39 protein-coding genes, 1 tRNA gene and 1 pseudogene are annotated in these 46,195 nt (G+C 71.5%); 22 read left to right on the forward strand and 19 right to left on the reverse strand.

What is annotated here, in order from left to right:
- Positions 1-96: 96 nt before the first annotated feature.
- A complete protein-coding gene (locus EEJ42_RS26340) occupies positions 97-2,553 on the reverse strand; it encodes a DEAD/DEAH box helicase (protein ID WP_123103586.1) in 2,457 nt (818 codons plus the stop codon).
- Positions 2,554-2,607: 54 nt separating this feature from the next.
- Between EEJ42_RS26340 and bldG the strand changes: the two genes are divergently transcribed.
- The 11 genes from bldG (at position 2,608) to EEJ42_RS26395 (ending at position 18,745) form a co-directional block, all read left to right on the forward strand.
- Positions 2,608-2,949, forward strand: a complete 342-nt coding sequence (bldG, locus tag EEJ42_RS26345) for an anti-sigma factor antagonist BldG (RefSeq protein WP_009716787.1) — start codon at positions 2,608-2,610, stop codon at positions 2,947-2,949.
- Positions 2,950-3,037: 88 nt separating this feature from the next.
- Positions 3,038-3,466: an ATP-binding protein gene (locus EEJ42_RS26350; protein WP_123103588.1), complete on the forward strand. Its 429-nt coding sequence runs from the start codon at positions 3,038-3,040 to the stop codon at positions 3,464-3,466.
- A gap of 426 nt (positions 3,467-3,892) precedes the next feature.
- Positions 3,893-6,340, forward strand: coding sequence for a sodium-translocating pyrophosphatase (locus EEJ42_RS26355; protein ID WP_123103590.1), 2,448 nt, complete (start codon positions 3,893-3,895; stop codon positions 6,338-6,340).
- Positions 6,341-6,587: 247 nt separating this feature from the next.
- Positions 6,588-7,154 carry a small secreted protein gene (locus EEJ42_RS26360; RefSeq protein WP_246097399.1) on the forward strand — a complete coding sequence of 189 codons (567 nt, stop codon included), beginning with the start codon at positions 6,588-6,590 and terminating at the stop codon, positions 7,152-7,154.
- Positions 7,155-7,288: 134 nt separating this feature from the next.
- Positions 7,289-8,845 carry a DUF7059 domain-containing protein gene (locus tag EEJ42_RS26365; RefSeq protein WP_123103594.1) on the forward strand — a complete coding sequence of 519 codons (1,557 nt, stop codon included), beginning with the start codon at positions 7,289-7,291 and terminating at the stop codon, positions 8,843-8,845.
- A gap of 158 nt (positions 8,846-9,003) precedes the next feature.
- A complete protein-coding gene (locus EEJ42_RS26370) occupies positions 9,004-9,201 on the forward strand; it encodes a hypothetical protein (RefSeq protein WP_123103596.1) in 198 nt (65 codons plus the stop codon).
- Positions 9,202-9,411: 210 nt separating this feature from the next.
- Positions 9,412-12,315 carry a type I DNA topoisomerase gene (gene topA, locus EEJ42_RS26375; protein ID WP_123103598.1) on the forward strand — a complete coding sequence of 968 codons (2,904 nt, stop codon included), beginning with the start codon at positions 9,412-9,414 and terminating at the stop codon, positions 12,313-12,315.
- Positions 12,316-12,406: 91 nt separating this feature from the next.
- Complete coding sequence (tmk, locus tag EEJ42_RS26380) at positions 12,407-15,559, forward strand: dTMP kinase (protein WP_123103600.1); 3,153 nt, start codon at positions 12,407-12,409, stop codon at positions 15,557-15,559.
- Positions 15,560-15,628: 69 nt separating this feature from the next.
- A complete protein-coding gene (locus tag EEJ42_RS26385; protein WP_123103602.1) occupies positions 15,629-16,849 on the forward strand; it encodes a DNA polymerase III subunit delta' in 1,221 nt (406 codons plus the stop codon).
- 181 nt (positions 16,850-17,030) lie between these two features.
- Entirely contained in the window at positions 17,031-18,575 is a 1,545-nt protein-coding gene (locus EEJ42_RS26390) for an alpha/beta hydrolase (RefSeq protein WP_123103604.1), read from the forward strand.
- A 96-nt stretch (positions 18,576-18,671) separates the two neighbouring features.
- A tRNA-Thr gene (locus tag EEJ42_RS26395) sits at positions 18,672-18,745 on the forward strand.
- A gap of 64 nt (positions 18,746-18,809) precedes the next feature.
- On the opposite strand, the gene EEJ42_RS26400 is transcribed toward EEJ42_RS26395, so the two are convergent.
- Positions 18,810-19,070 carry a hypothetical protein gene (locus tag EEJ42_RS26400; protein ID WP_123103606.1) on the reverse strand — a complete coding sequence of 87 codons (261 nt, stop codon included), beginning with the start codon at positions 19,068-19,070 and terminating at the stop codon, positions 18,810-18,812.
- A gap of 229 nt (positions 19,071-19,299) precedes the next feature.
- Here EEJ42_RS26400 and EEJ42_RS26405 point away from each other — a divergent pair, with 229 nt between their 5' ends.
- Positions 19,300-20,193, forward strand: a complete 894-nt coding sequence (locus EEJ42_RS26405; protein WP_425472960.1) for an RNA polymerase sigma factor SigF — start codon at positions 19,300-19,302, stop codon at positions 20,191-20,193.
- Between the two features lie 102 nt (positions 20,194-20,295).
- Here the strand turns inward: EEJ42_RS26405 and EEJ42_RS26410 are convergent, their stop codons facing one another.
- Positions 20,296-20,463, reverse strand: a complete 168-nt coding sequence (locus EEJ42_RS26410; protein WP_009716824.1) for a hypothetical protein — start codon at positions 20,461-20,463, stop codon at positions 20,296-20,298.
- Positions 20,464-20,595: 132 nt separating this feature from the next.
- On the opposite strand from EEJ42_RS26410, the gene EEJ42_RS26415 reads away from it, so the two are divergent.
- From EEJ42_RS26415 to EEJ42_RS50340, 4 genes are all read left to right on the forward strand, one after another.
- Positions 20,596-21,006 (forward strand): PRC-barrel domain-containing protein, encoded by a 411-nt coding sequence (locus EEJ42_RS26415; RefSeq protein ID WP_123103646.1) that lies wholly within the window; start codon positions 20,596-20,598, stop codon positions 21,004-21,006.
- A 64-nt stretch (positions 21,007-21,070) separates the two neighbouring features.
- The gene (locus EEJ42_RS53150; RefSeq protein WP_234365058.1) at positions 21,071-21,241 is read left to right on the forward strand and encodes a hypothetical protein; all 171 of its coding nucleotides are present in this window, start codon (positions 21,071-21,073) and stop codon (positions 21,239-21,241) included.
- Complete coding sequence (locus EEJ42_RS26420) at positions 21,238-22,380, forward strand: family 8 glycosyl hydrolase (RefSeq protein ID WP_246097401.1); 1,143 nt, start codon at positions 21,238-21,240, stop codon at positions 22,378-22,380. Before EEJ42_RS53150 ends, EEJ42_RS26420 begins: the two co-directional genes overlap by 4 nt.
- Before the next feature lie 51 nt (positions 22,381-22,431).
- Positions 22,432-22,620 (forward strand): hypothetical protein, encoded by a 189-nt coding sequence (locus EEJ42_RS50340; RefSeq protein WP_148082034.1) that lies wholly within the window; start codon positions 22,432-22,434, stop codon positions 22,618-22,620.
- A 24-nt stretch (positions 22,621-22,644) separates the two neighbouring features.
- Here the strand turns inward: EEJ42_RS50340 and EEJ42_RS26425 are convergent, their stop codons facing one another.
- The 10 genes from EEJ42_RS26425 to EEJ42_RS26470 form a co-directional block, all read right to left on the reverse strand.
- Positions 22,645-23,445, reverse strand: a complete 801-nt coding sequence (locus EEJ42_RS26425; protein WP_123103612.1) for a polyprenyl synthetase family protein — start codon at positions 23,443-23,445, stop codon at positions 22,645-22,647.
- 93 nt (positions 23,446-23,538) lie between these two features.
- The gene (locus EEJ42_RS26430; RefSeq protein WP_184503282.1) at positions 23,539-25,182 is read right to left on the reverse strand and encodes a GAF domain-containing sensor histidine kinase; all 1,644 of its coding nucleotides are present in this window, start codon (positions 25,180-25,182) and stop codon (positions 23,539-23,541) included.
- Positions 25,179-25,868: a response regulator gene (locus tag EEJ42_RS26435; protein ID WP_123103616.1), complete on the reverse strand. Its 690-nt coding sequence runs from the start codon at positions 25,866-25,868 to the stop codon at positions 25,179-25,181. Before EEJ42_RS26435 ends, EEJ42_RS26430 begins: the two co-directional genes overlap by 4 nt.
- 191 nt (positions 25,869-26,059) lie before the next feature.
- Entirely contained in the window at positions 26,060-26,737 is a 678-nt protein-coding gene (locus EEJ42_RS26440) for a response regulator (RefSeq protein ID WP_123103618.1), read from the reverse strand.
- Positions 26,734-28,650 (reverse strand): PAS domain S-box protein, encoded by a 1,917-nt coding sequence (locus EEJ42_RS26445; RefSeq protein WP_123103620.1) that lies wholly within the window; start codon positions 28,648-28,650, stop codon positions 26,734-26,736. Before EEJ42_RS26445 ends, EEJ42_RS26440 begins: the two co-directional genes overlap by 4 nt.
- A gap of 2 nt (positions 28,651-28,652) precedes the next feature.
- A complete protein-coding gene (locus EEJ42_RS26450) occupies positions 28,653-29,084 on the reverse strand; it encodes a hypothetical protein (protein WP_123103622.1) in 432 nt (143 codons plus the stop codon).
- A gap of 134 nt (positions 29,085-29,218) precedes the next feature.
- The gene (locus tag EEJ42_RS26455) at positions 29,219-30,667 is read right to left on the reverse strand and encodes a hypothetical protein (protein ID WP_246097402.1); all 1,449 of its coding nucleotides are present in this window, start codon (positions 30,665-30,667) and stop codon (positions 29,219-29,221) included.
- A 24-nt stretch (positions 30,668-30,691) separates the two neighbouring features.
- Entirely contained in the window at positions 30,692-32,437 is a 1,746-nt protein-coding gene (locus tag EEJ42_RS26460; RefSeq protein ID WP_246097403.1) for a glycosyltransferase family 39 protein, read from the reverse strand.
- Complete coding sequence (locus tag EEJ42_RS26465; RefSeq protein ID WP_246097404.1) at positions 32,427-33,722, reverse strand: glycosyltransferase; 1,296 nt, start codon at positions 33,720-33,722, stop codon at positions 32,427-32,429. The genes EEJ42_RS26460 and EEJ42_RS26465 overlap by 11 nt, the downstream gene beginning before the upstream one ends.
- On the reverse strand, positions 33,719-34,219 hold the full coding sequence (locus tag EEJ42_RS26470; protein WP_123103628.1) for a GtrA family protein: 501 nt from the start codon (positions 34,217-34,219) through the stop codon (positions 33,719-33,721). Before EEJ42_RS26470 ends, EEJ42_RS26465 begins: the two co-directional genes overlap by 4 nt.
- A gap of 411 nt (positions 34,220-34,630) precedes the next feature.
- Here EEJ42_RS26470 and EEJ42_RS26475 point away from each other — a divergent pair, with 411 nt between their 5' ends.
- The 5 genes from EEJ42_RS26475 to EEJ42_RS26495 all read left to right on the forward strand — a co-directional run bounded on the left by EEJ42_RS26475 (position 34,631) and on the right by EEJ42_RS26495 (position 39,606).
- Positions 34,631-35,686 (forward strand): S8 family serine peptidase, encoded by a 1,056-nt coding sequence (locus EEJ42_RS26475; RefSeq protein WP_246097405.1) that lies wholly within the window; start codon positions 34,631-34,633, stop codon positions 35,684-35,686.
- Positions 35,687-35,700: 14 nt separating this feature from the next.
- Positions 35,701-36,777: a glycoside hydrolase family 6 protein gene (locus EEJ42_RS26480; RefSeq protein ID WP_123103632.1), complete on the forward strand. Its 1,077-nt coding sequence runs from the start codon at positions 35,701-35,703 to the stop codon at positions 36,775-36,777.
- Positions 36,778-37,058: 281 nt separating this feature from the next.
- Positions 37,059-37,406: a response regulator gene (locus EEJ42_RS26485; RefSeq protein ID WP_123103634.1), complete on the forward strand. Its 348-nt coding sequence runs from the start codon at positions 37,059-37,061 to the stop codon at positions 37,404-37,406.
- 8 nt (positions 37,407-37,414) lie between these two features.
- Complete coding sequence (locus EEJ42_RS26490; protein ID WP_246097406.1) at positions 37,415-38,689, forward strand: glycoside hydrolase family 5 protein; 1,275 nt, start codon at positions 37,415-37,417, stop codon at positions 38,687-38,689.
- Between the two features lie 230 nt (positions 38,690-38,919).
- Positions 38,920-39,606 (forward strand): signal peptidase II, encoded by a 687-nt coding sequence (locus tag EEJ42_RS26495; protein ID WP_184503283.1) that lies wholly within the window; start codon positions 38,920-38,922, stop codon positions 39,604-39,606.
- A 37-nt stretch (positions 39,607-39,643) separates the two neighbouring features.
- Here EEJ42_RS26495 and EEJ42_RS54740 read toward each other — a convergent pair.
- The 6 genes and pseudogenes from EEJ42_RS54740 to EEJ42_RS26525 form a co-directional block, all read right to left on the reverse strand.
- A pseudogene (locus EEJ42_RS54740) lies at positions 39,644-39,787 on the reverse strand (zf-HC2 domain-containing protein); the annotation flags it as partial.
- On the reverse strand, positions 39,784-40,338 hold the full coding sequence (locus EEJ42_RS26505; RefSeq protein WP_107450999.1) for an RNA polymerase sigma factor: 555 nt from the start codon (positions 40,336-40,338) through the stop codon (positions 39,784-39,786). The gene EEJ42_RS26505 and the pseudogene EEJ42_RS54740, both read right to left, overlap by 4 nt.
- A 138-nt stretch (positions 40,339-40,476) precedes the next feature.
- The gene (locus EEJ42_RS26510) at positions 40,477-41,295 is read right to left on the reverse strand and encodes a zf-HC2 domain-containing protein (RefSeq protein WP_123103638.1); all 819 of its coding nucleotides are present in this window, start codon (positions 41,293-41,295) and stop codon (positions 40,477-40,479) included.
- On the reverse strand, positions 41,292-41,888 hold the full coding sequence (locus EEJ42_RS26515) for a sigma-70 family RNA polymerase sigma factor (protein WP_050799946.1): 597 nt from the start codon (positions 41,886-41,888) through the stop codon (positions 41,292-41,294). The genes EEJ42_RS26510 and EEJ42_RS26515 overlap by 4 nt, the downstream gene beginning before the upstream one ends.
- A 199-nt stretch (positions 41,889-42,087) precedes the next feature.
- On the reverse strand, positions 42,088-43,116 hold the full coding sequence (locus EEJ42_RS26520) for a rod shape-determining protein (protein ID WP_123103640.1): 1,029 nt from the start codon (positions 43,114-43,116) through the stop codon (positions 42,088-42,090).
- 75 nt (positions 43,117-43,191) lie between these two features.
- Positions 43,192-44,892: a bifunctional 3'-5' exonuclease/DNA polymerase gene (locus EEJ42_RS26525; RefSeq protein WP_123103642.1), complete on the reverse strand. Its 1,701-nt coding sequence runs from the start codon at positions 44,890-44,892 to the stop codon at positions 43,192-43,194.
- 178 nt (positions 44,893-45,070) lie between these two features.
- Here EEJ42_RS26525 and EEJ42_RS26530 point away from each other — a divergent pair, with 178 nt between their 5' ends.
- Positions 45,071-46,153, forward strand: coding sequence for a glycoside hydrolase family 43 protein (locus EEJ42_RS26530; RefSeq protein ID WP_123103644.1), 1,083 nt, complete (start codon positions 45,071-45,073; stop codon positions 46,151-46,153).
- The last annotated feature ends 42 nt before the right edge of the window (positions 46,154-46,195 follow it).

A 46,195-nucleotide genomic window follows, 5' to 3' on the forward strand; every position in this document is an offset into this window, starting at 1 on the left:
CCCGCCGACACCCCCGTACCCGGCCCTCCCGTGTCCGGCCGCGGCGGGCGCTCGGAGCGGGCCGTCCGGGAGCCCGCGGCGGGCGCCGGGGCCCGGTCAGCCTTCGGCGGGCGGCTGGTCCGGGGCTTTGGCCAGGAGCGTCGTCAGCAGGCGGATGGCGGCCCGCTTGTCGAGCGGATCGTTCCCGTTGCCGCACTTCGGGGACTGGATGCAGGACGGGCAGCCCGCCTCGCACTCGCAGGCCGCGATCGCCTCGCGGGTGGCGGTCAGCCAGCGGGCGGCCGTGTGGAAGGCGCGCTCGGCGAAGCCCGCCCCGCCGGGGTGGCCGTCGTACACGAAGACCGTCGGCAGCAGCGTGTCGGGATGGAGGGGGACCGACACCCCGCCGATGTCCCAGCGGTCGCAGGTCGCGAAGAGCGGCAGTATGCCGATGGAGGCGTGCTCGGCGGCGTGGAGGGCGCCGCCGAGGGCCTGGGGGTGGACCCGGGCGTCCTCCAGCTGGTCCTCGGTCACCGTCCACCACACGGCCCGGGTGCGCAGCGTGCGGGGCGGGAGGTCGAGCTTGGTCTCGCCCAGCACCTCACCGGTGATCAGCTTGCGGCGCAGGAAGGAGACGACCTGGTTGGTGACCTCGACGGAGCCGAAGCACAGCCGCGCGTCCCCCCACGGGATCTCGGTGGTGGTCTCCAGGATGGAGATCGCGGTGGTGTCGCGGGCGGTGGTCGAGTACGGCGGACTGGCCTCCTCCACCAGCGCGACCGAGTCCTCCAGGTCGAGCTGCCGGACGATATAGCTCCTGCCCTGGTGGAGGTGGACGGCGCCCTCGTGGACGGTGGTGTGGGCGGCCGAGGCGTCCACGGTGCCCAGCAGCCGCCCGGTCGCCGCCTCCACGACCTGGACCGGGCTGCCGCCCTCCCCACGGATGTCGGCGAGGTCGGCGGCGCGCTCGCGGCGGGTCCAGTGCCAGGCGGTCGCACGGCGGCGCAGCAGCTTGCGCTGCTCCAGCTGCGGCAGCAGCTCCTCGGTGGCGGGGCCGAAGAGGTCCAGGTCCGCCTCGGTGAGCGGCAGCTCGGCGGCGGCCGCGCACAGGTGCGGCGCGAGGACGTACGGGTTGTCGGGGTCCAGGACGGTGGACTCGACGGGCTGCCGGAAGAGGGCGTCCGGGTGGTGGACGAGATAGGTGTCCAGCGGGTCGTCCCGGGCGACCAGGATCGCGAGGGCCCCCTGCCCGGTCCGTCCGGCCCGCCCCGCCTGCTGCCACAGGGAGGCCCGGGTGCCGGGATAGCCGGCCAGTACGACGGCGTCCAGACCGGCGATGTCCATGCCGAGTTCCAGGGCGGTGGTGGCGGCGAGGCCGAGGAGGTCACCGGAGTGCAGGGCCCGCTCCAGGGCGCGGCGCTCCTCGGGGAGATATCCACCGCGGTAGGCGGCCACCCGGTCCGGCAGGGACCGGTCGACCTCCGCCAGCCGCTCCTGGGCGATCAGGGCGATCAGTTCGGCGCCGCGCCGGGAGCGCACGAAGGTGACGGTGCGGACGCCCTGGACGGCGAGGTCGGTGAGCAGGTCCGCGGACTCCGCGGTGGCCGTGCGGCGGACGGGGGCGCCCTGCTCGCCGTGCAGCTCGGTCAGCGGCGGCTCCCACAGGGCGAAGACCACCTCGCCGCGGGGCGAGGAGTCCTCGGTGATCGCCGTGACCGGCACTCCGGTCAGCCGGGTGGCCGCCACGGCCGGGTCCGCGGAGGTGGCCGAGGCGAGCAGGAAGACGGGCGAGGAGCCGTAGCGGGCGCAGACCCGCCGGAGCCTGCGCAGCACCTGGGCGACATGGGAGCCGAAGACGCCGCGGTAGGTGTGGCACTCGTCGATGACGACGTAGCGCAGCGCGCGCAGGAAGGAGGACCACCTGGGGTGGCCGGGCAGGATGCCCCGGTGGAGCATGTCGGGGTTGGTGAGCACGTAGTTCGCGTACTGGCGGACCCACTCGCGCTCCTCCACCGGCGTGTCGCCGTCGTACACCGCCGCCCGCACCCCGGCCCCCAGCGGGGCCGCGAGGTCGGCCACGGAGCGGCGCTGGTCGGCGGCGAGCGCCTTGGTGGGCGAGAGGTACAGGGCGGTCGTGCCCCGCCCGCTGGGCTCCTCCGAACCGTCCAGCAGGGTGCTGAGCACGGGGGCGAGATACGCCAGGGACTTGCCCGAGGCGGTGCCGGTGGCCACGACCACGGATTCTCCGCGCAGGGCGTGGGCGGCCGTGCGTGCCTGATGGGCCCACGGGCGCTCGATTCCGGCGGCCCGGACGGCGTCGATCACTTCCGGTCGGATCGGCGAAGGCCAGTCGGCATGGCTGCCGAGACGCGGGGGCAAGTGCTCCGTATGAGTGATGCGCGCGCCTCGGCCTGCTCCGGTGCCGAGCCGGTCGAGAACGGCCCGGGGCGAGGGGCGTATGCCCGCCTGCCGCGGGAGTTGGTCGTGGGCCATCGACACCGAGTGTGTCACTGGTCTGACGGACAATGGGCTCAAGGCGTCGTGCACGCCTGCTGGTAAGTGATTGAATGCCATCGCGGCTGCCGATCCATGGGGGGCGACCGCTCGATGCAAGGTGCTGGAGGATCCGTGGACCTGTCCCTGTCGACTCGGACCGTTGGCGACCGCACGGTCGTCGAGGTCGGTGGCGAGATTGATGTATATACCGCGCCCAAGCTGCGCGAGCAGCTGGTCGAGCTTGTCAACGACGGTAGCTACCACCTGGTCGTCGACATGGAGGGCGTCGACTTTCTCGACTCCACCGGGCTCGGCGTGCTCGTCGGCGGGCTGAAGCGCGTACGTGCCCATGAGGGCTCACTGCGTCTGGTGTGCAACCAGGAGCGCATTCTCAAGATCTTCCGTATCACCGGCCTGACCAAGGTGTTCCCCATCCACACCTCGGTCGAGGACGCTGTCGCGGCGACTGACTGACCAGTCGCCGCGGGAAGACCACAAGGGGGTCCCGGGCGGTTTCGCCCGGCCCCCTGATCTGCACGCCCATACGCCCGAGGGGGATGGCATGGCCACTGTCGAACTCCGCTTCAGCGCGCTTCCCGAGCACGTCAGGACCGCCCGGCTGGTCGCGGCTGCCGTAGCGCGTCGGGCGGGGGTGGACGAGGCCGTGCTCGACGAGGTGCGGCTCGCGGTCGGCGAGGCCTGCACCCGTGCGGTGGGGCTGCACCTGAGCAACGGGGTGGACGCCCCGGTGCGGGTGGCGCTCACCGAGGAGGAGAAGAAGTTCTCCATCGAGGTCGGCGATGAGTCCCCGACCTCGGCGGGGCACGCCCCGGGCTCCCACCCGGATGTGGACGACGAGGGCGAGAGCGAGGACGAGATGGGCCTCGCGGTCATCAGCGGGCTCGTCGACGACGTCGAGGTGACGACCAGCGAGACCGGCGGTGTGATCCGCATGAGCTGGCCGGCCTCACCCCAGTCCCTCGTGCCGTAACGATTCCGCCGCCATCCCGCTCCATCCGCCGTGACCTCCGGGCCGGCCGTCCCCGTGACGGTCGGCCCGGTCGTCGTTCCGGAGCACGTTCCGGTTGTCGTTCCGGCCGCCCTTCCTGAGGCCCTTCGGGAGGTCCGGAAAGCCGCTCTGAACAGCACTTTTCATAGTGCACTGAGATCGTTTATGGAGATCATTCCACCCCCGTCAGTGAATTGTTGACCTTCCTCCTTCCGGAGGAATTCCCGGGGCCCAAACCTATTGATCTTCGCTGGTGCAGGCGAATTCCCATTCCGGCGCCCTGTTTTGATCGTGTGACGCTACTTACAATCCGTCCACATCTTGAGCTCAGGACGCCTGAGCGTGGCGGCTCTTCTGCGGTCGCAGAACTGCTGCGCGCGCCCATGTGCCAAACGTCAAGGAGGACGAATGGCGGGGCCTCTCACCCCTCATCAGCTGGATCTCACCACGACCCTGGCCGCCGCAGAGCTGACCGATGACAACCGTGTGATCGTGATGGTGATCGCTGCCGTCGCGATCGCGGCGCTCGCTGTCGCCGTGGTGCTGGTACGACAAGTGCTCGCAGCCGGCGAGGGCACGGACAGTATGAAGAAGATCGCCGAGGCCGTTCAGGAAGGCGCGAATGCCTATCTGGCCCGGCAGCTGCGCACCCTCGGCGGATTCGCCGTGGTCGTGTTCTTCCTGCTCATGCTGTTGCCGGCGGACGACTGGCCGCAGCGCATCGGGCGATCGGTGTTCTTTCTGATCGGCGCGGGATTCTCGGCGGCCACCGGCTATATCGGCATGTGGCTCGCGGTGCGCAGCAATGTGCGCGTCGCCGCCGCGGCCCGGGAAGCGACCCCCGAGGCCCCCACCACCCCGGTCAACGGGGATTCCGCATCGTCCGCTCCCGGGGTCCCCGGGAAGCCCGCCGTGGATCTGACGGCGGTCTCGCACAAGGCGATGAAGATCGCCTTCCGCACGGGCGGCGTGGTCGGCATGTTCACCGTGGGCCTCGGCCTGCTGGGCGCGTCCTGCGTGGTGCTCGTGTACGCGGCCGACGCGCCCAAGGTGCTGGAGGGCTTCGGTCTCGGTGCCGCGCTGATCGCGATGTTCATGAGGGTCGGCGGCGGCATCTTCACCAAGGCCGCCGACGTCGGTGCCGACCTGGTCGGCAAGGTCGAGCAGGGAATCCCCGAAGACGACCCGCGCAACGCCGCGACCATCGCGGACAACGTGGGCGACAACGTCGGCGACTGCGCTGGCATGGCCGCCGACCTGTTCGAGTCGTACGCGGTGACCCTGGTCGCCGCGCTGATCCTCGGCAAGGCGGCCTTCGGCGACGCGGGCCTCGCCTTCCCCCTGCTCGTCCCGGCCATCGGTGTGATCACCGCCATGATCGGGATCTTCGCCGTGGCCCCGCGCCGCGCCGACCGCAGCGGGATGACCGCCATCAACCGCGGCTTCTTCATCTCCGCGGTGATCTCGATGGCGCTGGTGGCGGCCGCGGTCTTCATCTATCTGCCGTCCAGCTACGCCGACCTCGACGGTGTCACCAACCGCGAGATCCTCGGCCACAGCGGTGATCCGCGCATCCTCGCGCTGGTCGCCGTCGCCATCGGCATCGTGCTCGCCGCGCTCATCCAGCAGCTCACGGGCTACTTCACCGAGACCACCCGGCGCCCCGTGCGGGACATCGGCAAGACCTCGCTGACCGGCCCGGCCACCGTGGTGCTCTCCGGCATCTCGGTGGGGCTGGAGTCGGCCGTCTACTCGGCGGTGCTGATCGGGCTCAGCGTCTACGGCGCGTTCCTGCTCGGCGGCACCTCGATCATGCTGGCGCTGTTCGCGGTCGCGCTCGCCGGGACCGGTCTGCTCACCACCGTCGGCGTCATCGTCGCGATGGACACCTTCGGCCCGGTCTCCGACAACGCGCAGGGCATCGCCGAGATGTCCGGCGACGTCGAGGGCGCGGGCGCCCAGGTGCTCACCGACCTCGACGCGGTCGGCAACACCACCAAGGCGATCACCAAGGGCATCGCCATCGCGACGGCGGTGCTCGCCGCGGCGGCGCTCTTCGGCTCCTACCGCGACGCCATCGCGGAGGCCGTCTCCGAAGTGCACACCTCCGTGTCCGGGCAGATGAACCTCAGCCTGGACATCTCGCAGCCCAACAACCTGGTCGGGCTCGTCCTCGGCGCCGCCGTCGTCTTCCTCTTCTCGGGGCTGGCGATCAACGCGGTGTCGCGGTCGGCCGGTGCGGTGGTCTTCGAGGTGCGGCGACAGTTCCGGGAGAAGCCCGGGATCATGAACTACACCGAGAAGCCGGAGTACGGGCGGGTCGTCGACATCTGCACCAAGGACGCGCTGCGCGAGCTGGCCACCCCCGGTCTGCTGGCGGTCCTGGCGCCGATTGCCGTCGGCTTCGCCTTCGGGGTCGGCGCGCTCGGCTCGTTCCTGGCCGGGGCGATCGGCACCGGCACCCTGATGGCGGTCTTCCTCGCGAACTCCGGGGGCGCCTGGGACAACGCGAAGAAGCTGGTGGAGGACGGGCACCACGGCGGCAAGGGCAGCGAGGCCCATGCCGCGACGGTGATCGGCGACACGGTCGGCGACCCGTTCAAGGACACCGCCGGTCCCGCGATCAACCCGCTGCTGAAGGTCATGAACCTGGTGGCGCTGCTGATCGCCCCGGCGGTCGTGAAGTTCAGTTACGGCGGCAACGCGAGCCCGGGGCTCCGCGCGGCGATCGCCGCGCTGGCCGTCGCGATCATCGTCGGCGCCGTCTACGTCTCCAAGCGGCGCGGAATCGCCGTGGGTGACGAAGGCAACTCCGAACGCGTCGCGAAGTCAGCCGACGCGGCGGTGGTGTCCTGACCCGGAAGCGGTCACGGGGCCCTGTGAGCCCCCGCGGCATGCGGGCGGACGGTGTGCGACGGCACGCCGTCCGCCCGCAGCCGTGTCCGCCTTCGGCGCGTTCACCACATGAGCGCGATGAGGCGGATGGCACACCGAGCTTGGTTCAATTGGCTGCAAAAGTATCCATACAGGATGCTCGGCAGGCGGCCCGAGCGGCTTGGCCGTGTATGTTCCGGGGCCGAGAGCCATGGAAGGGACCAATCCGGTGAACAAGAAGCTTGTGGCACTGTCCGGCGGTGCGGCACTCGTACTGGCGCTGAGCGGCTGCGGCGGCGGCGATGACGGCGACAAGAAGGCCAACGACTGGGCCAAATCGGTCTGTGACGAGGTGCAGCCGCAGCTGAAGAAGATCCAGGGCGCCAACGCCTCCATTCGGGCGGCGTCCGAGGAGCAGGACTCCAAGAAGCTCCAGCAGACGGACTCCAAGGCGTTCCAGCAGATCTCCGAGTCCTACGCGGCGCTCGCCAAGGCGGTGAAGAAGGCCGGCGCCCCGCCCGTCGACAACGGCGAGCAGACCCAGAAGCAGGCCGTCAAGGAGCTGAACGCCACCTCCGGGGCGTACAACGACCTGAAGACGACCGTCGACAAGCTCGACACCTCGGACAAGTCCAAGTTCGCCGAGGGCCTCAAGGGAGTCGCCGACGAGCTCAAGAAGCTCAGCGACTCGGGTGACAAGGCCCTCCAGCAGCTCCAGGCGGGCAAGGTCGGCACCGCGATGTCGAAGCAGCCCGGCTGCCAGAAGCCGAAGACCGGCGCCACCAGCGCCGCGTAAGGCGCGAGGGCCAGGCTGCACGCCCCTGTTGTCGGGCTGTAGGGGTGCCGACTTATCCACAGGGTGGCTTTTCCACAGGCCGCCGCCCGTCGTCGCCGACGGTCGGCGGTTGCCCCGACAATGGGGGCGTGAGTATGCACCAGCCCCCGTCCCGCCTCCCGATCCCCGACCCCGAGCGCACCACCCGCCTCCGCGAAGCGCTGCTGGCCGCGGCGTTCACCGCCGACGGCCTGCTGGATCTGCTCGGCGCGTCCGCCTACGCCGCCCTGGCCCGCGGCGAGACCGTCCCCGCGCTGCGCGCGGCCCGCGGCGGCAGCCCGCTGGAGATCCTGGTGCGGCTCTTTCTGCTCCAGCGCCCGGTCTCCGACGAACGGGCGGCCGAGGCCCTGCCGGTGACGGACTGCCTCACCGACGGCTGGCTGGTGCGGGACGGCTCCGAGGTGCGCGCGAGCGTGGACGTGCGCCCGTACGGCGGCCCCGAGGGCCAGGACTGGTGGATCGTCTCCGACCTCGGCTGCGCGGTCGGCGGCGCCGGAGGCATCGGCGGGCCCGGCGGCGCCCGTGGGGCCGCGGAGCGCTCGCAGCTCGTCCTCGGCGTCGGCGGCGCGTCCACCACGCTGGCCGGTCTCACCGTCCGTACGCCCGTCAAGCGGGCCCTCGACCTCGGCACCGGCTCCGGCATCCAGGCGCTGCACGCGAGTCGGCACGCCGCCCGCGTCACCGCCACCGACCCCAATCCGCGCGCCCTCGGCATGGCCCGGCTCACCCTCGCCCTCTCCGGGGCGCCGGAGCCGGATCTGCGCGAGGGGTCGCTCTTCGAGCCGGTCGGCGGCGAGACGTACGACCTGATCGTGTCGAACCCGCCGTTCGTGATCTCGCCGCGCTCCGCGGAGGGCGACCGGCTGGTCTACCGGGACGGCGGGATGTCCGGGGACGATCTGTGCCGCACCCTCGTCCAGCAGGCGGCCGGTCATCTCGCCGAAGGCGGCTGGTGCCAGCTGCTCGCCAACTGGCAGCACGTCCGGGGCGAGGACTGGCGCGAGCGGCTGGCCTCCTGGGTGCCGCCCGGCTGCGACGCCTGGATCGTGCAGCGCGAAGTGCAGGACGTCGCGCAGTACGCCGAGCTGTGGCTGCGTGACGCGGGCGAGCACCTGGCCGGTCCCGAGGCGTACGCGGCGCGCTACGACGCGTGGCTGGACGAGTTCGAGGCGAGCGGGACCACGGCCGTCGGGTTCGGCTGGATCACGCTGCGCAAGTCCGGCGCCGACCGGCCCTCGGTGACGGTGGAGGAGTGGCCGCACCCGGTCGAGCAGCCGCTGGGGGAGGCCGTGGCGGCCCACTTCGACCGCCAGGACTTCCTGCGCGCACACGACGACGCGGCGCTGCTGACGGCCCGCTTCCGGCTCGCCGACGAGGTCGTCCAGGAGCAGGTCGGCCTGCCCGGCATGGAGGACCCGGAGCACGTGGTGCTCCGGCAGAACCGGGGCATGCGCCGCGCGACCAAGGTCGACACGGTGAGCGCGGGCTTCGCGGGGGTGTGCGACGGCACGCTGAGCGCGGGCCGGATCCTGGACGCGATCGCCCAGCTGCTCGGGGAGGACCCGGTGGTGCTGCGCGACCGCACCCCGCAGTCCATCCGGCTCCTGGTCGAACAGGGCTTTCTCCAGCCGGTGGCCGACGAGGTCCCGTAGCGCGCGCCGGGCGTACGCCGGGGGCGCGGCCGCGCGCCCCCTTGCCCCCGCGTGGCGGGATGCCGCCGCCGGGGACGTGAACGGGGCCGGAAAAGGCGGTCGCGCGCCGTTCACCCGGGGTTCGTGCGTACGCCTACCGCGCGTGCCACGCTCCGGGCATGGAGAGCGGACCTGCGATCTTCGCCGGAACGGCATTCGTGTTGTTCGGTACGGCCCTGCTGCTGTGGACAGCGGTGCGGCTGCGGCAGCGTGTGCCGGTCGCCGACGGTGTGAGTCCCGTCGCTTCCGCGACCCTCTCCCTTCTCTTCGTCGCCGCCTGTCTGGGCGGCGGGATCTGGTGCCTCGGTTACGCCTGACAGGGCGCCTTCCGCGAGGCTTGTGCCGGTCCGGGCGGCAGACAGGACGCTTGTCGGGTTACCGTTCGAGTGGCGTTGCGGGCTTTTTCCGTTTGACACGGGGGCGGGATGTACCGTCACACTCCGCAGCGTCACCGTAGAGGGCCGTGTACGCGTTACCCGCGCTGCAAGCGTCCGTTCACCGAGCGTCGACCGGAGAGAAGAGCGAAGTTGTCCCCGACCACCAGCGAGACCGCACAGGGCGGCCGCCGACTCGTCATCGTCGAGTCGCCTGCCAAGGCGAAGACGATCAAGGGCTACCTGGGCCCGGGCTACGTGGTCGAGGCGAGCGTCGGGCACATCCGGGACCTGCCGAACGGTGCGGCCGAGGTACCCGACAAGTACACCGGCGAGGTGCGTCGGCTCGGCGTGGACGTCGAGCGGGACTTCCAGCCCATCTACGTGGTGAACGCGGACAAGAAGAGCCAGGTCAAGAAGCTCAAGGAGCTGCTCGCCGAGTCCGACGAACTCTTCCTCGCCACCGATGAGGACCGGGAGGGCGAGGCCATCGCCTGGCACCTCCAGGAGGTCCTCAAGCCCAAGGTGCCGGTCCGCCGGATGGTCTTCCACGAGATCACCAAGGACGCGATCCGCGAGGCCGTCGCCAATCCGCGCGAGCTGAACAAGCGCCTGGTCGACGCTCAGGAGACCCGCCGCATCCTGGACCGCCTCTACGGCTACGAGGTCTCGCCGGTCCTGTGGAAGAAGGTCATGCGGGGCCTGTCCGCGGGCCGCGTCCAGTCGGTGGCCACCCGTCTCGTCGTCGAGCGCGAGCGCGAGCGCATCGCCTTCCGCTCCGCCGAGTACTGGGACCTGACCGGCACCTTCTCCACCGGCCGCGCCGGTGACGTCAGCGATCCGGGCACCTTCGGCGCCCGGCTGTCCGCCGTGGACGGCCGCCGGGTCGCCCAGGGCCGTGACTTCACCTCGCTCGGGCAGCTCAAGGACGGGTCGAGCGTCCTGCACCTGGACGAGGCGGACGCCCGTGCCCTGGCCGCCGGCCTCGCGGACACCGCCTTCACGGTGCGGTCCGTCGAGTCCAAGCCGTACCGCCGCTCGCCGTACGCCCCGTTCCGTACGACGACGATGCAGCAGGAGGCCAGCCGCAAGCTCGGCTTCGGCGCCAAGGCCACCATGCAGGTCGCGCAGAAGCTGTACGAGAACGGCTACATCACCTATATGCGCACGGACTCCACCATCCTGTCCGACACGGCGGTGGCGGCGGCCCGGGCGCAGGTCACGCAGCTGTACGGCGCCGACTACCTGCCGGACAAGCCGCGGTCGTACGCGGGCAAGGTGAAGAACGCGCAGGAGGCGCACGAGGCCATCCGCCCCTCGGGCGATCGTTTCCGCACCCCGGCGGAGACCGGGCTCACCGGTGACCAGTTCCGGCTGTACGAGCTGATCTGGAAGCGGACCGTCGCCTCCCAGATGAAGGACGCGGTCGGCAATTCCGTCACCGTCAAGATCGGCGGCCGGGCGAGCGACGGCCGGGACGCGGAATTCTCCGCCTCCGGCAAGACGATCACCTTCCACGGCTTCATGAAGGCCTACGTGGAGGGCGCCGACGACCCGAACGCCGAGCTGGACGACCGCGAGCGCCGTCTGCCACAGGTCGCCGAGGGCGACGGGCTCACCGCGGAGGAGATCACCGCCGACGGCCACGCCACCAAGCCCCCGGCCCGCTACACCGAGGCGTCGCTGGTCAAGGAGCTGGAAGAGCGCGAGATCGGCCGTCCGTCCACGTACGCCACGATCCTCGGCACCATCCTCGACCGCGGCTATGTGTTCAAGAAGGGCACCGCGCTGGTGCCGTCCTTCCTGAGCTTCGCCGTGGTCAACCTGCTGGAGAAGCACTTCGGCCGGCTCGTCGACTACGACTTCACCGCGAAGATGGAGGACGACCTCGACCGCATCGCGCGCGGTGAGGCCCAGGCCGTGCCGTGGCTCAAGCGGTTCTACTTCGGCGAGGGCGTGAACGGCGCCGACGGCGGTGACGCCGGTGAGGGCGCAGCGGCCGAGGCCGGGAACGGCGACGGCGATCACCTCGGCGGCCTGAAGGAGCTGGTCACCGACCTGGGTGCGATCGACGCCCGGGAGATCTCGTCCTTCCCCGTGGGCGACGGGATCATGCTGCGCGTCGGCCGCTACGGCCCGTACGTCGAGCGCCCGTCCCAGACCGAGGGCGAGACCGGCCACCGCGCCGACGTGCCCGACGACCTGCCGCCGGACGAGCTGACCGTGGCGTTCGCGGAGGAGCTGCTCGCCAAGCCGAGCGGCGACTTCGAGCTGGGCACCGACCCGGAGACCGGGCGTCCGATCGTCGCCAAGGACGGCCGCTACGGTCCGTACGTCACCGAGGTGCTCCCCGACGACACCCCGAAGACCGGCAAGAACGCGGTCAAGCCGCGCACCGCCTCGCTCTTCAAGTCGATGTCCCTCGACACGGTGACCCTGGAGGACGCGCTCAAGCTGATGTCGCTGCCGCGCGTCGTCGGCACCGACCCCGAGGGCACCGAGATCACCGCGCAGAACGGCCGCTACGGCCCGTATCTGAAGAAGGGCACCGACTCGCGCTCGCTGGAGCGCGAGGAGCAGCTCTTCACCATCACGGTCGACGAGGCGCTGGCGATCTACGCCCAGCCCAAGCAGCGCGGCCGCGCCGCGGCCAAGCCGCCGCTGAAGGAGCTGGGCACCGACCCGGTCAGCGAGAAGCCGGTCGTGGTCAAGGACGGCCGCTTCGGCCCGTACGTCACGGACGGCGAGACCAACGCGACGCTGCGCCGGGACGACGACGTCGAGACGATCACGCCCGAGCGCGGCTACGAGCTGCTGGCGGAGAAACGCGCCAAGGGCCCGGCGAAGAAGACCGCCAAGAAGACGGCGGCGAAGAAGACCGCGGCCAAGAAGACGGCGGCCAAGAAGACCACCGCGAAGAAGACGGCCGCCAAGAAGACCGCGGCGAAGAAGACGACGACCGCGGCGAAGAAGACCACGGCCAAGAAGACGGCCGCGAAGAAGACCACGGCGGCCAAGACGGCCACGGCCGAGAAGACGGCGGCCAAGGCGGAGTAAACGCCTGGTCGCGGCCACGTCATCCGCGTGCCCCCGCCCGTTTGTTCGGCCGGGGGGACGTGGATTCACGTGATCCGGATAGGCTTGCGGGATGACGCGAGAGCAGCCTTCGGACGTGACCCCCACTTCCGGCGCCCTTGCCGCGGACTCCCGCGAGCGTGCCGTCCGAGCCCTCCTGCGCTATCCGCCGCTACGCCGGCTCTGGAGCGCCCAACTCGTCGGCGGCGCCGCGGACACGCTGGCCGTGCTGGTGCTCGTCCTGCTGTCGTTGCAGGCGGCGGTGTCCGCGGGCTCCTTCGGAGGAGGTTATCGCGGGGCGGCGCTGGCGGTCGCGGCCGTTCTGGGCATGCGGCTCCTGGCGACCCTGCTGTTCGGCGCGGTGCTCCTCGGCCCGATCTCCGCACTCATCGGCCCGTCCGGTCCGCTGGACCGCCGCTGGACCATGATCGGCGCGGATGGGCTGCGGCTCGTCCTGCTGCTCATCGCACCGCTGTGGATCGACTGGACGCCCGACGACGCCGTCGCCTGGCTGCTCATCACGACCTTCGTCGTGGGCGTCGCGGAACGCTTCTGGACCATCGCCAAGGACGACGCGGCCCCCGCGCTGCTCCCCGCGCCGCCCGTCGAGGGCGCCGCCGTGCGCCCGCTGCCGGACCACATGGACGCGCTGCGCCGCCTCTCGCTGCGGACGAACTTCCTCAGCGTGCCGCTGGCCGCCGCCGGGCTTCTCGTTGTCATGCTCATCGGCAGGCTGCTGGGGACGGGCGTCAGCTGGTTCCACGCCCACCAGGCGGCCCTCGGTTCGTACGTCGGCGCCGGGCTGTTCGCCGCGTCCATCTCGGTCCTCTACTTCGTGGAGCTGCCCGGCGCGCAGACGCCCCGTACGCGCTCCCCGCTCGAAGGGCTGCGCCGTCCGCGCGCCGCCTCCGGCTCCGGCGCCGACAAGGGCCGTACCGGAGCCGCGCCGCTGCTGATCCTCGCCTGCGCCGGAGTGGCGGCCGCGATCGCCGCGGCCGTCGGCGTCGCCGCGCTCCAGGCCGTCGACCTCGGCGGCGGCCCGGTCGGCTTCTCGCTGCTCGTGCTCGTGCTCAGCGGCGGCCCGGCGATCGGCATCCGCTCGGCGCCCAAGGTCCTCCCGGGGCTCTCGCGGCGCCGTCTGCTGGCCCTGTCGGTCGCGCTGACCGGTCTCGCGCTGCTCGCGGCGGGCCTGGTGCACGACGCGACGACCGTCCTGATGATCGCGCTGCTCGCCGGTCTGTCGGCCGGTGTCGCGGCGAACACCGGCCACTCCCTCCTGGACCAGGAGCTGGAGGAGTCCCGCCGGCCCCGGATGACCGAGCACCTGCACGCCGTCGTCCGCGTCGCCGTCGGCCTCGGCGCGGTCGCCGCCCCGCTGCTCGCCGCCGTGATCGGGCCGCACCGGCTCGGCAGCGGCGACTTCGTGTTCGCCCACGGCGGCGCGGCCTTCACGCTCATGCTCGTCGGCGCGCTGCTGCTGCCCATCGCGGCGCTGGTCCTCGGCCGCACCGACGACCGGCAGGGCGTCCCGCTGCGGCAGGACCTGCGCGAGGCGCTGCTGCGCGGCGGGGGCGCGGAGGAGGCCCCGGCCGCGAACGGCTTCTTCATCGCCGTCGAGGGCGGTGACGGCGCGGGCAAGTCCACGCAGGTCGAGGCGCTGGCCGAATGGGTCAGGGCCAAGGGCCACGAGGTGGTGGTGACCCGCGAGCCGGGCGCGACCGCCATCGGCAAGCGGCTGCGCTCGATCCTGCTCGACGTCTCGTCCGCGGGGATCTCGCACCGCGCGGAGGCGCTGCTGTACGCGGCGGACCGCGCCGAACACGTCGACTCCGTCGTCCGCCCGGCCCTGGAGCGCGGCGCGGTCGTCATCTCCGACCGCTACATCGACTCGTCCGTCGCCTACCAGGGCGCGGGCCGCGACCTCGCCGCGACCGAGATCGCCCGCATCTCCCGCTGGGCGACGAACGGCCTGGTGCCGCATCTGACGGTGCTGCTCGACGTTTCCCCGGAGACCGCCCGCGAACGCTTCACCGAGGCCCCCGACCGGCTGGAGTCCGAGCCCGCCGAGTTCCACCAGCGGGTGCGCTCCGGGTTCCTCGCCCTCGCCGCCGCCGACCCGGCCCGCTACCTGGTCGTGGACGCCGGACAGCTCCCGGAGGCGGTCACCTCCGTCGTACGCCACCGCCTGGACCAGATGCTGCCGCTGTCGGAGGCGGAGCTGAAGGCCCAGGAGGAGGCCCGGAAGGCGGCGGAGGAAGAGGCGCGCCGCAAGGCCGAGGAAGAGGCCGCCCGCAAGGCGGAGGAGGAGCGGCTGGAGCGCGAGCGCCAGGAGGCGCTGGCCAAGGCGCGCGCCGAGGAGGAGGAGCGCAAGCGCCGCGAGCTGGAGGAGGCGCGGCAGCGCGAGGCCGAGCGGCAGGCGGAGGAGGCCCGCAAGCGGGCCGAGGACGCGCGCCGTCGGGCCGAGGAGGACCGCAAGCGCATCGAGGCCGAGGACCGCGCCCGCGCGGCCGAGCAGGAGCGGCTCCGCCGCAAGGCGGAGGTGCAGGCCCAGGAGCGGGCCGAGGCGGCGGCGCGCCGCCAGGAGGAGCAGCGCAAGGCGGAGGAGGCGCTGCTGCGGGCCGAGCAGGCGCGGATGGCGGCGGACGCTCCGACCGTGGAGACCGAGCTCCCGAAGCCGGCCGGTACGACGGATGAGGCGCCCGAGGCGGCGGGGGGTACGCCGTCCGACGCGGCGGAGACGGTCCGGACGCCGCACTTCGACCCGCGGACCGCCCGCCCGGAGACGGGCGGGCCCGGCGAGGCCCGTGAGACCGACGAGACCGCCGTGCTCCCGCCGGTGCGCCCTGGGCGCGAGCCGGACGCCGAGGAGACCACGGTCCTTCCCCAGCCGGAGTCCTCCGCGACCGACGAGACGGCTGTCCTGCCGCCCGTACGGGACGAGCGGCCCGCGGGGGAGGAGCGGCCCGCCGATCCGGCCGACCGGGTTCCGCCGTGGATGTTCCGCAAGGAGGAGCAGGGGCAGGACCAGGGCTGGACGCAGGCGGACGACCGCACGCGCGAGCTGCCGCAGTTCGACCAGGACCAGGAGGAGGACCAAGCGCGCCGTCGGCGCCCGCGCCCGGACTGGGCGGAGGAGACCCCGCTGGACGACCTTCCGACGCTCGCCGACGAACTCCTCGGCGACCCCGACCGCGACGACGAGGGCGGCGGTCGGCGGCGTCGCTGACCGCCTGGCGGCGTTGTCGGTGGGGTGCCCCACAATGGGACGCGTTGGGCACGAACGGCGGAGGCAGCCATGGCGGTATGGGACGACCTGGTCGGGCAGGACCGAGTAGCGGCCCAGCTGACCGCTGCCGCGCACGACGCGGACGCGCTGGTCACGGCCGGTGTCTCGGCCGAGCCTGACGCCGAGCCCATGGCGTCGTCCAAGATGACGCACGCCTGGCTGTTCACCGGCCCGCCCGGTTCCGGCCGGGCCACCGCCGCCCGCGCCTTCGCCGCCGCTCTTCAGTGCGTGAGTCCCGACCGGGCGCTCGGCGGCGCCCCCGGCTGCGGTTTCTGCGACGGCTGCCACACCGCCCTGGTCGGTACGCACGCCGATGTGGAGGTGGTGCGTACGGACATGCTCACCATCGGCGTCAAGGAGACCCGCGAGCTCGTCCGCCGCGCCCAGCTCTCCCCGGCGGGCGGCCGGTGGCAGGTGATCGTCATGGAGGACGCCGACCGCCTCACCGAGGGCGCGGGCAACGTGCTGCTGAAGGCCGTCGAGGAGCCCGCCCCGCGCACCGTATGGCTGCTGTGCGCGCCCTCCCTGGAGGACGTGCTGCCCACCATCCGCTCCCGCTGCCGCCTCCTCACCCTCCGTACGCCCCCGGTGGACGCCGTCGCGGACATCCTGGTCCGCCGCGACGGCATCGATCCCGAGCTGGCCGCCTCCGCCGCCCGCGCCACCCAGGGGCACATCGGCCGCGCCCGGCGGCTGGCCACCGACGAGCGGGCCCGGACGCGCCGCAAGGCGGTGCTGAAGCTCCCGCTGCGCATCGACGACGTGGGCGGCTGTCTCAAGGGGGCGCAGGAGCTGGTCGACGCGGCGGCCGAGGACGCCAAGCAGGTCGCGGAGGAGGTCGACGCCAAGGAGACCGAGGAACTGCGCGCCGCGCTCGGCGCCGCCGCCGGTACGGGCGGGCGGCTGCCGCGCGGCACGGCCGGGGCCATGAAGGAGCTACAGGACCGCCAGAAGCGCCGCGCGACCCGCACCCAGCGCGACAGCCTCGACCTGGCCCTGACCGAGCTGACGGGCTTCTACCGGGACGTGCTGGCCCTCCAGCTCGGCTCCCAGGTCGCGCTCGCCAACACCGACGTGCGGGACGCCCTGGAGCGGGTGGCGTCCGGCTCGAAGCCGGAGCGGACGCTGCGCAGGATCGAGGCGGTCTCGGCCTGCCGCGACGCGCTGGACCGCAATGTGGCGCCGCTGCTGGCCGTGGAGGCGATGACCATGGCGCTGCGCGCGGGCTGAGCGCGGCGCGGCCGCAGTGCGCACGGTCGCGGACCCCGGTCGCGCGTGGGCTGCGGGCTGGTCGCGGGCGGCTTCCTCACCCGTACGAGTGAGCTCCGGGCCGCATGGAGCGTAGTCGGGCGGATACCCTCCGTATCGCTGGCGGCTCCTCGCCAGCACCCGCGACCCGAGGGACCCGCCGATGGCCACCAGCCGCAGCAGCACGCTCACCACCATCGGCGTCGCCGTCGCGGGCGCCGCCCTGCTGTGTTCCGGCTGCTCCGTGGGAGCCTCGGCGCCGCGCGCCGCGTCCATGCCGACGGCCGTCCCCACCGCCCTCAAGCCGTATTACGAACAGACCCTGACCTGGCACAAGTGCCCCGGCGGCGCGGGCTTCGACTGCGCCACGCTGAAGGCCCCGCTCGACTACGCCAGGCCCGGCGCAGGCCGGGACCTGAAGCTGGAGGTCTCCCGGAAGAAGGCGACCCGCTCCGCCCGCCGCATCGGCTCGCTCCTGGTGAACCCGGGCGGCCCGGGCGGCTCCGCGATCGGCTACCTCCAGAGCTTCGCGGCGATCGGCTACCCGGCGCCGGTCCGCGCACGCTACGACCTGGTCGCGATGGACCCGCGCGGCGTGGCCGGGAGCGAACCCGTCACCTGCCTGAACAACCGGCAGATGGACGCCTTCACCCGGACCGACCAGACCCCCGACGACCCCGCCGAGACCCGTCGGCTCGTGGCCGCGTACAAGAAGTTCGCCCGCGGCTGCGCGGCCCGCTCCGGCCGCGTCCTCGGCCATGTCTCGACCGTCGAGGCGGCGCGCGACATGGACCTCCTGCGCGCCGCCCTCGGCGACCGCAAACTCGCCTACGTCGGCGCCTCCTACGGCACCTTCCTCGGCGCCACCTACGCCGACCTCTACCCGGCCCGCGTCGGCCGCCTCGTCCTCGACGGCGCCCTCGACCCCACGCTGACCTCCCGGCGCATGAACCGCGACCAGACCGCGGGCTTCGAAACCGCCTTCACCGCCTTCGCCCGCGACTGTCTCCGCCGCTCCGGCTGCCCCCTCGGCACCGGCACCGTCGCGAGCGCCCGCAAGCGGCTCGGCGCCCTCTTCCGCCGCATCGACTCCCACCCGGTCCCCACCGGCGGCTCCCGCACGCTGACCGAATCCCTCGCCACCATCGGCGTGATCACCGCGATGTACGACGAGGGCGCCTGGCCCCAGCTGCGCACCGCCCTCCGCGCGGCCCGGCGCGGCGACGGCAAGGGCCTGCTGGACCTCGCCGACCTCTACTACGAGCGCGACACCGACGGCCGTTACGCCAACCTCATGTACGCCAACCCCGCCGTCAACTGCCTCGACCTCCCGCCCGCCTTCCGCACCCCCGCCGACGTCCGCACGTCCCTCCCCGCCTTCGAGAAGGCATCCCCCGTCTTCGGCAGGCCCCTGGCCTGGTCCGCCCTGAACTGCGGCTACTGGCCCATCCGCCCGACCGGCCACCCCCACCCCCTCCGGGCCAAGGGCGCCGCCCCCATCGTCGTCGTCGGCACCACCCGCGACCCCGCCACCCCGTACCGCTGGGCCCGCGCCCTCGCCTCCCAGCTCACCTCCGCCACCCTCCTCACCTACGACGGCGACGGCCACACCGCCTACTCCCGCGGCAGCCGCTGCGTCGACACCGCGATCAATACCTACCTCCTCACCGGCCGACCCCCCGCCCCCAGCCACCGCCGCTGCACCTGACCTCCCGGTCCGCCGCCCCGGAACCCCGTACGGAGCACCCCCCGGGACTGTGTAGACTTGGCGAAGCTGCTGCTGCCGATCAGGCACCACCAGCATGCCGCCTTAGCTCAGTCGGCCAGAGCGACGCACTCGTAATGCGTAGGTCAAGGGTTCGATTCCCTTAGGCGGCTCATCCTGAAGCCCAGGTCACACATCGTGTGACCTGGGCTTTTTGTTGGGCGTCTCGCGCCTTGTTCAGGAGCCGCCACCGCCACCGCCTCCGCCGCAGCCGCCACCGCCGCCGCCTCCGCCTCCGCAGGACGAGCCGCCGCCGCACGAGGAGCCTCCGCCGCAGGAGGAGCCGTCGGCGCTGCCGCCGGTCCACCAGCTGTTGGAGCCGCGGCGCCTGCCGCCGAGCGGGGTGTTCGTCGGTCCGGTCCTGGTCGCTTTGACGATGAGCGAGATGACCGCCGCGCCGATCACGGCGGCCACCACGACAGTGAACATGGAACCCATCGAGTTCTCACCTTTCCTAGCTGGTCACCGTCGTAGACGAGTTGGGGGAGGTCAGCGGTTCGCCGCGGGCGGCGATCTTTGGGGGAGCCGCCCAACAGGGCGGGTGGCCAGGTCAGTTGGACGGAAGACGGGTCCCGGTCGCCCGCGGGTCTCTCCTTGTCGCCCGATGAATTGGGCATGGGGGTGTGAATGCTGGGTAGGCGGGTCCTCGTTCAGCCGAAGCAAGCCGATGGGCAGGGAGGGCGAAGTGAACGGCACGGCAACCGTGGATTCGTCAGAGCTGACGGCAGGGGAGGCTGAGCGGACGTGTGGGGTTGTGGGGCTGCCGGCCGTAGCGGACCCGACCAAGGTGACGCCACAGGACGCTCGTGCGCTGACCAAGGTCTTCCTTGACCGGCTCACCGAGTTGGAAGAGGGGACGCACGACTACCAGTACGTGCGGAACACCCTGATCGAGTTGAACCTGTCGCTGGTGCGGTACGCCGGCCGGCGGTTCCGTAATCGTTCGGTGGAGATGGAGGACGTCGTCCAGGTCGGGACGATCGGGTTGATCAAGGCGATCGACCGGTTCGACCTGAGCCGCGAGGTCGAGTTCACGACCTTCGCCGTTCCGTACATCGTCGGTGAGATCAAGCGGTTCTTCCGCGACACGAGCTGGGCGGTGCATGTGCCGCGCCGGTTGCAGGAGTTGCGGATCGACTTGGCCAAGGCGAACGAGGAGCTGTTCCAGCGCTTCGACCGGTCGCCGACGACGACCGAGCTGGCCGAGCATCTGAACCTGAGCGAGGACGAGGTCCTCGACGGGCTGGTGGCCAGCAATGGTTACAGCACCTCGTCGCTGGACGCGCCCGCCGACCCCGAGACCGGTGCGACCCGCGTCACCACGTATGCGGACCGGATCGGTGAGGTCGATCCCGCGATGGAGGTCGTGGAGAATCTGCACGCCCTCAAGCCGCTGGTGGAGCAGCTCGGGGAGCGGGACCGGCGCATCCTTCAGATGCGGTTCGGCGAGGAGATGACCCAGTCCGAGATCGGCGCCGAGTTGGGTGTCTCCCAGATGCATGTGTCGCGGTTGCTCACGAAGTCGCTGACGCGGCTGCGGCGCGGGATGCTGGCCGACTAGGCCGCCAGGCCGACCAGGCCGACCAGCTCGAGCGAAGCTCGATGAGCGTATGAGTGGGGCCCGACCGGGAATCCGGTCGGGCCCCGCTTTCTTTGTGGCGTGCTACCAGCGGTACCAGCGTCCCCTGCGGCCACCCGTCGTGGGACGGACGATGAAGCCGAGCAGCCAGACCGCGAGAACGATGACGGCGATCCACCACAGTGCCTTCAGGGCGAACCCGGCACCGAAGAGGAGGAGCGCGAGAAGCAGTACCACGAGAAGGGGGACCATGATTATCAACCTCCGCCGCCCGAGTACCCCTCCGCGTATGGCACACGCCTGATCATTTCGATCAGTTGTCGAACGCCGTCGCGAGGCGCAGTCTGGAGGTGTAGAGGGCGGCCAGGGCAGAGGGTGATGGTCATGATCCAGCCGGCTGATATCCGTGAGTGGCGCGACCGCGATGTCGTGGACGACGAAGGGCGCAAGATCGGTGCGCTGGAGTCGGTCTACGTGTCGACGTCGACCGACCAGCCCGAGATGGCGACGGTCCGTACCGGGATGCCCACCCGGCACCGCCTGGTCTTCGTTCCCGTGGACGACGCGATCGTGGGGCCGGGCTACGTCAAGGTGGCGTATGCGCGGACGATGGTGAAGAAGGCCCCGGCGCTGGGTGCGGACGATGTGCTGCCCGCCGACGAGGAGGGCGCGATCTTCCAGTACTACGGCAAGGCGTACCAGGCGGNCGCCGACGAGGAGGGCGCGATCTTCCAGTACTACGGCAAGGCGTACCAGGCGGGCGCGGGCGGCCAGCGGCGGCTCGCCCGCCGCTGACGGGGGCGCGCGGGCGGTTGTCCTCGGGGAGCGGTTGTCCCTGAGGGACGGGAGGTGTCGCGCGGTGGCTCTCTTCCTCTTCTTCGTGATCGTGGCGATGGTGCTCGGGCTCATCGGCACGGTGGTGCACGGGCTGAGCTATCTGCTGATCGTCGGCGTGGCGGTGTTCGTGGCCGATGTGATCTTCCTGGCCGTGCACTGGTCCCGGCGGGCGCGGCGGCGGCCACTGCGATGAGGACCGGGCGGGTCGGTGTTCCGTTCGGCGTCCATTCCTTTCCGTACGCCCCCGGTACGCTGCGGCTCTCCGGCGACCCGGCGGCGGCCGACCAGCGGGTTCTGGAGCACTACCGGCTGTGGAAGAGCCATTTCGTACGGCCCCGGGGCGATGATGCGTGCGCGGTGTACGCCCCCGACGCCGCGTATCCGTACGTCGCCGAGGCGCAGGGGTACGGCATGGTGATCAGCGCGCTGATGGCGGGCGCCGACCCCGATGCCCGGGACGTCTTCGACGGGATTTTCCGGTATGTCCTCGCCCATCCGTCCTCCGGTCATCCCGATCTGCACGCCGCCCAGCAGGACGATGCGGGGCGGGACGTCGGAGGGGCGAATTCCGCGACCGACGGTGACCTGGACATCGCGTACGGGCTGCTGCTCGCGGACCGGCAGTGGGGCGGCGGCTACCGGGCGCGGGCCCTCCGCCGGATCGATGCCCTCCGGGAGACGGAGCTGCCCGCGGCGGGCGGGCCGATCAAGCTCGGCGACTGGTCCTCGGGCCACTTCGACGAGGTCTCCCGCACCTCGGACTGGATGCCCGGCCACTTCAGGGCTTTCCGGGTGGTGACGGGGGACCCGCGGTGGGGCGAGGCGCTGGACACGCATCTGTCGCTGGTGGGGGCGTTGCAGCGGCAGTACGCGCCGGACACCGGGCTGCTGCCGGACTTCGTCGTGGACACGGGAAGCGATCCGAAGCCGGCGCCGGGGCGGGTGCTGGAGAGCGAGCACGACGGTGACCACCACTGGAACGCCTGCCGCGACCCCTGGCGGATCGGCGTGGACGCGGTGGTGAGCGGCGACGCACGGGCGCGGGCGGCGGCCGGGCGGATGGGGCGGTGGATGCGCGCGGCGACGCACGGTGATCCGGGCCGGATCCGGTGCGGGTACCGGCTGGACGGCGCGGCGTACGGGGAGGGCGCGTCCGGGGCGTTCGTCGCGCCGTTCGGGGTGGCGGCGATGGCGGGCGGCGGCGGGCAGGAGTGGCTGGACGCGCTGTGGGAGTGGATGGCGGCGTCGCCGCCGGTACCGGACCGGTACTACTCGGCGAGCGTGCAGTTGCAGGCGATGCTGGTGGTCAGCCGCAACTGGTGGCCGCCGTAGCGCGGTCCCCCGGCGGTGGAATCGGGTGGCGCCGGGCGGGGTTCCCGTGAGGTGGAGACGTACAGGGGACCGAAAGAGGGCACGGGTGCGGGCGCGTGCCGGTGTGGTGGTGCGGGCGCGGGGGTGCGGCGGGCCGTGGCGCGGGCGCTGGTGCGGCGGCGGGAGCCACTGGACCCCGGGGCGCTGGCCCGGCTGCGGCGGTTCGGGGAGGCGCTGTCACGGGGCGAGCGGCCGTCGTGAGAGTGGCCGTAGCGGCTGTCGGCGTCAGGTGGCCTCGGCCACCGCGTCGCACAGTTCCGCCAGGGCCGTGCGGGCCGGGCCGGGTGGGAGGGGGGTGAGGGCCGCGCGGGCTGCGGCGCATTGGCGGAGCACCTCGTCGCGGGCCTCGGTCGTGGCCGGGGCCGTCGGGTCGCCGGAGAGCAGGACCGGCAGGGTGGGGGCGCCGTGGACCGGGGAGCGCAGTTCGGCGGCGAGGTGGCGGGCCACGCCCAGCCGCTCGCCGTACACCGCGAGGGTGTCCGCGATCTCCTCCGTGGCGCCGGAGGTCAGCGCGCCGAGGCGGCCGGAGACGGCGGTGAGGGCGCCGCTGCGGGCGGCCAGGGTCCGTAGGTGGTGGGCGACGGGGTCGTGGCCGTCGCGAGGGCCGGTCGTCTCCAGGATCTGGCCGCTGACCAGGCGTTTGAACGCGTCGGCCTGGAGTCGTACGGCGCGTGGCCCCAGCCCGGCCAGGAGGCGGGAGGCGCGGGCGAAGAGGAAGTCGCCGATGAGGACGGCGACGGTGGGTTTCGCCTCGTGCCGTACGTCGTCGTGGTAGCGCGTCGCCAGGTGGGTCAGCTCGACGACGACCGCCGCGGGCACCACGCCCGGTGCGTCCGGGTCGCCGAACCGGGCGGCCAGCAGCACCAGCAGCGGCCGTAAGCGGAGGCCGCCCGGGCGTGCCAGATGGCGGGCGGCCTCGGAGATGAACGGCACGTCGCTGCGGGTGGCCTCCACGAGGACCTCCTCGACCGCCGCCAGCGCGGCCCGCAGGTCCGGTTCCCGCGTGTGGTTCCCGACGACGGTCACCCGGGGCTCCCTTCACAAGGGTGAGAGATCACCATGGCCAGAGATCAGCAGGGCCAGAGGTCAGCAATGTCTCATATGTCGCTCGGGTTCGGCTCAGGGCTCGGCCGGGACGGTGGCCCGGATCCGGCTGCCCTGTCCCGGGCGGCTGTCCACGAGCAGGGTGCCGCCCACCTCGCGGGCCCGTTCCCGCATGGAGAGCAGCCCGAGGTGGCCGGGGAACGTGCCCTGGGAGTCGAAGCCCACGCCGTCGTCGGCCACGGTCAGCGTGACCGTGCCGGGGCCGCTGAGCAGGTGGAGGGTGACGTTCCGGGCCCGGGAGTGCTTGGCGATGTTGTGCAGCGACTCCTGCGCGATCCGGTACAGGGCGTGCTTGGCCTCCGGTGTGGTCTCCGGCTCGGCCCCGAGGGTCGCCTCGGCCGTGATGCCGTACCGGTCCCGCAGCGTCTCCACGTGCTGGGTGAGCGCGGCGACCAGGCCCTCGGCCTCCAGGTGCTCGGGTCGCAGCTGGCACAGCAGGGTGCGGGTCTCGGCGATGGCGACGTCCGCGAGCCGCCTGATGTACTCGATCGGCTCGGCGAGCTGGGCCAGCTCGGCGACCCCGGTCGGCTCGGCCAGGTCGCGTTCCAGCAGTTCACGGGCGGTACGGGCGCCCAGGGCGATGCCGTACAGCGCCTGGGAGACCGAGTCGTGCAGCTCCCGGGAGACCCGCTGCCGTTCCTCCCGTACCGCGGTCTCCCGGGCGGCCGCGCGCTGCCGGTCGTCCTCCACCGCGCACGCCGCGTGGCCCGCGATCACCTCCAAGACGGTCATGTCGGTCTCGCCGGGGCGGCGGCCCGCCGGGAAGTGGCAGCACATCGCGCCGATCACGGTGCTCTCGCGCAGCAGCGGCCAGGCGGCGACCGCGCCCCGCGCCGGGGCCTCCCCGGTCCCGGACTCGCCCTCGTGGATCACGGGCGCGCCGCCCGCGATCGCCTCCAGTGCGGGTTTGCGGGACGGCGGGGTGTGCCCGTGGCCGCCGCCCGCCATGCGCAGGACGGCGCCCGGCCCGGGCTCCAGGAGGTAGACGGTGCAGCTCGCGGCGGTGGTACGGGCCACCGCGCCCGCGGCCAGGGAGTCCAGGGTGCGCCGTACGGAACCCTGTCCGGCGGCCGCGGCGGTGGTGGCGGCGACGCGTCGCAGCTGTTCGCGGCCGCGGAGCCGGGCCACGGCGAGTCCGGCGGGCTCCGCGAACATCCGGACGGTCCGCACGTCGGCCCGGGTGAGCCGCCGGCCGCCGCGCCTCGTCGCGACCTCGATCACGCCCGCGACCTGGCCGCGCACCAGCAGCGGCGCGTCCAGTACGGAGGTCAGGGCCGCGTCGTGCGGGACCCGGCGAAAGGGGGACTGGCGCTCGCCCCCGGAGACCGTGGGCCGTCCGGCGCGGATCGCCTTGCGGGCGGGCGCGGACCCGCCCGGGGTCAGCAGCCCGCGGGGGATGGCGTCCGGGGTGCCGTCGGTGGCGCGTACCGCCAGGACGTCGCCCGGCTCCAGCACCATCACCCGCGCCAGGTCGGCGCCCAGCAGCTCGCGCAGCCGGGTGGCGATCAGCCTCAGCACCTCGTCGCCCGGCTCGCCCGCCAGGACCTGCCCGGTGACCTCGGCGAGCGCCGCGCGGCGCCCCCGCCAGCGGAACGGGAAGCCGTATCCCCGGCCGCATCCGCACCCGTACCGGTGCCCATGGATCTCAAACGCGATCACGCCGACCACCACTGCTCCCTCGTCGGGGACTCCACCGCCTCGGGCGGGGTCAGCTCACCGGCCGGCACCAGGCCCGACTGCACCGCGTACACCGCCGCCTGGGTGCGGCTGTGCACGCCGAGTTTGGTCAGGATGTGGCTCACGTACGTCTTCACGGTCTGCTGGCCGATCCGCAGATCGCGGGCGATCTCCTTGTTGGCCTTGCCGCGGGCCAGCATGGTGAGCACCTCGGTCTCCCGCTCGGTGAGCTGTTCGGGTCCGCTCGGCTCGCGGACCTGGCCCATCAGCCGGGAGATCGCGGCGGGGGAGACGTGGATCTGGCCGGCGGCCGCGGCCTTCACCGCGTTCCTCAGGTCGTCGGCCTCGGCGTTCTTCAGCAGGAAGCCGATCGCCCCGGCCCGTACGGCGCCCATCACCATGGCGTCGTCGAGGGAACTGGTCAGCGCCACCACCTCGACCTCGGGGATGTCCTGGCGGATCTCCGCCGTGGCCGACACCCCGTCCATCACGGGCATCAGCAGGTCCATGAGGACGACATCGGGGCACAGCTCCCGGGCCAGCCGTACGGCCTCGCGGCCGTTGGTCGTCTCGCCGACCACCTTGATCTCGTTGTCGAGTCCCAGGATCATGCGCAGGCCCTGCCTGACCACCGCATGATCGTCTGCGATCAGAACGCGAAGCGCCACGTTGACTCACCTGCCCACGAAAAGGAGAACGACGGGAACAACGGAACGGAGCGTCCAGCTGCGCGCAGGGGGTGCGCACGGGAGGGGAACCCGGTGAGCGGTGTCCGGAATTCCATCAGTCGGGGGATTTCGTCCCCCATTCGTCCGTCCCCGGTTGGCGGAGACAGCAGAGGGCCGGGCAGCCCCGGCCCTCACTCCGGTTCGACGGGCCGGAAACCCCACTCGGTGGCCTTGGCGACCGCCTCCAGCTGCGAGCGCACCTCCAGCTTCTCCAGGATCTTGCGCACATGGGTGCGCACGGTCGCGTAGCTGATGAGCAAGCGCTCCGCGACCGCCCGGTTGTCCAGGCCCTGGCCCATCAGGGTGAGGATCTCCTGCTCGCGCCGGGTCAGGCTCTCCAGCCGACCGGTCTGCTCGGCGGTCGAGCGCGCCGACTCGCGGTGCCGGGACAGCACCTCCACCAGGGTTCCGGCGGGGATCAGCGTCTCGCCCTCGGCGGCGGAGCGGATCGCGGAGGCGATCTCGTCGCCGCTCGCCGACTTCAGCAGATAGCCGCAGGCCCCCGCCTCCACCGCGGCCAGCAGCGCGGAGTCGCTGGCGTCGGCGCTGAGGATCACGATCGCGCAGGAGGGGTCATGGGCCCGGATGCCCGCGGCCGCGTCGGCCCCGGTGCCGTCGGGCAGCCGGAAGTCGATCAGGGCCACGTCGGGGGACAGCTCCTTGGCCATGGGCACGGTCTCGGCGACCGAGTCGGCCCACCCGACCACGGTCAGGTCCCCGTACTCGGCCAGCAGCGCCCACAGCCCCTCGGCGACCACCCGGTGGTCCTCGACGATCAGGACCTTGGTCAGCTCCGCCGGGGCGGTCACGGCTCCGGTTCCCCTTCCGAGGACGGGCAGCCGAGGGACGACGCGCCGAGGGCCGGGACCGGCGGATCGCCCAGCGGCACCCAGAACTCGACGGTCGTGCCCGTGCCCGGGGCGCTCTCGATGCGGCACCAGCCGCCCGCGATCTGGGCGCGCTCCTGGATGAGGGACAGCCCGAGGTGGCCCGGGCGGGACTCGACTTCGAGGGGGTTGTAGCCCTGGCCGTCGTCGACGATCCGTACGAGACAGCCCTCGTCCAGCCCGAGCAGCTGGACGTGCACCGTCTTCGCCCGGGCGTGCTTGCGCACGTTCATCAGGGCTTCCTGCGCGGTCCGGTAGATCAGCGCCATGGTCTCGGCGGGCGGCTTGGCCGCGAGCCGGTCCTCCAGCCGGTAGGTGAGCCCGGTCTCGGTACGGATCTGCTCCAGCAGCCCGCGCAGCGCGGCGGCCAGGCAGCCGTGCTCCAGGCTGGACGGGCGGAGGTCGAAGATCAGCTGCCGCAGTCGGCTCAGCGACAGCTTCAGGGTCTCGTCCAGCTTGTCCATCACCCGCTGCTCCTCCGGGTCCCGCAGCCGCCGCCGCAGCTGCTGGAGCCGGAGGCTGGCCGCGGTGATCACCTGGATGGTGTCGTCGTGGATGTCCGCGGCGATCCGCCCGCGCTCGACCTCCTGGGCGTGGACGAGATGGCTGAGCAGGGCCTGCCGGTCCCGGTCGGTGACCTCCAGCAGCTCCAGGCTGCGCTCCAGGACGAACTGGGCGCGCTGCACCTCGGTGATGTCCCGGACGGTCAGGACGGTCATCAGCCCCTCCTCGGTGCGCAGCGGGCTGATGCTGACGTCGGCCGGGAACTGCTTGGCGTCGCTGCGCCGGCCGACCAGCTCCATGCTGTGGCCGAGCGGTTCCTCGGACTCGTCCCACTCGCGCAGCGAGATGGTCAGCGGCTGGTCGGGCAGCAGGGCCTCGACGGCGCGGCCGATGAGGTGGTCGCGGTCGTAGCCGAAGAGGGCCTCGGTGCGGTTGTTGACGGCCTGGATGCGCCCGGCGGCGTCCACGATCATCATCGCGTCCGGCGAGGACTCGATGAGCTGGCGGAACCGGCTCTCGGCGGCCCGCAGCTGGCTCAGGTCGGCGACGAAGACGACGCCGCGGGCCCGCTTGCCCTGGAGATGGCCGCCGCTGAACTGGGCGGGGAACTCGGTGCCGTCCCGGCGGCGGCCCGCCATCGCGGAGGGCGCGCTGAACACCCGGCCGACGAGCTGTTCGGAGGCGGTGCGGTAGCGCTCGGGGACGAGGTCCCGCAGCCGCTTGTCGCGCAGCTCGGCCGAGCTGTAGCCGAACATGTGCCGTACGTGGGCGTTCGCGAACTCGATCCGGCCGCGGGAGCCGAGGACCACCACGCCGCAGGGGGCGTGGCCGAGCAGGTCCACATACGACTCCTCCAGCCGTCCGCCCACCAGGTCCTCGAAGCGCCAGGAGGCGCGGTCGGCGCGGCGCAGCGGCTCCGCGCAGTCGGCGAGCAGATCGGCGGACATGGAGAACTGGTCGCGGGCGGCCCTGTTGATCGCCTCGAGGATCTCCTCGGCGGGGGTGCCCTTGACGAGGTAGCCGGTGGCGCCGACGGCGAGCATGTTGAGGACGGTCTCGCGGTCGCCGTGGGCGGACAGCGCGACCACGCGGGCGTCGGGGGCCTGGTCACGGATGGCGCGGACGCTGCCCGGGGCGTCGCCCTTGGGCATGTGCACGTCCATGATCACGACGCGGGGGTGGTGGAGGACCGCCTCGTGCACGGCCTGCTCGTGGTCGATGGCGAGGCCCACGAGTTCCAGGTCGGGGTGGGAGTCGATGAGGTCCGCGAGGGCTTCCCGGACTGCCGGGTCGTCATCGGCCACCACAACGTCGATCCGCTCGTCACCCATCGCTACCCACCTCCCTTGAGGACGGCACCCTGGAGTTCGCGGGTGCTGAGTTCATCGCGCCGGCAGTGCGACAGCGACGGCATGACCGCGGCGAGCGGCGCGACCAGCACGTTGTAGTGGCTTCCGATGCGATCGCACACGGCGACCGCCGCCGCGGCGTCCCACACCGCGGCCCAGAAGGCCCAGTCGTGACGCCGGTGGTTCCGGGCCGCGTCCAGGGCGGCCCGGCGCGCGACGGCGGCGGCCACGAGGATGCGGTACCGCTCTTCGTCGGTCGTGGTGCGGTGGACCTCCGCCCATCCTTCGGCGCGGGTCTGGCTGGAGGTCTGCTTCCACAGATCGGCCACCCGGTCGATTTCTTCGGGGGAGAGGTCCTCGATATGGGTCAGGAACTGGAGGACTCTTCGCGAGTTAGGGCCGAAAATAATACTCATAGGACACTCCAGGACGCATGGTACATCTCCGGACTATCGCGAACGTGGGCCCCGGGCCCCCGAGGCCGCCGGACGGACCGGCCCACGTTCCCGCTCGGGCGTCTTCGCCGACGTCACCGGCGTCACCGGCGTACCTAATCGTTCTGTCCGTGGCCCGAGGACATGTTGATGCTCGCCTTGGCGATACCGCCGCTCTTCTGGCCGACGAGCTGGAAGGCGACGCCGTTCTCGTCGGCCGCGGTGATCCGGTACGAGCCCACCGCCGACGCCTTGCCCCGCTCGTCGACCTGGAAGGTCCCGATCTTCCGCTGCCCGGTGGAGCCGGACCCGGCGTACGCGACCACCGTCTCGCCCGGGGCGAAGCCCGCGACGTAGAAGCTCAGCGTGGTGCCCGCCCTGCCGCCGAAGGCGCTGGGCTCGGCGGACGGGGAGTACGGCAGCACCGTGAATCCGGAGCGCACCACGGCCCGGCTCTGGTCGCCGATCGCCATCAGCGTCTGGCGGCCCTTGAGCCCGAACGGCACGTTGAACGCCACGTCGCGGATCTGGCCCATGCCGTTCGCCTGGGCGGTGAAGGCGGGCAGCCCGCTGTTGCGGTTGATGTAGACCAGGACCCGCTCGCCGGGCGCGAACTTGTTGGCGGACAGCGTGATCCGCTGACCGGCCTTGAGCGCGTACGGCTTGGACTTCATCGACGGGTACATGGCCAGCATCTGGAACGGCGCGGTCGCCGTGGTCTTGCTGCGCTTGCCCACCAGGACCAGCGTGCTGTTGCCGGTCGGGGCCACCCCGACCTTGATGTCCGCGCGGCCCACGCTGCCGCCGCTGTCGGTGTGCAGCGTGGTGACGGGGGTGCCGGTGGTCCGTCCCCAGAAGACGTCGATCGACTCGCTGGGCCGGAAGCCGTGGGCGCTGACCGAGACGACGTCGCCCGGGCGGCCGACCATCTTGTTGATCCGCGCGGTGCCGACCGCGCCGCCGGTGATCACCTTGGCCTCGGCCGTGTTGGCGCTGCCGCGCTGCTGGGCGACGAGGGTGGCGGGCCGTCCGCTGTTGGACTCGGGCACGGTGAACCGGGCGTAGATCGAGCCGTAGCGGTCGGTCTTGACGCTGCCGATCGCCCGGCCCTTGGTGTCCGAAGCCCGGGCCTTGAGCAGCAGGTCCACGGTGGACTTCTTGCCGAAGCCGCCGCCCTCGATCGTCGCCTTGCCGCCGGGGGTCACCAGGCCCGGGTTGAGCACGATGATCGGGCCGGACGCCTGCGGGATGCGCTGGTTGCCCAGCTTGATGGTCTTGGGCTGCTTGGGCGGCCGTACCTCCTGCCGCTCCTGCGGATGCCCCTTCTTCGGGGTGCCGCCGCCTCCGTTGCCGGTGGTGTCGAGGGCGCCACCGAAGCCACCGCGCGCGATCACCTGCACGAGCGATCCGACGATCGCGAAGACCACGAGAGCGAGCAGGACCGTCTTCCAGGTGAGCTTTTTCTTGTGCTTGTCGCCCGGGTCGTTCCCGGCCGGGGAATTCTCCTCGTACTCGGGAACATCCCTGTCCTCCGGAACATCCCAGTCGTCGTCGTACTCAGGCATGGCCTTCACCTCCTCTTCCCGCGGCTATTGCACCCGGTAGATTTCGAGCTTGATGTTGCCCTGGATTCTCGACCAGACCCGGTCGGAATTCTGGAGGGCCTTGAGGATCCAGTTCTCGCGCCCGTCGGCGTTGTTTGTCGCCATCGACTTGCGCATCTTGTTCGACATGATGATGTAGTCGATGTTCTGCCATCTCTTTTTGAAGAGCTTGTCGCGCACATCGGGGTCGGATGCGGCGTTCCAGTGGGAATGCGCGTACGGGTAGAACGGGCGCACATCGTGCAGCTCTCCCCAGAGGTCGTCGTCCATGATGATGCGTGCGTTGGACGGGACGTGTTTGCGCACCCAGGCGATTTGATCATGCTGCATTTTGGTGAGGTTCAGCTTCGACTGGTACTGGTCCGCGATTTGTACGACGCCCTCGGTATTGGTGTGCACCAGATATCCGGAGGACGGTGACATCAGTAGGACGACCACGACCAGCGAGGGCGCACCGACCCGGACGAGCGAATGGGCTCCCCGCACGAAGCGGTTCTTGAACGAGGCCTTCAGCAGCCGGTCCACGGCCATGCCGATGCTCATCGCGAACATGGGGATCAGCGGGGTGACGTAGAAGTCCAGCACCACGCTGCCGCGCAGCAGGTAGAAGGTGTAGCCGAAGGCCAGGGTCCCGATGATCAGGTAGCCCAGGTTGCGCTGCCGGTCCCGCAGCCCCCACCACAGGCACAGCAGCATCGCCCCGAACCCGGCCATCAGCATGAACGAGTCGCGCATCAGCCAGCTCGTGTACAGCAGCCCGTCGTGGCTGAGCAGGTTGCCCTGGCTGCGGTTGAGCTGCCACCACAGGGTGTAGAGCAGCGAGACGTGGTCCGCGGGCGGGTTGTTCAGGTCGAAGTCGAAACTGCTCGGCAGCAGCTCGTTCTTGAGCAGCGCGTACGTCACATAGGCGCCGATCGGGGCCGCCGCGGCGAACGGCCAGAGCGTCCGCAGGAACCGGTGGCTCGGCGATCCCTTGATCCGCCGGTAGAGCAGATAGATGAAGCTCGGCACGAAGAAGATCGCGTTTTCCTTGGTGATCAGCGCGAGCCCCAGGGCCACCCCGCCGCCGAACACCGACCTGATGGTGGTCTCCCGGCGCAGCAGGGCGAACAGGCCCAGCAGCAGCCAGAACATCATCAGGTTGTCCAGCAGCACCTGCCGCTGGTAGTAGACCGCGATCGGCGAGACGTTGAAGAAGAACGCGGCGACGGTGGCGGCCAGCACGCTGCCCGACAGCCGCCGGGTGATCTCGAACAGCAGATAGACGCTCGCCACGTGGACCAGCAGCATCAGGAAGCGACCGGTGTTGATCGCGTTGCCGAACGTCTCGAACTGCTGCGGCAGCGGGAAGACCCAGCCGGCCAGCGTGATCCAGCCCGCCGGGGCGTGGTCGTAGTCGTAGGTGTACGGGGACAGGCTGGTCTCGCGCACCAGCGACCAGGCCCGCTGCATGTAGATGCCCTCGTCGGTGAGGTAGAGGGGGTAGCGGAACAGGTGGTAGCCGTGGGTGAGCGCTCCGGTCAGCAGGGAGACCGCGAGGGCGATCTTCCCGGCGGTCCCCAGCGGCGGGAACCAGCCGCGCTCCACGGAGAACCGGCGGCGGCGCCGCGCCGGGGGCCGCTGCGGGGCGGCCTGATCCTGGTCTGCGTTCTGATCGGCCCGGTCGGCGTTCTTGCCGACGGCGACCGGCGGGTTCGAGGGTGCCCTGCTGGGCACGGGGTCATGCGACACGCGACTCCGCCTCCTCGGTCGAGCCCCGGTGGGCGCCCACGTGCTGCGTCTTCTCCCAGTCGTGGCGGCCGGCCAGCTGCCGCCGCATGGCCCGCAGCGCCGCGTACGCCAGGACCATCTGGAACGGGAACCAGGCGATCGCCATCCGGAGGACGGCCTTCGGCGAGGCCTCGAGGCCATGGGCGCCGGTGAACTCGTACAGGCCGACCATCTGCACCAGGAAGTGCGCGACCAGCAGCAGTACGGGCAGATACGAGCAGAGCGCGATCAGCACCGGCACCTTGAGGATCAGGATCATGCCGAGCGAGATCGGCAGATAGAGGCCGAGCAACGCCTGCCCGCGCGGGAACACCAGCACGTAGAAGGCCAGCCAGCGCTGTTTGCGCGTCGGCATCTTCTTCCACGTGCCCTTCTTCAGGGTCTGCATGAAGCCCTGGCTCCAGCGGGTGCGCTGCCGGATGAAGTGGCCGAGGGTGGGCGGCGTCTCCTCCTTGGTCACGTACCGGTCGTCGTAGACCACGCGCACCCGCTCGCCCATGGCCGAGATCCGCAGGCCCATGTCCGCGTCCTCGGTGAGGTTGCGGTCGTCCCAGCCGCCGAGCCGCAGCAGCAGTTCGCGGGCGAAGAAGACGGTGTTGCCGCCGAGCGGGATGGAGCCGTGGTGGGCGTGGTAGTGCAGCCGGCTCTTGAACCAGAAGAAGTACTCCAGGACGTTCAGCGTGGAATACCAATTGGACTGGTAGTTCATGAGCTGGACGCCCGCCTGCACCACCCGGACCCGCTCCTTCACCATCACGGTGTTGACGAGCCGGAATATCTTCGGGTGGATGTCGTCCTCGGCGTCGAAGATGGTCACCACCTGGTTGGCGGTCTGCGGCAGGGCGGTGTTGAGCCCGTGCGGCTTGTTGATCGGCTCGTCGTCGAAGACCACGACCCGCACGTTGTGCAGCCCTTCCCGGGCCAGCTGCTCGATCTTCTCCTCGGCCTTCTTCACGGTGCCGTCGTCGTCCTGTGAGCAGATCACGAAGACCTCCAGCAATTCGGCCGGATAGTCGGCGCGCACCACTCGCTCGATGGTGGACTGGATGACGTCTTCCTCATGCCGGGCGGGCAGCAGCACGCTGAAGGAGAGCCGCGGCGGAATGAAGGTGTCCGGCGCCCTGGCCCTCCGTTCGGCGTCCCGCCGGTCCCAGGTGTAGAGCATGAGGTAGAGGACGTGGGTCGACTGCACCGTGAGCAGGAGAGAGACCAGCACCAGCACCAGATAGACGATGGGGATAATCATCGGCTCCGCCTCCCCCAAACCCATCCCGTACTACAGGCGAAGTTGACCGCGAACGCGGCGGAGATGCCGAGGCAATTCGCCAGCAGGAGATACATTCCGGAGCGCACCAGCGACCAGACGAGAACGACGTTGACCGCCAGTCCGCCCAGGACGGATACGTTGAACTTGACGAAACGTCTGGCCGACGGCGTGCGCACGGCGAAGGTCCACCGGTCGTTGAGCAGGTAGTTGTGGACCACGGCGAGTTCCACCGCGATGCCGGAGGCCACCAGAAGCGGAAGCCCGGCCCAGTGGTAGAGCGCGAAGAGCGCCGCCGAGTTCACCAGCACACCGCCCCCGCCGACCACCGCGAAGCGCAGCGCCAGACCGGGCAGACCCGCCGGCCTCTTCCGCGGCGAGCGGACCCGGACCGGGGTTCCGTTTCGCCTGTCGGTGGCCACGTCCGCTCGATCGCCCGGCTCTCCCGCGCGCTCACTGAACGTTCGGAAACGCTGCATCGCGACTCCCTCGACAGGAGGCTCTTATCGCCGTCGAGTCCCAGAGTGCGTCACCCGCAAAGGAGGTAGTACCCGCGCCCGGGGGAGCGGTGAGTGCACCTTCGGCGGACCTCTTTCCTCCCCCATTTCGGGGAGCGCCGGCTTTCCGGGCCCGCCGCCGTTCCCCCGAAGAGGGGAACGGCGGATCCCTCGCCCGCGGGTGTCAGTACTTCCGGGGGCTGCCCAAGATGAAAGGGGCCCGACGGCCTTGCGTCCCGTGCGACGAGAGTAGGTGACGTAATGTCAGGTCACGTGATGTCACGCCATCCATTCGCCGGCCGGGCCGGAGTGGTCATCGCAGCGATGACCCTCGCACTGGCCACGCCGGCTGCGGCAGGTGACGCCGCGGCGAGTGATTCCGACAGCGGTGCGTTGCACGATTCCGAATGGGCGCTCACCGCGCTCAAGGCGGAGCGCGCATGGAAATTCAGCAAGGGCGCCGGAGTGACCGTGGCGGTCGTCGGTACCGGGGTGGACGCGACCCATCCGGATCTGCGCGGGCGGGTCGCCGCCGGAAAGGACTTCGCGGGCGGCGGCAGCCCCGTCACCCGGGACGACGGGAACGAGGACGAGCAGGGCACCCACGCCGCGGGCATCATCGTCGGCACCGGCCGCAACTACCGCGGCGACGGGGTGTACGGGCTCGCGCCCCGGGCCCGGGTCATGCCCCTCGGGGTGTACCGCAATGGAAAGCCCCAGGTCACAGCCACCGCCCGGGCCATCCGCCATGCGGCGAGCCATGGCGCGCACATCATCCACGTGGCCGTGTCCTTCAAGCGCCCGAGCGCCGACCTGAAGTCCGCGGTGACGTACGCCGCCGGTCAGGACGCCGTCGTCGTGGCGGGCGCCGGTGACAACGGCAAGGACGGCAACAAACCCACGTACCCGGCGGCCCTCCCCGGCGTCGTCGCCGTCGTGGCCACCGACAAGAAGGGCGCCGTGTGGACCTCCTCCCACCACGGCGGGACGATCACGCTCGCCGCGCCCGGCGTCGGCATCCTCACCACCGCGGGCAACAACGACTACTGGACCGGCGACGGCACCGGCTACGCCGCGCCCTGGGTTGCCGCCGGGGCGGCGCTGCTGCGCTCGGAACACCCCCGCTGGAACTCCCGCCAGATCGTGCGGAAGCTGATCGACACGGCCGACCGGAAGGGCTCCGCGGGCCACGATCCGCGCTACGGCTACGGGGTGATCGCCCCCGCCAAGGCGCTCGCGGACCGGGCCGCGCCGCCGCCCTCCGCCGAGCCCACCGCGGCCCCCTCCCCGCACCGCACCAAGGCGGCCGCCGCCTCCGAGGCGTCCGGGGATACATCCGCGCTGGTCACGATAGGGGTAGTGGCCGGTGTGCTGGTCGTGCTCGCGGTGCTGGCCGTGGTGCTCATCAGCCGCCGCCGCCCGCCGCCCGGCAACTCCCACCACAGCTGACGGCGGAGCCGGCGATGTTCACCGGACCGCGCGACCGCGCCGACCGGGCCCGCCCGCCGGTGCGGTCGCGCCGGACCGCATGGCTGAGCCGCGGCATGGCTGCCCAGGTGCTGGTCATGGTGCTGGTGGCCGAGGTCGTGATGGCCGCCACCACGGTGCGTACGCTGCTGGAGCCCTCGGACACCCCTGCCCTCACCCGGTCACTCCCTGTAGCGAAGCCGTTCTATCCCGCGACGACGCGCTTCTACACCGACCCGCACAACCCCGCCGCGTCCTGGGTGCGCGCCCATCCGCGCGACCGGCGGGCGGCGACCATCCGCAAGCGCATCGCCGCCCAGCCGCAGGCCGCCTGGTTCACCGAGACCAACGAGTCGCTGGTCGAGGAGCGGGCCCGGGGCCTGGTGGGCACGGCCGCGGCCCGGCGGCGGCTGCCCGTGCTGGTCGCATACGCCATCCCGCAGCGCGACTGCGCGCAGTACAGCTCCGGCGGCAGCGGGGACGCGGGTGTCGCCTACCGGCGCTGGATCGACGCCTTCACCCGGGGCATCGGCGACCGGCCCGCCCTGGTCGTCCTCGAACCGGACGGCCTCGCCCACCTGGGCTGTCTGCGGAAGCGGCAGCGCGCGGAGCGGTTCGCCGCGCTGGCGTACGCGGCCCGGACGCTCCAGGAGCGGGCCCCGCGCGCCCGGGTCTACTACGACGCCGGGAACTCCGGCTGGCAGCCCGCCCGCACCATGGCCGGGCGGCTGCGGCACGCCGGTATCGACCGGTACGGGGACGGCATCGCGGTCAACGTCTCCAACTTCAACGCCACCGGCGACGAGGTGCGCTACGGCCTGTCCGTGCTGCGGGAGCTGCGCCGCCCCCGGCTCGGGGTCGTGGTCGACACCAGCCGCAACGGGGCGGGGCCTACCGCCAAGCACCAGTTCTGCGATCCGCCCGGCCGCAAGCTGGGCCGGGCCCCCACCGCGGCCACCGGGATCCCCGGGGTCGACGCCTTTTTGTGGATCAAGCAGCCGGGGCAGGCGGACGGCTGCGCGGCCGGTGCGGGCGTCTTCGTCCCCGGCTACGCGTACCGGCTGACCGGCTGATCCGCCCTCCGTAGGGCTTCCTGGGCCTCCGTAGGACCCCTCCCGGGTCCCGCGGAGGCCCTTCGCATGCCCTGAACCACCCCCGCAAAACGGACATAACTCATATAAAACGGCCGAATTCCGCTACCTCAACTGAGGTAGTCGGAATTCGGCCGTTTGGCGTGCCCTGAATTCCTGCAATTGAGGTATCCAGATTTCGGCCATCCGTACGGTGTTTCGAGCCCCGGGCTTTTCTAATGTCGGTGAGCGACAGGACAAAAAAGCCCGAAGGAGCTCCATCGATGCAAAGAGTTCTCGTCGTGGAGCACCACACCCAGGTGCTGAGTGCTCTCGCCGATCTCGTGATCGAGGAGCCGGGACTGGAGTTGTCCGGAATTGCCGGATCGGCCAGGGAGGCAATTTCGCTGGCGCGTGAAATGCAACCGGATGTGGTGCTGATCGATGTGGACGAGCCCGGCTGGAAGGCCCAAGGGCTGGACCGCCTGATCGGCGACCTCCTCCCGCAGGCGCGGATTGTCCGGCTGACCGCCGTATCCGACCCCTACTTGGAATGCCTGGAATCTCCGACGAATACCCCCAGCATCCTCAAGACCGAAATACGCGAATTCCTCAGGAGTATCACCGAATGAATTCCCCCATGGACCAGAACAACGTCCCGACCAACCCCGAGACCACCGAGACGAAGAGCGCTCCCCGCTCCCGCCGTCTGCGCATGGGTATCGCCGCGGCCGTCGTCGCTGTCGGTGCCGTGGGTGGCACCGTCACGGCGTTCGCCATGAATGGCGACGACGCGGGTTCCTCGTCCTCGGCCGCCCCGGGCAAGCCCGCCGGCTCCGACGTCGACTTCCCGCTGTCGACCAAGAAGGGCGACATCGTCGACTCGAACGGCAAGAAGGTCGTCCTGACCGGTGTGAACTGGTTCGGCTTCGAGACCGGCACCTTCGCGCCGCACGGCCTGTGGACCCGTGGCCTGGACTCCATGCTGGACCAGATGGCCAAGCAGGGCTTCAACACCATGCGGCTCCCCTACGCGAACGAAATGTTCGACGCCAAGAGCAAGCCCAACGGGATCGACTTCAAGAAGAACCCCGACCTGAAGGGCCTCACCGGCCAGCAGATCATGGACAAGGTCGTCAAGGGTGCCACCGACCGCGGCATCATGGTGATCCTGGACCAGCACCGCCCGGACCAGTACGGCCAGAGTGAGCTGTGGTACTCCCAGAGCCTCACCGAGAACAAGTGGCTGAGCGACTGGGTCAAGCTGGCCAAGCGGTACAAGAACAACGACCGCGTGATCGGCGCCGACCTGCACAATGAGCCGCGTGGCCAGGCCACGTGGGGCGACGGCAACAAGAAGACCGACTGGCGCATGGCGGCCACCAAGGCCGGTAACGCGATCCACAAGGTCAACAAGAACTGGCTGATCTTCGTCGAGGGCACCGACCGCCACAAGAACGAGCAGTTCTGGTGGGGTGGCGACCTCCAGGGTGTGAAGAAGTACCCGGTGAAGCTGGACGAGGGCAACAAGGTCGTCTACTCGGCCCATGACTACGGTCCGGGCGTCTTCAACCAGAACTGGTTCCAGGCGAAGGACTTCCCGAAGAACATGCCGGCCATCTGGAAGAAGCACTGGGCCTACGTCAAGCAGCAGAACATCGGTCCGCTGCTCCTGGGTGAGTTCGGTGGCCGCAAGACCGCTGGTAACAGCAAGGAAGCCATCTGGCAGAACGCCCTGATGGACTACCTCAAGAAGAACCAGATCAGCTACACCTACTGGACCTGGAACCCGGACTCGGGTGACACCGGCGGTGTGCTGAACAAGGACTGGAAGACCCTCGACAGGAACAAGATGAAGATGCTGTCCGAGTACCAGATGCCTCTGCTGGAGCCGAAGGGGAAGGCGTCGGAGTGACCCCTTCCGGCACTGGGCCGAGCATGGTGATGTGACAGCGAGGGCCCGCAGGCAGCCGCCTGCGGGCCCTCCGTCGTGTCCGCGCCACGGTCATGTCCGCACGCCGCCAGGATGCCGGGAAAGTCCCGAAAGTCTCGTATGGAGGGAAGCGGGACGTGCCCCCGCCGGGTTTCCTCCCTGGGCCCCGACCGCGCCCGTGGACCGGGCCCCGGCATTCAGGGAGGCCCGCCATGAACCCCCACCCGCACACCGGTCGGCTGCTCTTCCCGCTGGCCGCGCTCATGGTGATCGCGGCCGACCAGGTGAGCAAGGCGCTCGCGCTGGCCGCCTGGAGCGGTACCTCGGGGCCGCAGGCCCGGCTGGGGCCGTTCCGGACGCTGCTGGTGCACAACGCCGGGGTGGCCTTCGGGCTGGGGCACGGCCGCCCGGTACTGATCAGCATGATCACCCTGACCGGCGCGGTCGCCACCCTGGCCGCCGTCTGCGCGGGGCTGCGGGCCCATCGCAGGGCCCTGGCGTTCGGCATGGCGCTGATCGCCGGGGGCTCGGTCGGCAACGGCGCCGACCGGGTGGTGCGGCCGCCGGGCCCGCTGCGCGGCGCCGTGGTCGACTGGATCACGGTGGCGGGGCGCGGCCCGGTGTTCAACCTGGCCGATGTCGCCCTCGTCTCCGGGACCCTGCTCACGGCGGCCGTGCTGCTGTGCTCGGCCGCGCGACGGCGTGATGTCAGCCCCCGGGCTTGGGCACCGCACTCGGCCCCGAGCCCGGCCCCGAGCCCGAACCCGATCCCGGCATCCGATCCGGGCCCGGCCCCGGCTCCCGGGTGCTCTCCCGCTCCGCGATCGAGGCCGCGAACTCCTTCAGCCGCGCCAGCGCCGCTTCGTCGGTCACCCCCCGGGAGGCCAGCTCGCTGGTGATGCGCTGGTAGAGGGACAGCTCACGGGCGCACGCGTGGCACTCCGCCACATGGGCCCGCACCCGGCCCGTGTCCGGTGCGTCCAGTTCGCCGTCGAGATACGCCTGGAGCATCGGCGCGCCCACCGGGCACTCTTTCGTCCGGCGCCGTTCGGTGTCGCGCCACCACGTCCATCGGCTCATGCCTCACCTCGCTCAGGTTCCCGTCCCGTGCGTCCCGCGGCCAGCAGCTGGTTCCGGATCCGTTTGCGGGCCCGGTGCAGCCTGCTCATCACCGTCCCCTTGGGGACGTCCAGCACCTGCGCCGCCTCCGCGTAGGACAGCCCGTCCACATGAACCAGCCGCACGACCTGCTGGTCGCGGAGCGGCAGCGCGGTGAACGCGGCGTCCACGGCCTCGTCGAACGCGGTGTCCACCACCAGCTCCTCCGGGGTGGCGTCGCGGGCGGGGGAGAGCCGTTCCAGCTCGGTGTCCGGGTCGTCCAGCAGGCGGGGCCGGCGCTGGCGGCGCCGGCTCACCTCCGCGTGCCGCATGATCGTCAGCAGCCAGGCCCGCGGATGTCTCCCGTCAAAACGGCCGACTGCCCGGTACGCCCGTAGTAACGTGTCCTGCACGAGATCTTCGGCGTCGGCGCGCTGAGCGGTCAGAGACATCGCCACGCGCAGCAGCACCTCGATCTCGGGCAGCACGTACTGGCTGAACATGCGTTGCTGATGGGCGTCCGGGTCAGCCACGTGTGCCTCCTCGGATCCGGACCCCCCGGGGACGCGAAAGCGACATATCACACCCTGTGTAACATCTCGCTCACAGCGCCGCACGGGATGGTCGGCGATCCGAGTGGCACGGCGGCCAGGAGCCTCGGGCGGGGCCGGTTACGCCTTGATGGAGACCAGACGCTTGCCGTCGGACGTACGGACCTCGAAGCGCTCGATGTCGTCGCTCTTCATGCCCGCGCCGCCGTGGGCCCACAGCGGATCTCTGGCCATCTTCGTGGGGCTGTTCTCGATCCCGTAGCCACGCTCGGGCACGGCCCAGGTCATCATGGTCTGCTCATGACCGTCCTTCGAGACCGCGATCAGGCTGCAATTGAGCGGGCCCTTGACGTTCTTCAGCCGCAGCACGGCGTCGACGCCCCACATCTTGTCCTGCATCGCGACCGCCGCCGACACCTTGGTGGACGGGTCGGTGCCCTCCATCTTCATCGGCATCTCGGCGAAGAGCGCCTTGTTGGTCGTCGGGCTCGCCGCGACGGGCGGGTTCGCGTCGGAGCCCGAGGTGACGGCCATCGTGCCGAGCGGTCCGCCGACGATCAGCGCCGCCGCGGCCGCGACCAGGTAGAGACCGCGCCGCTTGCGCTTGCTGCGGGCCGCTGCGACCTCGCCCACCATGCGGTTCAGCAGGGAGGGGCCGGGCTTGGCGGTCAGGGTGTCGATCGCGGTCGGGGTGGCGGTGAACGCGTGCGGGGTGTGGCCCGTGATCGCGGTGCGGCCGGGTGCCCCGTGGATGCCGGGGATGTCCGCCGCGAGGTCCGCCAGCAGGGGTTCCAGTCCGGTCAGCTCGTCGAGCTGCCGACCGCACTGGTCGCAACCGGCCAGATGCTCCTCGAAATAGGTGGCTTCCGCCTCATCGAGCACGCCGAGCACATACGCGCCAACGGCGTCGTGTCCCGCGTGGTGCGCCTGCGCTGTCATGCCGTCACTCCTCTCTCCTCAAGCGCGAGCTTCATGGAGCGCAGCGCATAGAAGACCCGGGACCGAACCGTCCCGCTGGGTATGCCGAGCGTTTCCGCCGCTTCATTGACCGTACGGCCCTTGAAGTAGGTCTCGACGAGCACCTCGCGGTGGGCGTCGCTGAGGTCGTGCATCGCGTCGGAAAGTGTCATCAGCCGTAGTGCCCGGTCGATCTCGTCCTCCGCCGGCATCAGCTCCAGGGGAGACGGGTCGACCTCCTGGGGCCTGGCCTGCCTGCTCCGGTGCCCGTCGATGACGATGCGGCGGGCGACCGTGACCAGCCAGGGCCGGATGGAACCGGTGGCCCGGGACAGCTGGTCCGCATTCCGCCAGGCGCGGACCAGAGTCTCCTGCACGACGTCCTCCGCGCGATGGCGATCGCCCGCGACCAGGCGCAGTACGAACGCGAGCAACGGTCCGGCGTGCTCCTGGTAGAGCGCACGCATGAGTTGCTCGTCCGGTGTACCGCGCTGCGATCTGGACGGACGCTCATCGGCCACGGCGGCGTCGTCGTGCACCAGAACCTCCAGGACAGGACCTGAGTTGGACAACATCAACTGACGACTCCCGGTCTGTGCCCCGGGGGGGTTGGGTGGCCATGTCGGCCTCTTCCTCCCTTCGTACGGACGGGAGGGGGCGGCCACTCAACGCGTCGGGAAGAAAGTTCCGATCAGTTGCTGGAGTTGCCCGGAGGGAGTGGTGGGGGAGGAGCGGGTGAAGGGTCCTCAGGTGACGGTTCTCGGGCGACGGTCCTCAGGTGATGGCGGAGCTGAGGACATGGGGCTGGACCTTGCCCTCCAGCATCGTGCCGAGCCCTTCCACCGCGCACAGGCCCGGGTTGTCCGCGATGTTCACCGGGACGCCGGTCGCCTCCCGCAGCAGGGTGTCCAGGCCGGGCAGCACCGCGCTGCCGCCCGCCAGCATGATGCCGCGGTCGGCGAGGTCGGCCACCAGGTCGGGCGGGCAGCGGCGCAGCACGGCGCTGATCGCGTCGAGGACGCCGGTCAGCGGGGTGCGGATGGCGTTGCGGACGCCCTCGACGTCCACCGTTACGGACCGGGCGAGCCCGGTGGCCACGTCGCGGCCGTGCACCTCGGTGCCGAGCGAGGCGAGCGCCGCGTCGCCGAGGACCAGGTGCAGCGGGCGGACGGCCTGGCTCGGCAGCATCAGTGCATGCTCGTTGCGCAGGTGCTGGACGACGGCGTGGTCGACTGTCTCGCCGCCCACCGGCACCCGCTCGGCGGCCACGATCGAGCCCAGCGACAACACCGCGACCTGGGTGGTCGCCGCGCCGCACACCACGATCATCGTCGCCTCGGGCCGCTCCACGGGCAGCCCGCAGCCCACGGCCGCGGTGATCAGCGTGTCCACCAGCTCGACCCGCTTGGCGCCGAGCCCGGCGAGCGTCTCCATGGCGGCGCGCTGGGCGAGCGGATCGGCGTCGTGCGGTACGCAGACGGCGGCGCTCGGGAGCGGCTTGCGGCGCCAGGCGCGGCGCAGCCTGTTGCCGAGGAGCAGCCGCAGCATGCGCTGCGCCATGGCGATGTCGACGACGGTGCCGCCCGCCACGGGACGCACCACCCGGATGTGGGCGGGCGTACGGCCCGTCATGCGCTCGGCGAACGTCCCGACCGCGATCACCGCGCCGGTGCGGGTGTTGACGGCGGCCACGGTGGGCTCGTCGACGATCACCCCGGTGCGCTTGAGGTAGACGCGGGTCCTGGACGCTCCGAGGTCCACGGCGATGGAGCAGCGACGCAGCCGCTCGAGGCTGATGCTCATGGGGCCATCGTGTGCGGCCGGACGCGGCCGCTGCCTCCGGAGGTGCGCCGGTCGGGCGAGCCCCCTCCCTCTTCGCTAGTCCTTGGCGTCCGCGTAGCACTCCACCGCGGCCACCGTGAGCGGGAAGCGGACCGGGGTGGTGCCGAAGGCGATCGTGCCCGCCGCTTCGCCCGCCTCCGCGATCGCCTGCCGCACCGCCGCCACCTCCGGCTCCGGGCAGTGCACGATCACCTCGTCGTGCTGGAAGAAGACCAGCTCGGCGCGGAGCCCGGCGGCCGCCAGGGCGCGGCGCAGCGCCGCGAGCATCAGCACCGCCCAGTCGGCGGCGCTGCCCTGGACGACGAAGTTCCGGGTGAAGCGGCCACGGGCGCGGGCGCTCGGCGTGGTGCCGTAACGCGGCTCCTCGTCCAGGTCGCGCGGCAGGCCCGCCTCGTCGGCCGGGTCGGTGGCGGCGCCCCCGGCCGGTGGGCAGGTGCGGCCCAGCCAGGTCCGTACGAGACGGCCCTCCTCGCCCGCGCGGGCCGCGTCGTCCACGTACGCCACGGCCGCCGGGAAGCGGCGCCTGAGCGCGGCGAGGTGCTTGAGCCCGTCGCCGGAGGTCTGCCCGTAGACGGCGCCGAGCAGCGCGAGCTTGGCCTGGTCGCGGCGGCCCGCGAAGGCGCGGTCGGACAGCTCCGCGTACAGATCCCGGCCGGTGCCCGCGACCTCCATCAGACCGCGGTCGCGGGAGATCGCGGCGAGCACCCGGGGCTCCATCTGGTCGGCGTCGGCGACGACCAGCCGCCAGCCCGGGTCGGCGACGACGGCGCGCCGCACCACCCGGGGGATCTGGAGGGCCCCGCCGCCGTGGGTGGTCCAGCGGCCGGAGACGGTGCCGCCGGGCAGGTACTCGGGGCGGAAGCGGCCGTCGCGCACCCAGGACTGGAGCCAGGACCAGCCGTGGGCGGTGTGCAGCCGGTACAGCTTCTTGTACCGCAGCAGCGGCTCCACCGCGGGGTGGTCGATCTCCTTCAGCTCCCACGCCCGGGTGGAGGTGAGCGCGATGCCCGCGCGCGCGAACGCCCGGATGACGTCGGCGGGCAGATCGGGTCGCACCCGCACCCCCTCCCCGAAGGCCCGGGAGACCTCGTCGGCCAGCTCGGCCATGCGCCGCGGCTCGAGACCGCCCGGATAGCGCTCGCCGAGCAGCTCGTCCAGCAGCTCCCGGTGGCGGTCGGTCCGCCAGGGCACCCCGGCGCGGCGCATTTCGGCGGCGACCAGGGTCCCGGCCGATTCGGAGGTGGTCAGCAGCCGCATCCGGTCCGGGTGCTCGGCCGCCCCCGTACGGGCCAGCTGCGCCTGGTACACCGCCAGCAGCGCGTCGAGCGGGTCGGTGCCGGGCGGCAGCGGCGGCGGGCCGGGCTCGAAGAGCGACGGCTGGGTCTGGGCGGCCCGCACCGGAGGGTCCTCGGGGACGGGCAGCCCGCGCAGCCGGGCCCAGGCCGCGGCGAGGGAGCGCGGGGCGCCCGAGCGCCCCTCGTGGCCGAGCAGCAGCGCCTCGGCCGCCTCCACGTCGTAGCACCGCTCGACCCGGACCCCGGCCGCCAGCAGCCGTGGATAGACCTCGGCGGTGGACCGCCACACCCACCGGTCGGCCTCCGGGCGGGACCGCACGGCCTCCGCGATCCCGCCCCGCGCCGCCGGGACCTCGACGACCGGCCCGGCGGCCTTTCCCGAGGCGTCGAGCGGGCAGAGACGAACACCCCCGTCGTCCGTCTCCGCTGCTGCCCACCTCATGACCGTGAGTCTGGCAGGGGGGTCTGACAACGGCCCGGGAGCAAGGGCGGGCGCTGCGCGAGGGGTTGACCCTTCAACCGGGCTGGCTCTACGGTCCGTTCGCAATGACGGATCGTGTTCGAAATATCGACCGGGCGTCGCACGTGGCTGCCCGGGCCTCTCGAACCTGGAGCCTTCCATGACCCGCATCCGCACCAGAGCGCTGCCGCTGCTGACGGCCGCGCTGCTCGCGCTCGTCGCCCTGCTACAGACGGGCAACGCCTCCGCCGCGAAGGCCGAACCGGCCGGTTCCCCGGGGGTGAGGGCCGGGAGCTTCACCAATCCGGTCGTGACGCAGAACGGCGCGGACCCGACGATCATCCGCTACGCCGGGTACTACTACCACCTGGGCACCACCTGGGCCTCGCACTGGGAGATGCGCCGCTCGCCCACGCTCGGCGGGCTGAAGACCGCGGCGCCCACCACCGTGTACCGCGAGACCGTGGCGTCCCGCTGCTGCAACTTCTGGGCGCCCGAACTCCACCGCCTCAACGGCCCGAACGGGCTGCGCTGGTATCTGACGTACAGCGCGGGCGTCTCGGCGAACATCGACCACCAGCACGTGCATGTGCTGGAGAGCGCCGGTTCCAATCCGCTGGGCCCGTACACGTACAAGGGCCAGGTCGATCCGTACGGCGACAACCGCTGGATGATCGACAGCAGCTATCTCTCCCTGCCGGACGGCCGCCTCTACATGCTGTACTCCTTCTGGGAGGGCGGTTCGCAGAACCTCTACGCGGTCCGGATGAGCAATCCGTGGACCCCGACCGGCGCCGGTGTCCGCATCGCCACGCCCTCCTACGCCTGGGAGAAGTCGGGCAGCGCGGTCAACGAGGGGCCGACCATCCTCCAGCACGGCGGCCGGACCTTCCTCACCTTCTCCGCCTCGCACTGCGACACCCCGGACTACAAGCTCGGCCTGATGGAGCTCACCGGGAGCGATCCGCTGGCGGCGGGGGCGTGGAAGAAGTACGCCAACCCGGTCTTCCAGCGCAATGACGCGGCCGGGGTGTACGGACCGGGCCACAACTTCTTCTTCCCGTCGCCCGACGGCAAGGAGGTCTGGATGGCCTATCACGCCAACGCCAAGGCGACGGACGGCTGTGGCGGCACCCGTACCACCCGGGCGCAGAAGGTGAACTGGAACGCGGACGGCACCCCGAACCTCGGCGTCCCCGTCTCCACCTCCACCGCCCTGGCCGAGCCCTCCGGCACGCCCTGACGAACCTGACGACGAGGGCGCCCCGCGGGCCAACCCGCGGGG

This window comes from Streptomyces botrytidirepellens (genome assembly GCF_003721215.1).
Classification (GTDB): domain Bacteria; phylum Actinomycetota; class Actinomycetes; order Streptomycetales; family Streptomycetaceae; genus Streptomyces; species Streptomyces himastatinicus.

Bases quoted from the DNA above. Each gene is read 5' to 3' on its own strand.
- EEJ42_RS26340 (WP_123103586.1), bottom strand. From the start codon at position 2,553: ATGGCATTCAATCACTTACCAGCAGGCGTGCACGACGCCTTGAGCCCA.
- EEJ42_RS26350 (WP_123103588.1), top strand. From the start codon at position 3,038: ATGGCCACTGTCGAACTCCGCTTCAGCGCGCTTCCCGAGCACGTCAGG.
- EEJ42_RS26355 (WP_123103590.1), top strand. From the start codon at position 3,893: ATGGCGGGGCCTCTCACCCCTCATCAGCTGGATCTCACCACGACCCTG.
- EEJ42_RS26365 (WP_123103594.1), top strand. From the start codon at position 7,289: ATGCACCAGCCCCCGTCCCGCCTCCCGATCCCCGACCCCGAGCGCACC.
- EEJ42_RS26370 (WP_123103596.1), top strand. From the start codon at position 9,004: ATGGAGAGCGGACCTGCGATCTTCGCCGGAACGGCATTCGTGTTGTTC.
- tmk (WP_123103600.1), top strand. From the start codon at position 12,407: ATGACGCGAGAGCAGCCTTCGGACGTGACCCCCACTTCCGGCGCCCTT.
- EEJ42_RS26385 (WP_123103602.1), top strand. From the start codon at position 15,629: ATGGCGGTATGGGACGACCTGGTCGGGCAGGACCGAGTAGCGGCCCAG.
- EEJ42_RS26390 (WP_123103604.1), top strand. From the start codon at position 17,031: ATGGCCACCAGCCGCAGCAGCACGCTCACCACCATCGGCGTCGCCGTC.
- EEJ42_RS26400 (WP_123103606.1), bottom strand. From the start codon at position 19,070: ATGGGTTCCATGTTCACTGTCGTGGTGGCCGCCGTGATCGGCGCGGCG.
- EEJ42_RS26405 (WP_425472960.1), top strand. From the start codon at position 19,300: ATGGGCAGGGAGGGCGAAGTGAACGGCACGGCAACCGTGGATTCGTCA.
- EEJ42_RS26410 (WP_009716824.1), bottom strand. From the start codon at position 20,463: ATGGTCCCCCTTCTCGTGGTACTGCTTCTCGCGCTCCTCCTCTTCGGT.
- EEJ42_RS26420 (WP_246097401.1), top strand. From the start codon at position 21,238: ATGAGGACCGGGCGGGTCGGTGTTCCGTTCGGCGTCCATTCCTTTCCG.
- EEJ42_RS26445 (WP_123103620.1), bottom strand. From the start codon at position 28,650: ATGGGTGACGAGCGGATCGACGTTGTGGTGGCCGATGACGACCCGGCA.
- EEJ42_RS26450 (WP_123103622.1), bottom strand. From the start codon at position 29,084: ATGAGTATTATTTTCGGCCCTAACTCGCGAAGAGTCCTCCAGTTCCTG.
- EEJ42_RS26455 (WP_246097402.1), bottom strand. From the start codon at position 30,667: ATGCCTGAGTACGACGACGACTGGGATGTTCCGGAGGACAGGGATGTT.
- EEJ42_RS26465 (WP_246097404.1), bottom strand. From the start codon at position 33,722: ATGATTATCCCCATCGTCTATCTGGTGCTGGTGCTGGTCTCTCTCCTG.
- EEJ42_RS26470 (WP_123103628.1), bottom strand. From the start codon at position 34,219: ATGCAGCGTTTCCGAACGTTCAGTGAGCGCGCGGGAGAGCCGGGCGAT.
- EEJ42_RS26480 (WP_123103632.1), top strand. From the start codon at position 35,701: ATGTTCACCGGACCGCGCGACCGCGCCGACCGGGCCCGCCCGCCGGTG.
- EEJ42_RS26485 (WP_123103634.1), top strand. From the start codon at position 37,059: ATGCAAAGAGTTCTCGTCGTGGAGCACCACACCCAGGTGCTGAGTGCT.
- EEJ42_RS26490 (WP_246097406.1), top strand. From the start codon at position 37,415: ATGGACCAGAACAACGTCCCGACCAACCCCGAGACCACCGAGACGAAG.
- EEJ42_RS26495 (WP_184503283.1), top strand. From the start codon at position 38,920: ATGAACCCCCACCCGCACACCGGTCGGCTGCTCTTCCCGCTGGCCGCG.
- EEJ42_RS26510 (WP_123103638.1), bottom strand. From the start codon at position 41,295: ATGACAGCGCAGGCGCACCACGCGGGACACGACGCCGTTGGCGCGTAT.
- EEJ42_RS26515 (WP_050799946.1), bottom strand. From the start codon at position 41,888: ATGTTGTCCAACTCAGGTCCTGTCCTGGAGGTTCTGGTGCACGACGAC.
- EEJ42_RS26520 (WP_123103640.1), bottom strand. From the start codon at position 43,116: ATGAGCATCAGCCTCGAGCGGCTGCGTCGCTGCTCCATCGCCGTGGAC.
- EEJ42_RS26525 (WP_123103642.1), bottom strand. From the start codon at position 44,892: ATGAGGTGGGCAGCAGCGGAGACGGACGACGGGGGTGTTCGTCTCTGC.
- EEJ42_RS26530 (WP_123103644.1), top strand. From the start codon at position 45,071: ATGACCCGCATCCGCACCAGAGCGCTGCCGCTGCTGACGGCCGCGCTG.